General features: G+C 65.0%; 44 protein-coding genes and 1 tRNA gene (2 of these 45 running past the window's edge). 25 read left to right on the top strand and 20 right to left on the bottom strand.

Annotated elements, in window-relative coordinates:
• Together ACFQU1_RS06250 and ACFQU1_RS06255 are read right to left on the bottom strand one after the other, a co-directional pair.
• Window positions 1-142, bottom strand: partial view of a lytic transglycosylase domain-containing protein gene (locus ACFQU1_RS06250; RefSeq protein WP_378130411.1) — the 5' end (the start) only. It extends 566 nt beyond the left edge of the window; the window shows 142 of its 708 coding nt (coding positions 1-142); its start codon is at window positions 140-142; its stop codon lies beyond the left edge, outside the window.
• A 54-nt stretch (window positions 143-196) separates the two neighbouring features.
• The gene (locus tag ACFQU1_RS06255; RefSeq protein WP_378130413.1) at window positions 197-1,030 is read right to left on the bottom strand and encodes a lytic transglycosylase domain-containing protein; all 834 of its coding nucleotides are present in this window, start codon (window positions 1,028-1,030) and stop codon (window positions 197-199) included.
• Window positions 1,031-1,454: 424 nt separating this feature from the next.
• On the opposite strand from ACFQU1_RS06255, the gene ACFQU1_RS06260 reads away from it, so the two are divergent.
• The 4 genes from ACFQU1_RS06260 to ACFQU1_RS06275 all read left to right on the top strand — a co-directional run bounded on the left by ACFQU1_RS06260 (window position 1,455) and on the right by ACFQU1_RS06275 (window position 3,910).
• Complete coding sequence (locus ACFQU1_RS06260) at window positions 1,455-1,727, top strand: hypothetical protein (RefSeq protein WP_378130415.1); 273 nt, start codon at window positions 1,455-1,457, stop codon at window positions 1,725-1,727.
• A gap of 135 nt (window positions 1,728-1,862) precedes the next feature.
• The gene (locus tag ACFQU1_RS06265) at window positions 1,863-2,576 is read left to right on the top strand and encodes a TerB family tellurite resistance protein (protein WP_378130417.1); all 714 of its coding nucleotides are present in this window, start codon (window positions 1,863-1,865) and stop codon (window positions 2,574-2,576) included.
• An 11-nt stretch (window positions 2,577-2,587) separates the two neighbouring features.
• A complete protein-coding gene (locus ACFQU1_RS06270; protein WP_378130419.1) occupies window positions 2,588-3,382 on the top strand; it encodes an N-acetylmuramoyl-L-alanine amidase in 795 nt (264 codons plus the stop codon).
• A gap of 108 nt (window positions 3,383-3,490) precedes the next feature.
• Entirely contained in the window at window positions 3,491-3,910 is a 420-nt protein-coding gene (locus ACFQU1_RS06275; RefSeq protein WP_378130421.1) for a DUF2852 domain-containing protein, read from the top strand.
• Window positions 3,911-4,002: 92 nt separating this feature from the next.
• Here ACFQU1_RS06275 and ACFQU1_RS06280 read toward each other — a convergent pair whose 3' ends face one another.
• Together ACFQU1_RS06280 and ACFQU1_RS06285 are read right to left on the bottom strand one after the other, a co-directional pair.
• Complete coding sequence (locus ACFQU1_RS06280) at window positions 4,003-4,344, bottom strand: CsbD family protein (RefSeq protein ID WP_378130423.1); 342 nt, start codon at window positions 4,342-4,344, stop codon at window positions 4,003-4,005.
• Window positions 4,345-5,160: 816 nt separating this feature from the next.
• A complete protein-coding gene (locus ACFQU1_RS06285) occupies window positions 5,161-6,252 on the bottom strand; it encodes an SGNH/GDSL hydrolase family protein (protein WP_378130425.1) in 1,092 nt (363 codons plus the stop codon).
• Between ACFQU1_RS06285 and ACFQU1_RS06290 the strand changes: the two genes are divergently transcribed.
• The 7 genes from ACFQU1_RS06290 (at window position 6,251) to metH (ending at window position 16,009) form a co-directional block, all read left to right on the top strand.
• Window positions 6,251-6,598: an antibiotic biosynthesis monooxygenase family protein gene (locus tag ACFQU1_RS06290; RefSeq protein ID WP_378130427.1), complete on the top strand. Its 348-nt coding sequence runs from the start codon at window positions 6,251-6,253 to the stop codon at window positions 6,596-6,598. The two genes, ACFQU1_RS06285 and ACFQU1_RS06290, sit on opposite strands and share 2 nt — an antisense overlap.
• Window positions 6,599-6,763: 165 nt before the next feature.
• Entirely contained in the window at window positions 6,764-8,251 is a 1,488-nt protein-coding gene (locus ACFQU1_RS06295; RefSeq protein WP_378130429.1) for an AMP nucleosidase, read from the top strand.
• A 102-nt stretch (window positions 8,252-8,353) separates the two neighbouring features.
• Complete coding sequence (locus ACFQU1_RS06300; RefSeq protein ID WP_378130431.1) at window positions 8,354-9,058, top strand: B3/4 domain-containing protein; 705 nt, start codon at window positions 8,354-8,356, stop codon at window positions 9,056-9,058.
• Between the two features lie 138 nt (window positions 9,059-9,196).
• Window positions 9,197-10,057: a DMT family transporter gene (locus tag ACFQU1_RS06305; RefSeq protein WP_378130433.1), complete on the top strand. Its 861-nt coding sequence runs from the start codon at window positions 9,197-9,199 to the stop codon at window positions 10,055-10,057.
• Between the two features lie 65 nt (window positions 10,058-10,122).
• On the top strand, window positions 10,123-11,154 hold the full coding sequence (locus ACFQU1_RS06310; RefSeq protein WP_378130435.1) for an ArsR/SmtB family transcription factor: 1,032 nt from the start codon (window positions 10,123-10,125) through the stop codon (window positions 11,152-11,154).
• Window positions 11,154-12,074, top strand: a complete 921-nt coding sequence (gene metF, locus ACFQU1_RS06315; protein ID WP_378130438.1) for a methylenetetrahydrofolate reductase [NAD(P)H] — start codon at window positions 11,154-11,156, stop codon at window positions 12,072-12,074. Before ACFQU1_RS06310 ends, metF begins: the two co-directional genes overlap by 1 nt.
• A gap of 164 nt (window positions 12,075-12,238) precedes the next feature.
• Window positions 12,239-16,009, top strand: coding sequence for a methionine synthase (metH, locus tag ACFQU1_RS06320; RefSeq protein ID WP_378130440.1), 3,771 nt, complete (start codon window positions 12,239-12,241; stop codon window positions 16,007-16,009).
• 100 nt (window positions 16,010-16,109) lie between these two features.
• Here the strand turns inward: metH and ACFQU1_RS06325 are convergent, their stop codons facing one another.
• Genes ACFQU1_RS06325 through ACFQU1_RS06335 form a run of 3 tightly spaced genes read right to left on the bottom strand, consistent with a single transcriptional unit; the run spans window position 16,110 to window position 18,741 of the window.
• Window positions 16,110-16,733 (bottom strand): MOSC domain-containing protein, encoded by a 624-nt coding sequence (locus tag ACFQU1_RS06325; RefSeq protein ID WP_378130442.1) that lies wholly within the window; start codon window positions 16,731-16,733, stop codon window positions 16,110-16,112.
• 22 nt (window positions 16,734-16,755) lie between these two features.
• Window positions 16,756-17,529 (bottom strand): trans-aconitate 2-methyltransferase, encoded by a 774-nt coding sequence (gene tam / locus ACFQU1_RS06330; RefSeq protein WP_378130444.1) that lies wholly within the window; start codon window positions 17,527-17,529, stop codon window positions 16,756-16,758.
• 21 nt (window positions 17,530-17,550) lie between these two features.
• A complete protein-coding gene (locus tag ACFQU1_RS06335; RefSeq protein WP_378130446.1) occupies window positions 17,551-18,741 on the bottom strand; it encodes a lytic murein transglycosylase in 1,191 nt (396 codons plus the stop codon).
• Window positions 18,742-18,907: 166 nt separating this feature from the next.
• Here ACFQU1_RS06335 and ACFQU1_RS06340 point away from each other — a divergent pair, with 166 nt between their 5' ends.
• Window positions 18,908-19,366, top strand: coding sequence for a hypothetical protein (locus tag ACFQU1_RS06340; RefSeq protein WP_378130449.1), 459 nt, complete (start codon window positions 18,908-18,910; stop codon window positions 19,364-19,366).
• 142 nt (window positions 19,367-19,508) lie between these two features.
• Here ACFQU1_RS06340 and ettA read toward each other — a convergent pair whose 3' ends face one another.
• Entirely contained in the window at window positions 19,509-21,164 is a 1,656-nt protein-coding gene (gene ettA / locus ACFQU1_RS06345) for an energy-dependent translational throttle protein EttA (RefSeq protein WP_378130451.1), read from the bottom strand.
• A 207-nt stretch (window positions 21,165-21,371) separates the two neighbouring features.
• Between ettA and ACFQU1_RS06350 the strand changes: the two genes are divergently transcribed.
• The 5 genes from ACFQU1_RS06350 to ACFQU1_RS06370 all read left to right on the top strand — a co-directional run bounded on the left by ACFQU1_RS06350 (window position 21,372) and on the right by ACFQU1_RS06370 (window position 26,367).
• On the top strand, window positions 21,372-22,538 hold the full coding sequence (locus ACFQU1_RS06350) for a mechanosensitive ion channel family protein (RefSeq protein WP_378130453.1): 1,167 nt from the start codon (window positions 21,372-21,374) through the stop codon (window positions 22,536-22,538).
• A 166-nt stretch (window positions 22,539-22,704) separates the two neighbouring features.
• Window positions 22,705-24,147 carry an aldehyde dehydrogenase family protein gene (locus tag ACFQU1_RS06355; RefSeq protein ID WP_378130455.1) on the top strand — a complete coding sequence of 481 codons (1,443 nt, stop codon included), beginning with the start codon at window positions 22,705-22,707 and terminating at the stop codon, window positions 24,145-24,147.
• Between the two features lie 282 nt (window positions 24,148-24,429).
• The gene (locus ACFQU1_RS06360) at window positions 24,430-24,816 is read left to right on the top strand and encodes a hypothetical protein (protein WP_378130457.1); all 387 of its coding nucleotides are present in this window, start codon (window positions 24,430-24,432) and stop codon (window positions 24,814-24,816) included.
• A 24-nt stretch (window positions 24,817-24,840) separates the two neighbouring features.
• Window positions 24,841-25,323 carry a hypothetical protein gene (locus ACFQU1_RS06365; protein WP_378130459.1) on the top strand — a complete coding sequence of 161 codons (483 nt, stop codon included), beginning with the start codon at window positions 24,841-24,843 and terminating at the stop codon, window positions 25,321-25,323.
• A 435-nt stretch (window positions 25,324-25,758) separates the two neighbouring features.
• Window positions 25,759-26,367: a hypothetical protein gene (locus tag ACFQU1_RS06370; RefSeq protein WP_378130460.1), complete on the top strand. Its 609-nt coding sequence runs from the start codon at window positions 25,759-25,761 to the stop codon at window positions 26,365-26,367.
• 77 nt (window positions 26,368-26,444) lie between these two features.
• Here ACFQU1_RS06370 and ACFQU1_RS06375 read toward each other — a convergent pair whose 3' ends face one another.
• Window positions 26,445-27,260 (bottom strand): FadR/GntR family transcriptional regulator, encoded by an 816-nt coding sequence (locus tag ACFQU1_RS06375; RefSeq protein WP_378130461.1) that lies wholly within the window; start codon window positions 27,258-27,260, stop codon window positions 26,445-26,447.
• A 249-nt stretch (window positions 27,261-27,509) separates the two neighbouring features.
• Between ACFQU1_RS06375 and ACFQU1_RS06380 the strand changes: the two genes are divergently transcribed.
• Complete coding sequence (locus ACFQU1_RS06380; protein ID WP_378130464.1) at window positions 27,510-28,427, top strand: DMT family transporter; 918 nt, start codon at window positions 27,510-27,512, stop codon at window positions 28,425-28,427.
• A gap of 18 nt (window positions 28,428-28,445) precedes the next feature.
• On the opposite strand, the gene ACFQU1_RS06385 is transcribed toward ACFQU1_RS06380, so the two are convergent.
• From ACFQU1_RS06385 to ACFQU1_RS06395, 3 genes are all read right to left on the bottom strand, one after another.
• Complete coding sequence (locus ACFQU1_RS06385) at window positions 28,446-29,228, bottom strand: hydroxypyruvate isomerase family protein (protein WP_378130466.1); 783 nt, start codon at window positions 29,226-29,228, stop codon at window positions 28,446-28,448.
• 57 nt (window positions 29,229-29,285) lie between these two features.
• Window positions 29,286-30,269: a D-erythronate dehydrogenase gene (gene denD, locus ACFQU1_RS06390; protein ID WP_378130468.1), complete on the bottom strand. Its 984-nt coding sequence runs from the start codon at window positions 30,267-30,269 to the stop codon at window positions 29,286-29,288.
• Window positions 30,270-30,421: 152 nt separating this feature from the next.
• Complete coding sequence (locus tag ACFQU1_RS06395) at window positions 30,422-30,895, bottom strand: YaiI/YqxD family protein (RefSeq protein WP_378130471.1); 474 nt, start codon at window positions 30,893-30,895, stop codon at window positions 30,422-30,424.
• A 453-nt stretch (window positions 30,896-31,348) separates the two neighbouring features.
• On the opposite strand from ACFQU1_RS06395, the gene ACFQU1_RS06400 reads away from it, so the two are divergent.
• Window positions 31,349-31,657, top strand: a complete 309-nt coding sequence (locus tag ACFQU1_RS06400; RefSeq protein ID WP_378130473.1) for a hypothetical protein — start codon at window positions 31,349-31,351, stop codon at window positions 31,655-31,657.
• 165 nt (window positions 31,658-31,822) lie between these two features.
• Window positions 31,823-31,898, top strand: a tRNA-Ile gene (locus tag ACFQU1_RS06405).
• A 667-nt stretch (window positions 31,899-32,565) separates the two neighbouring features.
• On the opposite strand, the gene ACFQU1_RS06410 is transcribed toward ACFQU1_RS06405, so the two are convergent.
• Both ACFQU1_RS06410 and ACFQU1_RS06415 read right to left on the bottom strand, forming a co-directional pair.
• The gene (locus tag ACFQU1_RS06410) at window positions 32,566-33,231 is read right to left on the bottom strand and encodes a class I SAM-dependent methyltransferase (protein WP_378130475.1); all 666 of its coding nucleotides are present in this window, start codon (window positions 33,229-33,231) and stop codon (window positions 32,566-32,568) included.
• A gap of 43 nt (window positions 33,232-33,274) precedes the next feature.
• A complete protein-coding gene (locus ACFQU1_RS06415) occupies window positions 33,275-33,697 on the bottom strand; it encodes a hypothetical protein (RefSeq protein WP_378130477.1) in 423 nt (140 codons plus the stop codon).
• Window positions 33,698-33,867: 170 nt separating this feature from the next.
• Here ACFQU1_RS06415 and ACFQU1_RS06420 point away from each other — a divergent pair, with 170 nt between their 5' ends.
• The 3 genes from ACFQU1_RS06420 (at window position 33,868) to ACFQU1_RS06430 (ending at window position 35,898) form a co-directional block, all read left to right on the top strand.
• Window positions 33,868-34,992 carry a prohibitin family protein gene (locus tag ACFQU1_RS06420; protein ID WP_378130479.1) on the top strand — a complete coding sequence of 375 codons (1,125 nt, stop codon included), beginning with the start codon at window positions 33,868-33,870 and terminating at the stop codon, window positions 34,990-34,992.
• A gap of 112 nt (window positions 34,993-35,104) precedes the next feature.
• Entirely contained in the window at window positions 35,105-35,692 is a 588-nt protein-coding gene (locus tag ACFQU1_RS06425; protein WP_378130481.1) for a YcjF family protein, read from the top strand.
• Between the two features lie 2 nt (window positions 35,693-35,694).
• Window positions 35,695-35,898, top strand: a complete 204-nt coding sequence (locus ACFQU1_RS06430) for a hypothetical protein (protein ID WP_378130483.1) — start codon at window positions 35,695-35,697, stop codon at window positions 35,896-35,898.
• A gap of 184 nt (window positions 35,899-36,082) precedes the next feature.
• Here the strand turns inward: ACFQU1_RS06430 and ACFQU1_RS06435 are convergent, their stop codons facing one another.
• The 6 genes from ACFQU1_RS06435 to ACFQU1_RS06460 all read right to left on the bottom strand — a co-directional run bounded on the left by ACFQU1_RS06435 (window position 36,083) and on the right by ACFQU1_RS06460 (window position 56,443).
• Entirely contained in the window at window positions 36,083-37,711 is a 1,629-nt protein-coding gene (locus ACFQU1_RS06435; protein WP_378130485.1) for a cyclic peptide export ABC transporter, read from the bottom strand.
• The gene (locus ACFQU1_RS06440) at window positions 37,708-37,941 is read right to left on the bottom strand and encodes an MbtH family protein (protein ID WP_378130487.1); all 234 of its coding nucleotides are present in this window, start codon (window positions 37,939-37,941) and stop codon (window positions 37,708-37,710) included. Before ACFQU1_RS06440 ends, ACFQU1_RS06435 begins: the two co-directional genes overlap by 4 nt.
• A 42-nt stretch (window positions 37,942-37,983) precedes the next feature.
• The gene (locus ACFQU1_RS06445; protein ID WP_378130489.1) at window positions 37,984-39,519 is read right to left on the bottom strand and encodes a 4-hydroxyphenylacetate 3-hydroxylase N-terminal domain-containing protein; all 1,536 of its coding nucleotides are present in this window, start codon (window positions 39,517-39,519) and stop codon (window positions 37,984-37,986) included.
• A 7-nt stretch (window positions 39,520-39,526) separates the two neighbouring features.
• Window positions 39,527-53,080, bottom strand: coding sequence for an amino acid adenylation domain-containing protein (locus tag ACFQU1_RS06450; RefSeq protein ID WP_378130491.1), 13,554 nt, complete (start codon window positions 53,078-53,080; stop codon window positions 39,527-39,529).
• A gap of 243 nt (window positions 53,081-53,323) precedes the next feature.
• Window positions 53,324-54,667, bottom strand: coding sequence for an NtaA/DmoA family FMN-dependent monooxygenase (locus ACFQU1_RS06455; RefSeq protein WP_378130493.1), 1,344 nt, complete (start codon window positions 54,665-54,667; stop codon window positions 53,324-53,326).
• A gap of 192 nt (window positions 54,668-54,859) precedes the next feature.
• Window positions 54,860-56,443, bottom strand: coding sequence for a winged helix-turn-helix domain-containing tetratricopeptide repeat protein (locus ACFQU1_RS06460; RefSeq protein ID WP_378130495.1), 1,584 nt, complete (start codon window positions 56,441-56,443; stop codon window positions 54,860-54,862).
• A 213-nt stretch (window positions 56,444-56,656) separates the two neighbouring features.
• On the opposite strand from ACFQU1_RS06460, the gene ACFQU1_RS06465 reads away from it, so the two are divergent.
• Both ACFQU1_RS06465 and ACFQU1_RS06470 read left to right on the top strand, forming a co-directional pair.
• Window positions 56,657-57,412, top strand: coding sequence for an SDR family oxidoreductase (locus tag ACFQU1_RS06465; RefSeq protein ID WP_378130497.1), 756 nt, complete (start codon window positions 56,657-56,659; stop codon window positions 57,410-57,412).
• On the top strand, window positions 57,409-57,671 hold the 5' portion of the coding sequence (locus tag ACFQU1_RS06470; RefSeq protein ID WP_378130499.1) for a hypothetical protein. It continues 244 nt past the right edge of the window; only the first 263 of its 507 coding nucleotides appear in the window; it begins with the start codon at window positions 57,409-57,411; its stop codon lies off the right edge, out of view. The genes ACFQU1_RS06465 and ACFQU1_RS06470 overlap by 4 nt, the downstream gene beginning before the upstream one ends.

Genomic DNA, 57,671 nt, shown 5'->3' on the forward strand with positions numbered 1-57,671 from the left:
CCGCCATGGCATTCGTGGCAACGACACTCAGGCCGCAAAAGGTCACAAGCCCAATCAACTTGACGATTTTCAACAGTCTTACTCCCAACAATGCACAAAAGAACACCTGCCGCGCGGGATGCCCCTGCGGCTTGCCAGCCAAATGCGGCGGTGCGTGAAGTCTGTCTCCGGCTCTACCTTCGGCTATTGGCCAAGGTCAGCGGCGACTGACATGGGGTCTCACCTTGGCGCAATAGGCGCGTGCAGCGCCTGTCATGCTCGTGGCGCGGTGGCCGGCCTGGTACTTCAGGACCGTCCGGCAGGTGTCCCCACCCGCGAGGCGGTAAGCCTCCGCGAGATAGCGAATTCCGTAGCGCAGGTTGGTGTCGGCGTCGTAGAGACCCTCCACCGAACCGCGATAGCCCATGGCCCGCGCGGTCGAGGTGCTGATCTGCGTGAGCCCTACATTGGCGCCGTTGCGCGCCCGCGGATTGAAGCGGCTCTCGACCCTGACCACCGCCGCGGCGAGTTCGACCGGAATGCCGTTTGCGGCGGCATAGCTCGCAAGGAGCACTTGAATCCGGTCGCCCCCGGAACCTTTCCCCGTGCCAGCGCTTCTAGGCGGTGAGCTCGTGACGTCCCGCTGCTGCGCCTCAGTACCTGCACGCGTGGCCGCCTTGGGACCACGCTTCGTCAGTCCGGGCTCCGCGAGTGACGAGACGACGGGCGCTCGCAAGGCCGGCGACGAAAGGTCGAGCGGCGCATGCCGATGCGACGCCCGCGCGACCGGTTTCCGTCCCTTGCGGGCCGGTTTGGCGGTGGGCTTTACAGGCGGCAGCATCGCCTTGACGGCCGGCTCCGCGGCCCCGTTCGAGGCGACATGGGCCGGTATAGCGCCGCCGACCGGGGAGACGGGCGCCTTAGCCCCCTGTGTGGCTTCTTTGACGCGTGCGGAGGAAGCCTGAGCCGATGCGGCATCGATGCAGCTGAACGAAGCGGCCAGCGTCATCGCCAGCAGCGTCGTTCCCAGTCCGTATGATCCCGTCGTCATGCCCGCGTCACATCCATCCGCACGTCCTCTCCCGTTGAACCGCCACGGCCGGAATGCCCGCGACACTCGGGCACGATCAAACTCCCTCGCCGTCACCGTAGTTGATGACGTCGAAAGAACCGCACCGTTCATGAGGCGGTGAACTGACCCAAAAATGCGGCAATGTTCGGGCAGCGAATCAGGTCGTTACTGTCAAGCTTGCGCCAAATAAAAAAGCAACAACCGGCAGACCCATAATTTTACCCATTACATCACCGTACTACGTTTAAAAGTATTCATTGATAATCTCTGATCAGACGGGCGACCGCCTAATTTTCACCTTCGCAGTCGCAATATGCGCAGCGCAGCACTCAAAAATGGAACCGCCGAGCTTACCAAGCGTTATCGGCGCGTGCATATCGCGCGTATGAAAGGGAGCGACCTCATGAAAAAGATGCTGGCGATCGGTCTTGTCACTGTCGGGCTAGCCGGCGGTCTGACAGCCTGCAACACGCCTGGAGACCGGGCAGCGGGTGGCGCCCTCATCGGTGGCGCGACGGGCGCGGCCGTCGGCGGCCTCGCGTCGGGGACCGCAGGCGGGGCTCTCGCGGGCGGCGCCATCGGCGCGGCTGGCGGCGCCATCGTTGGCGCGGCCACGGCTCCGCAGAACTGCGAGACCTACTACTACCGCGGGCGCCGCTATCAGGATTGCTACTGATCGCCTCACTACCCTAGGAGGCTGCGGCTCTCTATGATGACAGGCGGCGGAGACTGATCCGTCGACCCGGGTGACCGCCGGCATGCCGGCGGTCATGCCTTGAGGGTCATGCCATGAGAGGGACCGCAGGACATCATGTGGGGAAAGCTGGGCGGCACCGGCTTAGGCCTTGCCATAGGCGGGCCGCTGGGTGCGCTCCTCGGCGCGCTTGCCGGACATTTTCTCGTCGACCGCGAGGGAGCGCCGTTCCGTCGCCCGCCGCGCGAGGTCATCTTCACCACCGGTCTCGTCGCACTGTCCGCCAAGATGGCCAGGGCCGACGGCGTTGTGACGCGCGACGAAGTCGCGGCTTTCCGCCGTATCGTCGAGGTGCCCGAGGACGGGCTCGCCGACATCATCCGCCTCTTCGATCTCGCCAAGGCGACGACCGCGGGCTACGAGGCTTATGCCCGCCAGCTCAGCGAACTCCTTGCGGACGAGCCGCAACTCCTCGAGGACGTGCTCGACGGCCTGTTCCTGATCGCCACCGCCGACGGTGCCGTGCATGACGGCGAGATCGCCTATCTCAAGTCGGTCGCCGAGATTTTCGGCCTGACGGGCAGCGATTATTCCCGCATCGAGGCACGCCACCTGCACCGCGACGACGACCCCTACGCTATCCTCGGCGCGACCCGCGACATGGACGGCGACGAGCTGAAGCACCGCTACCGCCAGCTGGCGCGCGAGTTCCACCCGGACCGCGAGATCGCCCGGGGCCTGCCGCCCGAGGCGATCAAGATCGCAACCGCCCGGTTGGCCGCCATCAATGCCGCCTGGGACATGATAGCCCGCGAGCGGGGGCTGGCATGACGGACCGAACGATGACCACCTCCCGGCCGCAGTTGCCCGCCCCCGACAGCAAGGTCGCGGCCAAGATCTTTCCCTCGCCCAACCATGGGGAGCGGCTCGCAAGGGACGGCGCGCCCCGCCGTCCCGATATGCTCGTGCTGCACTACACCGGAATGCCTGATGCCGGCCAGGCGCTGCAGTGGCTGTGCAATCCGGTGTCGCAGGTCTCGGCGCATTACTTCGTCTTCGAAGACGGCCATGTCCTGCAGCTCGTGCCGGAGGCGCGTCGCGCCTGGCACGCCGGGCAGTCCTCCTGGGACGGGGAGACGGACATCAATTCGGCGTCGATCGGCATCGAGATCGCCCATCCCGGCCACCCGAGCGGCATGCCGCCCTATGCCGAGCCACAGATCGACGCGGTGATCGCGCTGACCCGCGATATCGTCGCCCGCTGGGGCATTGCTCCGCAGCGGGTGGTGGCGCATTCCGATATCGCGCCCGAGCGCAAGTGCGACCCCGGCGAAACCTTCCCTTGGGAGCGGTTGCATGCGGCCGGCATCGGCCATTGGGTTCGGCCGGCTGCGGTAGGCGGCGGCCGCTTCCTAAGCCCGGGCGACCGCGGCCAGCCGGTGGAGGCGCTGCAGGCCATGTTCGCGCTCTACGGCTACGGCATCGCTGTCAGTGGGGTCTATGATGCGCTGACCGAAGCGGTCGTGCGTGCCTTTCAGCGGCATTTCCGGCCCGAGCGCGTGGACGGCATCGCCGATGCCTCGACACTGACGACCTTGCGCGATCTCATTGCATCGCGCCCTTCGTCGGTCGCGTGAGAGAAAGCCAGCTTGCAGGGCACCTGGCGCGGCCCCATCTGTTGCAAGGATGATCTGCAGACATGATCTTGCAGACGTGAGCCCTGCCCGGCAGTGAGGAGACCGCCCATGAATCCGAGCTATTCGCCGCGGTCCGCTTGGACCTGGCGGCCGGTTGAACTGGCCGCACTCGTTGTCGGCTTCATCGCCTGGTGGCCGCTTGGGCTTGCCGTGCTCGCCTGGAAGTTCTGGAATGACCGCTCGGCGCGGCCAAAGGATTTCGAGACGGCGCTGCGCGACGGCTTCATGCGTGTGCGCGAGACGGCCAGCGGGCTCTTCGCCGGCACGGCGCCGATCCCTGAGGATGACCTCGCACTCACCGGCAATGCTGCCTTCGACGCGCATGTCCGCGAGACGCTTGCGCGCATCGACGCCGACCGCCGGGCGCTGGTGGAAGAGATCCGCGCTTTCCGTGCCTTCCTGGCAGAGGAACAGGCCGGCCGCAACGAGATGTACGAGCGCTTCAAGGCGAAGAGCCGGCGCGACTAAGTCATCGCTGCTTGAAGCTCGAAGAACTTAGATCCTGATTGATCGCCTTCGAACGCCCGCGATGGCCTCGCGGGCGTCCGTCGTCATGAGCGTCAGTTGCGGCCGCGGAACAGCCAGCCGACGGCGAAACCGATGGCGGCCGCCGCCATCACGCTGTTCAGTGGGCGTTCTTCGATACGCCGTTCCATGGCGCGCATGCCGTCGTCATAATAGCTTGTGCCGGCCTCGCTGACCCGCTCGACGTAGTCTTGGCCGTGGCGCGCCACGTCCTTCACTGTATCCTTTGCCCGGCCATAGGCCCTTTGGGTGACCCCGGCCGCCTGATCATAGGCGCCTTCCGCCTGCAGTCCCTCGTCGCCCGTCAGATCGCCCGCGGCTTCCTTCACTTTTCCGCCGACCTGCGAAACCGTTCCCTTGACCCGATCGTTGTCCATGTGCCTCTCCTGGTGGTGAGCCTTGCATGGACAACGCGGAACACGTCACTTCGTTCGCAGCGATCAGTGGAAAGGCTTGGCTGAGGCTTTTGAGCATTGCTCGATGAAGCGGCAGCGGCCGGGTATTCACAAATTGCAGGCAGCCTGCTCATTTTGCTTGCTAACCCATGCCGTTTCGTGCGCAACTATAAGCCTGCGCCCAGGTCGCAGGAGGAAGCGCACGAGACCGCCCACGGTCTTCCGGAGGGCGGTCTTTCTTGTCGGGTTTCGACCTGCAGGCCATCAGAGGGACCGCTGGCGCCAGCCGGCGGGGTCGCTGCCCTTCTCAAGAAAAAAGGCCGCACAGTGATGTGCGGCCCAAGTCTAGGGAGGAAACGCCCAAGGAGGGCAGCGACATGGCATGGCCATATCGCAACGCAACATTACTTCGCGAACGCAAAAGAGGCAAGTGCATTTCCATGCACTAGGCGCATACCGCATCTTCCGCCAGCGAGCGATATTCAGACGTCGGACGACGACGGCGCGCCGCTTCGCTGAGCCTGAAAACCAATTGGTTCAAAATCTTATCTGCTGAAACGCTCTGGGCCCGCAGGCCCGGTGGCAAAAGCGCGCATGTAGGCTTCGCGATCATTCGCGTCCGGTGTGGCGCCAAAGTAACATGGGTCTGGCTGCTGGAGATGTTGCAAAGTGCGCGATGACGAAGGGCGGATCGCCTGGAGCAAATCCGACTAGGATGGAATCACTTGCTTCCATCCTAGTCGGTGATTTTGCTCGTCTATTTCTAAGCGGAGCAAGTCCGCAACAGACGGACTTGCTCTAGCGGCTCGCCGAAGCCGGTCGTAGTTGGCTCGAGGCCCCGGTGAGTGCGGCGACCGGCTTGGTGCTCTCGCGTGCCGCGCGCAGAATCTCCCGGCCGAGCAGCCCCGCCATGCAAGCGTGACCGCGATCGCTCATGTGGAAGCCGTCGCTCGCCAACATGGCATGGAGCACGGTGGCCGACTGGCGCCCCCAGGCCCTCATCAGCGCATAACGGGAGAAAACGCAGGTTTTCGTCTTCATGCCGATATCCGTGACGAGCTTCACGAAGCGCTCATAGCGTGCCGTGTCCTGAATTGATGGAAAGAACTGCTGGTCGAGCAAGATGAGATCGGCGCCCGCGGCTGCCGTCGCAGCGATGCCGCCCTCGACGAGCGCGCGAAAGCGATCTTCGCCGACCGCCGTCAGCGCATCATTGGTACCGACCTGCCAGATCACGAGATCGGGCTTGACCGTCAGCACCTCCTTCTGAAGCCGCGCCAGCGTCTGCACGGCCGTTTCGCCGCCGATGCCGGAGGCCTGCATGTCGATTTGGACGAGGGGCAGCTTCTCTTCGAGCCGCGCCTTGAGCTGCGCGGGATAAGCCGCCGCCGGCGAGGACGTGCCGACGCCGGCCGTCGTCGACGAGCCTATGGCGAGGATCGTCAGCCGGCCGCCGCTGGCAAAACGGGCTGCCGTGTGGCTGAGCTGGCCGTTGACGGCAAGCACCGGTTGCATAGTGAGGCATTCCCAACTGGCTGCCGCATTCGCGGCCGGCGCCGCAGGTGGTGTGATGCCCTGGGCGAAGGATGGAAGTGCCGTCGCGGAGACCAGGATGAAACTGGCCACGACCGCAATCGCCCCGCCGAGCCGGCGCTGGTGAGGGCTCGCGAGATCCGCAGGTGACAGTTCAGATTTGATCGCGTGGAAAGAGCGGGAAAGCACAAAACCCCTCGTTTCTTTTCCCGTAGCATAGGGGGCGATTTGCGGCGAGCGCAACCGTGGCAGCAGGATCTCGCGCCCCTCCTGGATCCGGGCGAGGCGCGCCCAAAATGCGTCCGAAACGCGCGACAGGATGGCAGCGCAGCCGTTCACGACGAAAGGTGCGATCATGAACGCCGAAATCAGGAGAGAGCCGACGATTGCGCGCATCTGGCGCGGTCGCGTCCGCCGCGAACGCGCCAACGAATACGAGGCCTATAATTATGACGTGGGCATTGTGCCGCTGATCGAAAAAGCCTTGGGCGTCCAGACATTCCGCGAAGACCGCGGCGACGAGACGGAATTCGTGACGATCTCCTATTGGGAAGATGTAGAGGCCATGGCCCGCTTCACGGGGGCCGATCCGACCCAGATTCATCACCTCGACCGCGACCCGGAATTCCTGATCGAATTGCCGAGCGCTGTTCAGATCCTGAAGATCCTCAAAACGCACGGCAATACCGGCTCGTCGGAATAGCCGCGCCAGTCCGAGCAACTGATGGCGAGCAGGCGATATCCGCCGTGCCGAATTCCCGGCCTATATCGGTAGGCAGGGCCATACCTTGCCATCGTCCAGGCGATGGTGTTTCGCTCCTTCGCGACAGGCCCGGCGCACGTGCCGCGGCGACGCCACCTTCGCGGCATGAAACAGGAGAAATCCGTGGCTGGTCAGCGCAACGGCTTCGTCGAGGTGAAGAATGCTGAGGAAGCGGTCGATCGCCTCGCAGCACTTCACACGCGTGCCGCCGATGGGCTGCGGGAGGCGCTCGACCGCTATCTCGACCGCAAGGAAGAGCCGACGGCCGCCGAACGCGTTCTGTTCCGCTACCCGGAAATCCGGGTGGCCTATGCACCGACCGGGCTGATGCCGATCACCGCGCGCGCCTATGCCAAGTTCCAGGCACCCGGCGTCTATGCGACCACGGTGACGCAACCCGGCTATTTCCGCCCCTATCTCATCGAGCAGCTCAGGCCGCTGATGGAGGAATTCGGCGCGAGCGTCACCGTCGGGCTCAGCGATCAGGCGATCCCCTACCCTTACGTGGTCACGCGTGGCGACGAGCTCGCCGGCACCGCGGTGACGGCAGCCGAGCTGGCGCGGTTTTTTCCGACGCCGCTTCTCGCCGTTGTTGGCGACGAGATTGCCGACAGCTTGTGGGAGGAGGACGCAACCGGCATGCGTCCGCTCGCCCTCTTCGATGCCGCACGCACGGATTTCTCACTGCGCCGGCTCGTGCATTACACTGGCACAGACTGGCGCCATATCCAGCCCTGGATCCTGCTCACGAACTACCACCGCTATGTCGACCAGTTCGTGCGGCTCGGCCTTGCCGAACTCGCCGCCGGACGGGCCGAGCGGCTCATCCTGCCGGGCAATGTCGTCATCGAGCGCGGACTGCCGGAGGACGAGGCGGTCGCACGCATCACCGGCGTCGCCTGGCATCGCTTCCAGATGCCCGGCTATCATCTCATCGATGCGGAGGGTCGGGGAACGACGCTCATCAATATCGGCGTCGGCCCTGCCAATGCGAAGAACATCACCGATCATCTGGCGGTCTTGCGTCCGCAATGCTGGCTGATGATCGGCCATTGCGGTGGCCTGAGACAATCTCAGACCATCGGCGACTATGTCCTCGCCCATGCCTATCTGCGCCAGGACGGCATTCTCGATCGCCTCCTGCCGACGGATATCCCGGTGCCGGCGCTGGCCGAGGTGCAGGTCGCGCTGCAGGAGGCGGCGGCCGAGGTCACCGGCGACCGCGGCGAAGCCCTGAAGCGCCGGCTGCGAACCGGCACCGTGCTCACCAACGGCGACCGCAATTGGGAGCTGCGGTGGAGCCAGGAGCGGCGGCGCATCAATCTGTCGCGCGCCATCGCGGTCGATATGGAAAGCGGCACCATCGCCGCCCAGGGCTACCGCCTCAGGGTGCCCTACGGCACGTTGCTTTGCGTATCGGACAAGCCGTTGCACGGGGAGATCAAGCTGCCCGGCGCCGCCAATGCCTTTTATGAGCGGGCGGTTGGCGAGCATCTGCGGATCGGGCTAAAGGCGCTCGATCTCCTGCGCGGACAACCGGACACGCTGCATTCGCGCAAGCTGCGCTCCTTCGACGAACCGCCCTTCCGGTGACACAAAGGTTAACGCTCCTGCAAGCCCCCATTGCTTCCCCAGCATGGCTGAAGCCCTCCGAAGCAGGCAATCTGTCGCCGCCTTCGAATGGGGACACCGAGCATGCAGCTGTCCATCGCGGAGATTGCGCCGCGCTTTCCCGACTTCCGGGTTGCGGTGATCGTTGCCGAGAACCTCACGATCACAGGCGCCCGCGCGCCATCGCTCGATACGCTGATTGCGGAACGGGAGAGCGCCTGCCGCGCCGCCTGGGCGGATCGCGAACTCGCCGAGATCCCCGGCATCGCCGTCTGGCGGAGCGCCTATAAGGGCTTCGGCATCAAACGCACGAGCTACCGTTCCTCTGTGGAGCGCCTCGTCAAGCGTGTGCTCGCCGGCGAGCGCCTGCCGGTCGTCAACACCTTTGTCGATCTCTACAATGCCGTCTCGCTCTCCCATGTGATGTGCTGCGGCGCCGACGATCTCGACAAGGTCGAGCCGCCGCTCGCCTTCCGCTATGCCCGCGATGCCGACAGCTTCCTCGACATGGGTGCCGCCGAAGGCACCGACCCGAACGACCCGCCGAAAGAGGGCGAGGTTGTCTATGCCGACATGCGCCATGTGCTCTGTCGGCGCTGGAACTGGCGCCAGGACGCGCGGACCGGCATCTCGCCGCGCACCACGCGCGCGGTCGTCACCATCCAGGCCAATGGTGTCGGCGACATCGAGGCGGCGGTCGCCGACTTCGTTGCCCTGGCCACCGCCCATTGCGGCGCGCGCTGCGAGATCGGCCGCGCCGACGCACTGCATCCGCAGCTGGAGGTCTGAGCCGGCGCCGATTGGATCGCGCCGCTTTCATCAAGTTCGCGAATGAGACGGTGCGCGAAGTAAGATGAGTAGGACGGGTCACGAGTCGCTAAGCTTCACTTGATGCGCCAGGTCCTCGTCCCCGCCCCTCAGCGCCGAGTGAGCCTCGGTCTTCTGCTCGGTTTCGTCGGCGTCGCCATTTTCGCCGGCAGCCTGCCGGCGACGCGGATGGCCGTTGCGGGCCTCGAGCCCGCCTTTGTCACGGCTGCGCGCCCGGCCCTCGCCGGTATCCTGGCGGGGCTGGTGCTGATCATGCTGCGCCGGCCGCTGCCGCCGAAGGCCATGCTCGGGCGTTTGGCCGTGATCGCCCTTTGCCTCGTGTTCGGCTTTCCCGGCCTCACCAATTTTGCCATGCGCCACGTCGGCGCCGCTCATGGCGGCGTCATCATCGGCGTGCTGCCGCTGGCGACTGCCGTCTGCGGGGCGCTTCTGCTGCATGAGCGCCCGCCACCAGCCTTCTGGCTGAGCGCCGTGGTCGGCGCGGGCCTCGTCACCGCCTTCGCGTTGCGCGGCGGCGGTGACGGCATCGGCCTCGGTGATGTCCTGATCTTCGCGGCCGTCGCCATTTGCGCGGTGGGCTATGCCGTGTCGGGCGATCTGTCGCGCCGCATGCCGGGCTGGGAGGTCGTGTCCTGGGCCCTCGTCCTCTCGTTGCCCGTCTCGCTGCCGCTGACTTGGGCTACATGGCCCGTCACGACGGCCGACGTACCCGCGGCCTCGTGGATCGGGCTCGCCTATATCACGCTGATGAGCCAATATATCGGCTTCTTCGCCTGGAACACGGGTCTTGCCCTCGGCGGCGTGGCGCTCGTGAGCCAGACACAGCTGCTGCAACCCTTTCTCACCCTGGCCATTGCCGCCGCCGTCACACACGAAGACATCGACCTCGCTACCTGGTGCTTCGCGGGCGCAGTCGTTGCCGTCGTTCTCGCCGGCCGGCGTGCGGCGCGGGGCCGCTGATTGAGGCGGCCTGCACGGGTGGCAATCGCTTGCGGTTATGCGAGACAGCATATATACATATCTTTATGTCTCGTGATGACACCACGGCCGCACCCCGGCCTTTCTCGCTCCCCGCCCTCCTCGCCGCGCTCAAAGCGGCGGGTGAGGAAACGCGCCTGCGCATTCTCGCGCTGTTGACGGAGGGCGAGCTCAATGTCTCCGACCTTACCGATATCCTCGGCCAGTCGCAGCCGCGCATCTCGCGCCATCTGAAGCTCCTGACGGAAGCCGGCCTCATCGAGCGCCATCGGGAAGGCGCCTGGGCCTTCTTCCGGCTGGCCGACCGCAATGCAACCGCCGCCGCCGTGCGCGACGTCCTGTCTGGGCTCGACCGAGAGGACGTGCAGCTCGCCGGCGACCGGGCGCGGCTCAAGGCCGCGCGGCAGGCCCGCGCCGAAGCGGCGCAAGCGCATTTCGCCCGGCTCGCGGCCAATTGGGATCGCATCCGCTCGCTGCATGTGCCGGAGGCCAAGGTCGAGGCGGCCATTCGCGAAGTGGTCGGAGCGCGGCCGGTGCAGGCCTTCCTCGATCTCGGCACCGGCACGGGCCGCATGCTGCAGCTTCTCGCGCCGGCCGCGACACGCGCCGTCGGCATCGACGCAAGCCATGCCATGCTCTCGGTGGCGCGCGCCAATCTGGAGGAGGCGGGCGTCAGCAACGTCCTGCTCAAGCAGGGCGACATCCACGCGCTGCCGGTCGAGCGCAATGCCTTTGATCTCGTGCTCGTGCATCAGGTGCTGCATTATCTCGACGACCCCGCCCGCGCCATCCAGGAGGCGGCATCGGTGCTCGCACCCGGCGGTCGTCTTCTCGTCGTCGACTTCGCCCCGCATAATCTCGAATTCCTGCGTGACGAGCATGCCCATCGCCGGCTCGGCTTCGCCCGCGACCAGCTCGGCGATTGGCTGGAGGAAGCCGGGCTCGACCTCGTCGAGCATCGGGACCTCAAGCCCCCGCAGGATCATCCGGAACAGCTCACCGTCTCGCTCTGGCTCGGACGCGACCGGCGCGTGATCACCGACATTCACCAGCGTTCACCCGAACGGGAGGTTGCCTGATGGCGCTCGCGTCTTTCCGCCCGAGCCGGCACGGCTCCCGGCCGCTGCACGTCTCTTTCGAATTCTTTCCGCCGAAGACGCCGGCGATGGAAGAGACGCTGTGGGCGTCGATCGAGCGCCTCGCGCCCTTGAAGCCGCATTTCGTTTCGGTGACCTATGGCGCGGGCGGCTCGACGCGCGAGCGCACGCATGCCACCGTCAAGCGCATCGTCGACGAGACGGCGCTGAAGCCCGCCGCCCATCTCACCTGCGTCTCGGCGACGTGCGAGGAGGTCGATGATGTCGCCCGCGCCTATTGGGATGCGGGCGTGCGCCACATCGTGGCGCTACGCGGCGATCCGGCAGACGGCATCGGCGCGAGCTACCGGCCGCATCCCGGCGGCTATGCCTCCTCCGTCGATCTCGTCACGGGCTTGAAGCGCATCGGTGATTTCGAGATCACCGTCTCCGCCTATCCGGAAAAGCACCCGGAGAGCCCCTCGGTCGACTCGGATATCGAGATGCTCAAGCGCAAGGTCGACGCCGGCGCCGACCGGGCGGTGACGCAGTTCTTCTTCGACAACGACGTTTATCTACGCTACGTCGATCGCGTGCGCGCCGCCGGCATCGATATCCCGATCGTGCCCGGCATCCTGCCCGTGCAGAATTTCAAGCAGGCGGCGAATTTCGCGGCCCGTGCCGGTGCGACGATCCCAAACTGGCTGGCGGCGCGTTTCGATGGCCTGGAGGAGGACCTGGAAACCCGCCGGCTGATCGCCGCGGCGGTCACGGCCGAGCAGGTCATCGATCTCGTCGACAGCGGCGTGACCGAGCTTCACTTCTACACCATGAATCGCGCCGACCTCGTCTATGCCATCTGCCATCTGTTGGGGCTGAAGGGCGAGACAGGCCTTCAAACCAAGGCCGTGGCGGCGGCTTGAGCCTCTGGCCATTCCGGGGTGGCCGAAGGCCGAGCCCGGAATCCAGAACCGAGCTGTTTTGATCGTGAAACCGATCGGCTTGAGCTCTACCAGTTGGCCGCATCGTTTCTGGATCCCGGACCCCGGCTACGCCGGTTCCGGGATGACACGGAGAATAAACGCGAATGTCCGAGTTCATCCCTGATCCCGTCGACGGCGATGAGATCCGTACCGCGCTCAAGCGCGCAGCGGCCGAGCGCATCCTCGTGCTCGACGGGGCCATGGGCACCGAGCTGCAGACGCACAAATTCACGGAAGAGGACTTCCGTGGCGAGCGCTTCCGCAATCACAACCGGGATCTGCGCGGCAACAACGACCTTCTGATCCTCACCCAGCCCGAGGCGGTGAAGCAGGTCCATCTCGACTATTTCCGCGCCGGCGCCGATATCGTCGAAACCAATACCTTCTCCGGCACGGCCATCGCCCAGGCCGATTATGCGCTCGAGTCGATCGTATTCGAGCTGAACCGCCAGGGCGCGCGGCTCGCCCGCGAGGCCGCCGCCATTGCCGCGAAGGAAGACGGCCGCCGCCGGTTCGTGGCCGGCGCCATCGGCCCGACCAACCGCACCCTGTCGCTGTCGCCGGACGTGAACAATCCCGGCTACCGTGCCGTCACCTTCGAAGAGGTGCGCGACGCCTATGCCGATCAGGTTCGCGGGCTCATCGCCGGCGGCGCCGAACTCATCCTGATCGAGACAATTTTCGACACGCTGAACGCCAAGGCGGCGGTGGTCGCCGCGCAGCAGGTCTTCGAGGAGACCGGCACCCGCCTGCCGATCATGATCTCCGGCACGATCACCGATCTCTCCGGCCGCACCCTCTCCGGCCAGACGGTGGAGGCCTTCTGGAACTCGCTCCGCCATGCCGACCCCGTCTCGATCGGCCTCAACTGCGCGCTCGGCGCCAGGGAGATGCGCGCCCATATCCGCGAGCTCTCGCAGATTGCCGATACGCTCGTCTGCGCCTATCCCAATGCCGGGCTGCCGAACGAATTCGGCCTTTATGACGAGAGCCCGGAGGCGATGGCCGAGCTCGTCGGCGAATTCGCCCAATCCGGCCTCGTCAATATCGTCGGCGGCTGCTGCGGCTCGACGCCCGCCCATATCAAGGCCGTCGCCGAGGCGGTGAAGGACAAGGCGCCGCGCGCCGTCGCCTCCCCGTCCCGGCTGATGCGCCTTGCGGGGCTCGAGCCCTTCACGCTCACGTCGGACATTCCCTTCGTGAATATCGGCGAGCGCACCAATGTCACGGGCTCGGCGCGTTTCCGCAAGCTGATCACCAACGGCGACTTTGCGGCTGCCCTCGACGTGGCACGCGACCAGGTGGCGAACGGCGCGCAGGTCATCGACATCAACATGGACGAGGGCCTGCTCGATTCCGAGAAGGCGATGGTCGAGTTCCTGAACCTGATCGCCGCCGAGCCCGATATCGCCCGCGTGCCGATCATGGTCGATTCCTCGAAATTCTCCGTGATCGAGGCCGGCCTCAAATGCATTCAGGGCAAGGCGATCGTCAATTCCATCTCGCTCAAGGAAGGCGAGGAAAAGTTTCTGGCTGAGGCCCGCACTGTGCGTGCCTATGGCGCCGCGGTCGTCGTCATGGCCTTCGACGAGACCGGCCAGGCCGACACCGAGGACCGCAAGGTCGAGATCTGCGCGCGCGCCTATAAGCTTCTGACGGAAGAGGTGGGTTTTCCGCCCGAGGACATCATCTTCGACCCGAATATCTTCGCCATCGCCACCGGCATCGAGGAGCACGACAACTACGGCGTCGACTTCATCAATGCGACGCGCCGCATCCGCGAGCGCCTGCCGCATGTCCATATCTCGGGCGGCGTCTCCAACCTCTCCTTCTCCTTCCGCGGCAACGAGCCTGTGCGTGAGGCCATGCACGCGGTGTTCCTCTTTCATGCCATCCAGGCCGGCATGGATATGGGCATCGTGAATGCCGGCCAGCTCGCCGTCTATGACGAGATCGACCCTGTGCTGCGCGAGGCTTGCGAGGACGTGGTCCTCAACCGCCACCGCGAGGGCGACACGACGACGGCGACTGAGCGGCTGCTGGCGCTCGCCGAGGATTACAAAGGCAAGGGAAAGGTCGCCAGGGAAACCGACTTGGCCTGGCGGACCTGGCCGGTGGAGAAGCGCCTGGAGCATGCGCTCGTCAACGGCATCACCGAATTCATCGAAGAGGATGTGGAGGAGGCCCGGCTCAAGGCCGCGCGGCCGCTGCATGTGATCGAAGGCCCGCTGATGGCCGGCATGAACGTCGTCGGCGATCTCTTCGGCGCGGGCAAGATGTTCCTCCCGCAGGTGGTGAAATCGGCCCGCGTCATGAAGCAGGCGGTGGCCTATCTCATGCCCTTCATGGAGCAGGAGAAGCTCGACAACGGCGGCAGCGGCGAGCGTGAGGCTGCCGGCAAGATCCTGATGGCGACGGTGAAGGGCGACGTCCACGATATCGGCAAGAACATCGTCGGCGTCGTGCTGGCCTGCAACAACTACGACGTCATCGATCTCGGCGTCATGGTGCCGGTCCAGAAGATCCTGGAAACGGCGCGCAAGGAGAAGGTCGACATCATCGGTCTCTCCGGCCTGATCACGCCCTCGCTCGACGAGATGTGCCATGTGGCCGGCGAGATGGAGCGCGAGGGCTTCGACATCCCGCTGCTGATCGGTGGCGCCACCACGAGCCGCGTGCATACGGCGGTGAAGATCCACCCGAACTACAGCCGCGGCCAGACCGTCTATGTGAATGATGCGAGCCGCGCCGTGGGCGTGGTTTCCTCGCTCCTCTCCCCCGAGACGCGGGAGAGCTATGTGGACACGATCCGCGCCGAATATGCCAAGGTCGCCAATGCCCATGCCCGCGCCGAGGCCGACAAGCAGCGGCTGCCGCTCGCCAAGGCACGCGCCAATGCCCTGAAGCTCGACTGGGCGGGTTACACGCCGCCGAAGCCGACCTTCCTCGGCACGCGCGTGTTCCGCACCTATGAGGTGGCGGAACTCGTGCCCTATATCGACTGGACGCCCTTCTTCCAGACCTGGGAGCTGAAGGGCCGCTTCCCGGCCATTCTCGAGGATGAGGCGCAAGGGCCGGCGGCGCGCCAGCTCTACGAGGATGCGCAAGCGATGCTCGCCCGCATCGTCGAGGAGCGCTGGTTCAATCCGAAAGCCGTCATCGGCTTCTGGCCGGCGAATGCCGTCGGCGACGACATCGCCCTCTATACCGGCGAGAGCCGGCAGGAGACCCTCGCCACCTTCTTCACGCTGCGCCAGCAACTGCTGCGCCGCGACGGCCGGCCCAACCTCGCCCTGTCGGATTTCGTCGCGCCGGCCGAGACGGGCAAGGCCGATTACGTCGGCGCCTTCGTCGTCACGGCGGGCATCGAGGAGGAGCGTATCGCCAAGCGCTTCGCCGAGAAGAACGACGATTATGCCTCGATTCTGGTGAAGGCGCTGGCCGACCGCATTGCCGAAGCCCTGGCCGAGCGCATGCATCAGCGCGTGCGCAAGGAATTCTGGGGCTACGCCCCGGATGAGGCGCTCGACAACGAGGCCTTGGTTCGCGAGGACTATGCCGGCATCCGCCCGGCGCCGGGCTATCCCGCCCAGCCCGATCACACGGAAAAGAAGACGCTCTTCGAGCTTCTACAGGCGACACCGCGCATTGGCGTCACGCTCACCGAGAGCTATGCCATGTGGCCGGGCTCATCGGTGTCCGGGCTCTATCTCTCGCACCCCGAGTCCTATTATTTCGGCGTTGCCAAGGTAGAGCGCGACCAGGCCGAGGACTATGCCTTGCGTAAGGGCATGGATATTGCTGAGATCGAGCGTTGGCTCGCGCCCATCCTCAACTACGACCCGGCAAACTACACGCGCGCCGCGGCGGAGTAACCGAACGCGGTGTTGCCGAGTTCAGCTTGAAAGAGTGCCAAGCCGGTAAAGCCGGCTTGGATGTCCCCTGTCATGCCCCACCGGGCGGTCATCCAAACGCCTAGCCGTCCACCCCGGCCGGCGGCGCGTAGGTCCAATGCTCGGGCACGCGCGCAACGACCTCTTCGCCCGGCCGGATGACACCGGGGCGCTCGATCCAACCTACGACGCCGCGCAAGCGCTTCGCGACCTTGACGAAGCCGTGCTCGATGTCCTCCCGCCCCGGATAATGAACTGCGATCGACTTGCCCGAGAAGCGGCAGGGGCCGTTCTGGCCCTCGATGGCGATGACGGCGCCGCCCGCGAACATGAGGCGCGTGCGCGGCGGCATCATCGAGAGCTGCGGCAGCCCGTCGATGACCATATTGCCGCCAATCCACTCCGCCTTGACCTCCGGAATGTCGAGCCCGCCGGCAATCGCGGCGAGTTCGTCGACGGCGAGCAGCGACACCTGCCGGTCGTTACGCATCTCTGTGCCGCGCGGATACCAGGGCTCGCGCCCGCCGGACCGGCGCGTCAGCCCGAAATGCCGATCGCCAGGAATGCCCTCGTAGGCCACCTCGAGGGCGTCGATCGGGCGCGTAACGAAGCCGTAGTCTCCCCCGCCCGCCTCCGCCTTGAGCGTGGCGGTGACGCGCCCGGTGAGGCGGCGGCCGGGCGTCGGCGGAACGGGAAAGAGATCCATGGCAGCATCCGTGAGGCGTGGGTCAGAGGGCCTGCACGACAATGAAGAGCCGCGGAAAGGCGAGCAACACCTTTCCGTCTGCGCGCGCCGGATAGGCCGCCGTGAGCCGCTCCTCGTAGATCGCCAGGAACTCGCGTCTCTCATCCGCGTCGAGGGGCGCGAGGAAGGGCCGGAGCCCGGTGCCCTTGACCCATTCGACGATGGCCTGCGGCCCACTCAACGCGTGCTGATAGACCGTGTGCCAGATGTCGACGCGACGGGCCAATGGCTTCAGAAGATCGTAATAGGCTCCGGGACTGCCGATGTGGACGCGCGAATCGGCCGCCGCAGCGAGCTTGTCGCGCCAGCGGCCTTGGCTCGCCACCTCCCGCATCAAGATATGCGAGGGTTCCTGCAGATTATCGGGCACCTGCACGGCCAAGGCGCCGCCCGGCGCAAGCAGCCGGACGAGGCGCGGGAACAGCCGCTCGTGATCGGGCACCCACTGCAGCACGGCATTGGCGAAGATCAGGTTAGGCGGGATCTGCGGTCGCCATTCGGCGACCTCGGCTGCAACGAATTTGAGGTCCGGCATGCGCTGGCGGGCCTCGGCCAGCATATCCTCGGAGTTGTCGACGCCGATGATCTCGGCTTCGGGGTAACGAATTGCGAGAAGTTCGGTCGAATTTCCCGGTCCGCAGCCGAGATCCACGGCATATTTGACGCCGCTGAGCGGCACCTGAACGAGCAGATCGCGCGCCGGACGCGTGCGCTCATCCTCGAATTTGAGATAGAGGTTCGCATTCCACTCCGTCATGTCCCCTATTCCCCCTTCTCCTCAGCGCGAAGCTGCCCTGAGGTCGCCGAGCACGCCCTCGGCCGGCCAGCAATCGACCGGAAGGCCGCGCGCCTGCTGATAGCGGCCGATCGCAAGCCGCGTCTGCATGCCAGCTTTGCCGTCGATTGTATCGCTGTAATAGCCCTTGTCGGCGAGCGCGCGCTGAATTGCGGCGATCGTCGCCGCCGACCCCTGCGCCCTTGCCCGCCAGGGCGTGACGAAGTCACCACGACCCGCGACCCGATCGCCGAGATGGCCGACGAAGAGCACGTACAGGTCCGAAAAATTATAGGCCTTCAAGGCATAATAGTTGCGCGTGATGAGGAAGGCCGGGCCATAGGGGCCGGCCGGCATGAAAAGCGATGCGGCAGCGGCCCGATCAGTGGCGCCGGGCGCCCTCGGCCCGAGCACGGTAAAGCTCCGCGCCAGCCAGGCCGCGACCGGCATGGCCTTACCGGGATCGGCTTCCGAGCATAGGGTGCCGGCTGGCGGGGCTACCTCGAAGGCCCAGGCGAGCCCAGGCGTCCAGCCTTCGCCGGCGAGATGGTTGGCAATGGAGGCGAAGACGTCCGCCTCGGACGACCAGATATTCACACGTCCATCGCGATCGAAGTCCACGCCATACTTATAATATTGCGACGGCAGCATCTGGCCGAGGCCAATGGCACCGGCCCAGGAACTGCGCAACTGCGCCCGTGGCACGCCGTCCTGCAGCATCTTCAAAGCGAGCAGGAACTCCTGGCGAAAGTCCTGCTTCCTGCGCCCGGCATAAGCCTGGGTGGCGAGCACGCGGACCGCGTCATAGGGGATCTTGGCCCGACCATAGCCGCTCTCGCGCCCATAGATGGCGAGCACGATCGCACCGGGCACGCCGTAGCGGTCCTCGACGGCCGTGAGCGTTGCCCGATGGCGGCTCGCGAGCTGCCGGCCCTGCGCCGCAAGCCCAGCCAGGGCCTTAGGCGCGAGATATTGGGCTGGCGTTAGGGTGAATTCCGCCTGGCCGGCATTCGACGGCCCCCGCCGGCCCGACAGATCGAGATTGGGCAAGGTGAGATCGGGCTCGAGATCGCGCGTGGCTGCGGCGAAGGTGGCAGCGCTGACGCCGAGTTGCTCCGCCTCGGGCTTCAAGGCAGCAATAAATCCGGAGAAATCCTCGGCAACTGCGGGGGTGACACCGGTTTCGACCGTCAATAGGAGTATGAGAACCCCTGCAAGCCTTAGCAATTCGAAATCCCAACGGGTTGCACAAGGGCCCGGCCGCGACGAGAGGTCTCTTGCGCGTCGAGGTCACTTGCGCGGAATGGATGAATCACGCCATGTCCATTGCGAACAATAGCAGGCTGAGAACCGAAGGAACATGTTCAAAACTATTCTGGCCGGCGCCATCGCGCTCGGCCTCGCCGCTTCGGCTGCAGCCGCTCAGGACAGTCCCGCTGCCTATTGCAGCCGCGAGGGCGATGACAATATGGCCCGTCCGCTGCCGGAGGTCATGGCGGCCAAGGCCAAGGGGATGTTCGGTCTGCCGGCCGACAAGGCCGTCGAACCGATTTGGCACTGCATGAACGGCAAGGTCATGGTCTGCATACCGGGCGGCGAGCGCTATTGCGGACGCGCCGACACCCAGACCATCGCCACGCCCGAGGCAGACGCCTTTTGTGCGAAGCATCCCGACAGCGAAGTCGTCCCGAGCTGGGCGACCGGACGCGACACGATCTTCAAATGGAGCTGCGACGGTCAGCACGCCAAGAACGAGGGCGCGGTGCGCAGTGTCGACCCACGCGGCTTCGTCAGGGAATACTGGAAGGTGATGGAGTAGACACCTTCGCTCAAGCCGCGGCTGCAGCCGCCCGACCGTCGCATCATAGCGAGCGCCAGGGCACGGACGGGACGACTTCGACCAGCAGCGTCGAACGTCGCCCGACGGACGTGACGCCGCGCTGCCGATCGATCTGAGAAACTTACCGCGCGAACTTCTTGTACTGGATGCGCTTCGGGATGGTCGAGTCGATGCCGAGGCGACGCTTCTTGTCCTCCTCGTAATCCTGGAAATTGCCCTCGAACCACTCGACGCGGCTGTCGCCCTCGAAGGAGAGGATGTGGGTGGCTATGCGGTCGAGGAACATACGATCATGGCTGATGATCACTGCGCAGCCGGCGTAATCCTCGAGCGCCTCTTCAAGCGCCCGCAGCGTGTCGACGTCGAGATCATTGGTCGGCTCGTCGAGCAGGAGGACATTGGCGCCCGACTTCAGCATCTTGGCGAGATGCACGCGGTTGCGCTCGCCGCCCGAGAGCTGGCCGACCTTCTTCTGCTGGTCGCCGCCCTTGAAGTTGAAGGTCGAGCAATAGGCGCGCGAGTTGATCTCCCGCTTGCCGAGATAAATCATCTCGTTGCCGCCGGAGATCTCCTCCCACACCGTCTTTTTGCCGTCGAGCGCATCGCGCGACTGGTCGACATAGCCGAGCTTGACCGACTCGCCGACGGTGATCGACCCGGAATCCGGCGTCTCCTGCCCGGTGATCATGCGGAAGAGCGTCGTCTTGCCCGCGCCATTCGGGCCGATCACGCCAACGATGCCGCCGGGCGGCAGCTTGAAGGTGAGATCGTCGATCAGCAAGCGGTCGCCGAAGCCCTTCGTCAGATGGTCGAAATCGACGACGTTGTTGCCTAGCCGCTCGGCGATCGGAATGATGATCTGCGCCGTCGAGGGCGCCTTGTCATTGGCCTTCTGGACGAGTTCGTCATAGCGCTGGATGCGCGCCTTGTTCTTGGCTTGGCGGGCGCGCGGGGAAGAGCCCATCCACTCCTGTTCGCGCTCGAGCGTGCGCTGGCGCGCCTCTTCCTCACGGCCTTCCTGCTTGAGGCGCTTCTGCTTCTGTTCCAGCCAGGACGAATAATTGCCCTCATAGGGAATGCCGCGGCCGCGATCGAGCTCGAGAATCCAGCCCGTGACATTGTCGAGGAAGTAGCGATCGTGGGTGACGATCAGGATGGCGCCGGCATAGCTCCTGAGATGTCCTTCGAGCCAGGCCACCGTCTCGGCGTCGAGATGGTTGGTCGGCTCGTCGAGGAGGAGCAGATCCGGCTCCCAGAGCAGGAGTTTGCAGAGCGCCACGCGGCGCTTCTCGCCGCCTGAAAGCGCCGCCACATCGGCGTCGTCCGGCGGGCAGCGCAACGCGTCCATCGCCTGGTCGATCTTGGAGTCGAGATCCCACAGGCCCTGCGCCTCGATCTCGTCCTGCAGGCGCGTCATCTCATCCGCGGTCTCGTCCGAATAATTCATGGCGAGATCGTTGTAGCGGGCGAGAATGGCCATCTTTTCAGCCACGCCCTCCATGACATTCTCGCGTACGCTCTTGGCGGCGTCGAGCTGCGGCTCCTGCGGCAGATAGCCGACCCGCACGCCGTCCGCTGCCCAGGCCTCGCCGGTGAACTCCTTGTCCATGCCGGCCATGATGCGCAGCAGCGTCGATTTGCCCGAGCCGTTGACACCGAGCACGCCGATCTTGGCGCCGGGGTAGAAGGACAGGTGCACATTGTCGAGCACCTTCTTGCCGGCCGGATAGGTCTTCGACAGGCCGCGCATGTGGTAGACGAACTGCTTAGCAGACATGAGTAATCGAGCTCCAACCCTCGCTCGGCGCGACGGATCTTTCTTTCGGGAATTCGCTTGTATCTAGACGCAGGCCGGCACCACGGCAAGGTCCGTGCAGCTGCGCGCCTGTCGTCGGGATTTGCGCCGGCGCGTTCCGGGCTGCTAGGCTCACCCCATCAGCCCATTGCAAGAACCGCACCGCTCCGCGAAAGGAGTTGCCTCGGCATGACGCTTGGCTCCACCTTGACATCGATCCGCTCGACCCTCTTCTGGGTGCCCGACTGGCTCTACGCCACACTCCTGCTTGCCTGCGCCGCGATCGTCGCGCTCCTTCTCTTTCGAATGCTGCTGCGCGCCCTGCGCCGCCTGATCGGGCCGAAACAGGCCTTCCTGCAGTCGTTGATCACGCGCACGCACGGTCCCATTCGCCTCGCCTTGGTGATCTTCGCGGTCGCAGCCGTTCTCCCGGCCGCGCCCTTGGCGTCGGGGGCGACCCGCACGATCGCACAACTTCTATTGGTCGCTTTCATCGTGCTGGTCGGCTGGAGCGCTCTGACGGCGATCGATCTCGCCGCGCAGTTTTATCTGCGCCGCTTCAAACTTGACTCCGAAGATAATCTGCTGGCGCGCAAGCACCTCACCCAGGTCAATATCCTCAAACGAAGCATCAACATCCTGGTCGTGCTGATCACCGCCGCCACCGCCCTGATGACATTCGAGGCGGTGCGGCAATATGGGGTGAGCCTCATCGCCTCGGCCGGGGCCGCCGGCATCGTTGTTGGCCTGGCCGCCCGCCCGGTGCTCGCCAATCTCATTGCCGGCATCCAGATTGCCATCACGCAGCCCATCCGCATCGATGATGCCGTGGTCGTCGAGAACGAGTGGGGCTGGATCGAGGAGATCGGCTCCACCTATGTGGTGATCAAGCTCTGGGATTGGCGACGGCTCGTGGTGCCGCTCTCCTATTTCATCGAGAAGCCCTTCCAGAATTGGACGCGCAGCTCGGCGCAGATCATCGGCACGGTCTTGCTCAATGTCGACTATACCGTCCCCGTCGAGCGGGTGCGCGCCAAGCTGGAGGACATCGTCAAGGCCTCGCCATTGTGGGACGGCGGCGTGATTAATCTGCAGGTGGTCGAAGCCGAGCGCGACACGATTCAGCTGCGCGCTCTTGTCAGCGCTCGCAACTCGCCCCGCGTGTGGGATCTGCGCTGTGAAGTACGCGAGAAGCTGATCGCGTTCCTGCAGACCGAATATCCGCATGCTCTGCCGCGGCTGCGGGCGGAAATTGTCGATTTCGACGCGGGGGCCGGGCGGCAAATCTCGCGGGAAGAGACTGAGATGCGGCGGGGGAGCCCACCTCGCCATGAAACCCAAGCCTCCACCGCATAACGCGGCAGCCGGTCCCATGAGGAGCGCTCAAGGAGAAAAACCAGCCGCTAGCGGCTGACCCGCCCTGGCGGTTATAAGCCCTGCACCCGACATGCTAAGTGTTGGGCCAGAGATCCCAATCGGGGCCGGCATAGCCGGCCGATCCATGGAAGCACCGAGGACGACGATGACCAGCCAATTCAAGAACTACATTGCCGGCGAATGGCGCGAAAGCAGCGAGGCGGCCGACAACGTCAACCCCTCGAACACCCGTGACATCATCGGCCAATACGCACGTGCCACCGCGGCGGATGCGGAGCGGGCGATCGAAGCGGCGCGCGCCGCATTCCCCGCCTGGTCGCGCACCAGCCCGCAGGTGCGCCACGACATCCTGAAGAAGGTCGGCGACGAGATCCTGGCGCGCAAGGAGGAACTCGGCCAGCTGCTGGCCCGCGAAGAAGGCAAGACGCTGCCGGAAGGCATCGGCGAGGCGGCGCGCGCCGGCCAGATCTTCCTGTTCTTCGCCGCCGAGACGGTGCGCATGGCCGGCGAGAAGCTGCCGTCTGTGAGGCCCGGCATCGACGTCGAGATCACGCGCGAGCCGGTCGGCGTCGTCGGCATCATCACGCCGTGGAACTTCCCCATCGCCATTCCGGCCTGGAAGATCGCGCCGGCGCTCGCCTATGGCAATACCGTCGTGTTCAAGCCGGCGGACCTCGTGCCCGGCTGCGCCCATGCGCTCTCGGAGATCATTGTCAGGGCCGGCATTCCCGAGGGCGTCTTCAACCTCGTGATGGGCCGCGGCTCGGTCGTTGGCGACGCCTTCGTACGCCACGCCCATGTCGATGCCATCACCTTCACCGGCTCGGTGCCCACGGGACGCAAGCTCGCCGCCACCTGCATCGAGAACATGAAGAAGTTCCAGCTCGAGATGGGCGGCAAGAACCCGCTCGTGGTGCTCGACGACGCCGACCTCGGCACGGCGGTCGAATGCGCCGTCAACGGCGCCTATTTCTCCACCGGCCAGCGCTGCACGGCCTCCTCGCGCCTCATCGTGACGGAGGGGATCCACGACAAATTCGTCGATGCGGTCACCGAGCGGCTGAAGAGCCTCGTCATCGACGACGCCGTGAAGCAGGGCACGCATATCGGCCCGGTCGTCGACCAGAGCCAGCTCGACCAGGACCTCTCCTATATCAAGATCGGCCAGGAGGAAGGCGCCAAGCTCGTCTATGGCGGCGAACTCCTCAACCGCGAGAACCCCGGCTTCTATCTCGCCCCCGCCCTCTTCACCGAAGTGAAGAACTCGATGCGGGTGGCGCGCGAGGAGATCTTCGGGCCTGTGGCCACGGTGACGCGCGCCAAGAGCTACGACGAGGCGCTCGAACTCGCCAATGATACGATGTTCGGGCTTGCCGCCGGCGTCTGCACGACAAGCCTGAAATATGCCACGCATTTCAAGCGTAACAGCGAAGCGGGCATGGTGATGGTCAATCTGCCGACGGCGGGCGTCGACTACCACGTGCCCTTCGGCGGCCGGAAGGGCTCGAGCTACGGCCCGCGCGAGCAGGGTTCCTATGCCAAGGAGTTCTACACGACCGTGAAGACGGCCTATACGCTGCCGGGCTGAGCCTGGCGCAATCAGCGCGAAATCGCCGGAAAAACACAAGGCCGCCGCTCACCACGGCGGCCTTTATCTTTGACGCTCACACCAACACCTTCGCTATATGCAGTCGGTATTGCCCGATTTGCATTGCATCTCACGTCTGCCGCCGTAAAGGTGCGCGCGTTCGGCCAGAGACGAAATGGCTTCACAGTCGCGCTCCTGCTGCACCGGGACCGAGGGGCGATGAGACCGCGGCGTTGCAGGCGATCTTCCTCCAACTCTCTTTATCATGAGAGGCTTTTATCGATGCGCAGAGTCAAAATTGAGGAATACAACGTTGTCGCTGGCGGGCTCGTTACTTCAGAAATCAAGCATTCGACGAAAAAGTATATGGGAAGAGCGACTTGGACCCTCACCAACTACGAGGAATCAGTAGACGGCGAATATGTAACCGGATCCAAACGGCTGGAGGGCACGAATGTGGTCTTTCGCCTGCATTACGATTGCCGGAATGAGCAATGCACGTGGCGGCTCTGGGGAAAGAATTCCGCGACCTTCGAAGCCTTCGTTCAAAGCGGCGAACAAGCGGCAAGCCTAGACGAAGCTGACGAGATTGAAGGAGCCAGGAAACTTGACGAGACGATAGAGCAACTGCGAAACGGCGCGGACTGGCACGTGCCGGACGTGGCATAACACATCGATCAGGCCAGCCCCAATATGTACGAGATCAGCACTAACGATTGCAGCCTTGTCGCCGGCGGACGCCAGTTCACCCAGATCACACATGGCATGACGAAATACGACATCGACGATGTGCTCTGGACTTCGACGACTTATGATGAAGAAATTCTTGGGGGCCCATTAACCTGGACAAAGAGGTTGGAAAGTGACCACGCTCGTTTCCGCCTCGAGTATAATTGCGACCAAACCATCTGCTCATGGACCCTTTCCGGGATGCATTTTCCGAGCGAAGACGAGTTTTCATATGAAGGTAAGGAAGCGAAAATTTTGCGCGACATCGGCACCTTCGAGGGAAACCGAAAATTTCAGGAGATCATCGATCATATTTGGGATGGCGCAACTTGGCACGTGCCCTCTCCGCCGTTGAACCGAAATTACTACTGCAACGGCGAGCTGGTCAGAATGCCGGCCTCGGGAATATCAGAAGGCTGGAACATCCGCGCCTATCCACCCTGCTGAGAGCAGATGTTTCGCCCGCCCAAGCGAGCAACTCGGGCAGCTGCCATCGCCGTCGCGCGGCAACATACTCATTGATCGGGTGGGTCGAATTTGATCTATGAATCCCATTGGGCTTTAGACGCGTTCAAACGTTCAATTTCCAAGATCTACGATACCTATAGGTTACAAGTGGTATTTTTGTTCTGACGTTTACTTACTTGTGGGCTGCGCGGGAGAGCAAACGTCGGAATAAGATCACTGGGTGCGCCACCAAGCAGTGCGCCGCATGCCACCACGCCGATCGACAGCAGCACCCCAGCAAACAGTCTCGACTTCCCACGCAGCTGATGGCATCCTGTAAGCAAGTATCAGTTTATGGATTATACGTCGAATACTTCAATTGTATGTCATGAGATCCATCTTCCGATGATCATTGTTTATGGATTAGGGGACTACGTGAGTGTCAATACCGCCTTCGGCCATGCCGCCGTAGCGCTCACGGGGCTTGGGCCGAAGTCGATCTACATCTCCTGGATTCGGAGGGGCAAATCGCCGGCCCTGCAGCGCTACAAGCGGGGCATTTTCGGTGACCCGGTCTATCGTGTGCGCATCCCCACCGACGAGGACAACCGGCCATTCCGTATCGGCGTCAGCGAGACCGCCGCCTATGAATGGTTCACCCGTGCGCTGGTGGATGAGGCGGCCGCGAAAGTAGCGATTGGCGCTTTCACGCCGAGCAGGGATTTCCCCCTCCCCTATGGCCCGGTCTACGACAACTACAGCTGCGTCGACATCGTCAAGCGGATCCTCACCGCAAGCGGGGCCTATCGCCTTCTGAAGATCCGCTCGCCGACTTTGACCGTCAAGGGCCTCTGCTGCGATGCGCTTGCCATTCGCAACGCCGCCCTCACCGTCAGCGGCAATTCCAACCAGGAGTGGTCTCCAGGCCAGCCCGCCGACTTCTTCGCGGACGACCCATACCGCGAGCGAAATCGCAATCCGTGGTTCGGCAACCTCTCCATCAACCGTCGGACGGCCGCGAGACTAGCCGCCATGGATTCGTGAGGCGCACACCGCGCGCCGCGCGCGCCTCCCTGGCGACACAGCGCTCGCCGTGATGGCGGGAGACGGGAAGACAGATGTCATTGGGGCGTGCCCGCTGCCACCTCGTCCGTAGCTTTGTCGCCGCCGTCGCCGCCATCCCGAGCTTCTTCCTCGAAACCCGTCGTGACGGCAGACATAGCGTCCCGCTCCGAGAGCACGAGGAGGCGCCGCATGGCATCTCGCGCCGCGCTGCCCTTGCGGGCAAGGATGGCCTCGGCAACCGCTGCGTGGAGCGGGACGAGGTGGTCGAGATTCCCCGCCCTGCGCGAGGCACGGAACGAGAGGGACAGGGATGCCTCGATCGCCGGCGCGAGCGCGGCTAGAAAGGGATTATGCGAGGCGACGAGAACGGCCCTGTGGAAGGCGAGATCGGCCTCGACCGAGGAGGAGGATTGCGCCTCCGCGGCGGCCATGGCGGCCATTGCCGCCGCGATTTCGGCATGGCTGTGTGCATCGCCGCGCTCGGCCGCGAGCCCGGCGGCCTCCGGCTCGATCATGCCCCGCAATTCGAAGAGCCCACGCACGAAGGCTGCGCTGAGCCCACCCTCGCTGTGCCAGCTGAGCACATCGGCATCGAGAAGGTTCCAGTCGACGAGCGCCCGCACCACCGTGCCGCGCCGCGGCGCCGAATGCACGAGCCCCTTGCCGGCGAGCAGCTTGATGGCTTCGCGTAGCGAAGAACGCGAGACCGTCAATTCGCGCGATAGCGCCTCTTCGGGAGGAAGCGCCCGGCCCGGCTGCCATTCGCCCCCGACGATGCGCCGCCCGATGGTCACGGCTGCTTCCGCATGGCGATAACGCGGCGCACGGCCGGAGTGAGAATTCGGCCGCTTCTGCACCCCTACCCCCTTCACGGACCTGTCTCCCCAACCGCGACACAGAGCATCGACCGAGAGCCCTGAGCGGCCGGCGGACTCCGCGATCATGTCCGGCCGACGGCGAACTAAACGTCCGACAAATCCCATCGCGCTGTCAACCGACTTACAGTGAAAGGTCACCGCGCCCAAGGGTTTCATCGGCCGTGAGGCGGCGTTTGGGTAAGGTCGGGTCTGCATAAAAAAGCGGCTGCAACTCTTCGGAGATGCCCTATATCTGCCCTCGTCATGAGCCCGTCAGATCCGCCTGTGTCGCCCACCGTCTCCGTCCCTGCCCGCAATGCTCCCCTCGTCGGCATTGGGCTGATGGTGCTCGGCATTTTTGCCTATTCGGTCAATGACGTGATGGGCAAATGGCTGGTATCGACCTATTCGGTGCCGCAAATTCTGCTGATCCGCAGCATCTTTGCCCTCGCGATCCTCGCGCCCTTCATCTGGCGGGAGGGACGGACGGCTTTCATGACAATGCCGCGTCCGGGACTGCAGCTGTTGCGCGGCGCCGCGGTCGTCTTCGAAGTCACCTGCTTCTACTGGTCGGTGGCCTATCTGCCGCTCGCCGACGTGATGACCTATTACCTTGCAGGCCCGATCTATGTGACGGCGCTCTCGCCCTTTCTGCTAGGAGAGCGGGTCGGCTGGCGACGCTGGACGGCGGTGATCGTCGGCTTCGTCGGCGTGCTCATCGCGCTCAGGCCCTCCGCCGGCACGCTCAGCCTGCCGGCGGTCGCCGCCTTCGCCGGCAGCCTCTCCTTTGCGCTTCTGATGATCATCACGCGCAAGCTGCGGGGTACCTCCGAGACGGTGCTCATCACCATGCAAGTTGTCGCGCCACTCATCTTCGGCCTGATCGTGGCGCCGCTCGGCTGGTTGCAGCCGTCGCGCCTCGATTTCGTTCTGCTCGGCCTGCTTGGGGTCGTGTCGATGTCGGCCGGCTTCTGCGTCAACCGCGCCTTGAAGCTTGCGCCGGCTTCGGTCGTCGTTCCCTACCAATATACGATGATCGTCTGGGCGGTCATCTTCGGCTATGTCTTCTTCGCCGATATCCCGCGACCGGAAACGCTGATCGGTGCAGCCATCATCGTCGCCGCCGGGCTCTTCATCTTCCTGCGCGAGCAAGCGGCTGCCCGGCAGAGGCCCGCCGAATGAGGCTCAGCTCGGCATCCCCTAAAGCGTGACGCCGAGCTTGGCCGTCCAGTCGAGGCCGGCGTCCGTATCTCCACGCGGCTTATATTCGCAACCGATCCAGCCTTCGTAGCCCAGCTGGTCGAGAGCGGCGAAGATCGCGGGAAAGTTGATTTCGCCCTCGTCCGGCTCAGCGCGGCTCGGCACAGCGGCGATCTGGACATGGCCGATGAGCGGCAGGTAGCGCTCCATCCGCCTGAGTACGTCGCCCTCGCTGACGCCGACGTGATAGACGTCGAACATGATCTTGACGTTCGAGGCCCCGACGCGCGCGATCATCTCGGCGCCGCGGGCGATGGTGGAATAGAAATAGCCCGGCTTGTCGCGCTGGTTGATCGGCTCGAGCAGGATCGTCAGGCCATGGCTCGCCGCCTTCTCCGCGGCAAACTGGAGATTGTCCGCAAAGACGCCCGTGGCCTCCGCCATCCGCTCCGGCGGCACGACGCCGGCCATGGCATGGATGGCGCTGGCGCCCGATGCCCGGCAATAGGCGATCGCCTGATCGACCGCCGCCTGGAAGGCCTCTTCCCGGCCGGGCACCGCGCCGAGCCCGAATTCGCTGCGCGCCGCATCCCCCGTCACCGTGTTGATGCCGAGCAGTGTGAGGCCGCGCGCGACGCAGGCCGCCTTCACTTCCTGCGCCGGCACATCATAGGGCCAGTGCAGCTCGATCGCCTTGAAACCCGCGCGGTGCGCAGCATCGATGCGGTGGAGAAGCGGACGGTCCGGCCAGAGAAAGCCGAGATTGGCAGCAAAGCGGGGCATGGCGGAGCTCCTCGATCACCACGTCTCAGGGAGAGGTCAATTCGATCCTATTGAGATTCAGAGCTGACCGCCGAGTTCGTCCTCGATATGCACGCGGATGATCTCGTCGAAGGAGCTCTCGGCCTTGAAGCCGAGTGCCGCCGCGCGGCGCGCATCGAAGGCCGTCGGCCAGCCTGCGACGATCTTCACGATGACCGGGTCGGGCTCGCGCCGGATGAGCTTCACCGCCTTCTCGCCGGCGACGCGCCTCAGCGCCTCGATCTGCTCGCCGACGGTGGCGGCGAGGCCCGGCATCGTGACACTGCGTCGCCAGCCGAGGGCGCCGAGATCCATGGTGGCCGCATGCACCAGGAAGCCGACCGCCGCGCGGGGGCTCGCATGCCAATGCCGAACGTCCTCCGACACCGGCAGCACCGCCTCCTGGCCGACGAGCGGCTCGCGGAGGATATTGGAGAAGAAGCCGGAGGCCGCCTTGTTGGGCTTGCCCGGCCGGATGCAGATAGTCGGCAGGCGGATGCCGATGCCGTCGAAGAAGCCGCGACGCGAATAGTCGGACAGCAGCAACTCGCCAATGGCCTTTTGCGTGCCGTAGCTCGTGAGCGGTGTCGTGAAGAACTCGTCCGGAATGACCTCCGGAAAGGGCGCGCCGAAGACGGCGATGGAGGAGGTGAAGACCACCCGCGGGAAATAGGCGCCGTTCTCGCTCGCCGCGCGGATCGCGTCGAACAGATACCGCGTCCCGTCGAGATTGATGCGATAGCCCTTGTCGAAATCGGCTTCCGCCTCGCCCGAGACGATGGCGGCGAGATGGAAGATCACATCCGGACGGGATGCGACGAGTGTGGCTGCGACCTCGGGCTCCGCGATGTCGACGGCGCGGCGCTCGAGCTCTCCGGAGAAGCCTTGCGGCGCCTCGGGCTCGATCACGTCGACCAGCGACAGGGCGGAGATGGCTTTACCGCCGAGATGGCCGTCGGCCACCAGGCGCGCAGTGAGCTTGCGACCAACCATGCCGGCGGCGCCGATAATAAGAATACGCATGGAAACGTGCCCGTCCTCGTTGTCTCGTCCCATCTCCCACGCGGTGGGCATTAATGCCCACCGCAGCATCTGTCATGAATGCGCGCGATGCGAGCCCGAGGCAAGCCCCAGGCGATGCACGGCGCGCCGGGCACGCTTGCCCGGAAGGCGGATCAGGCGCTGGCGGCCCGCTGCAGGCGCAGGAGCGCACGGTCGAGCGCGGCGAGAAATTCCGAACGGTCGCGCGCCGAAAAAGGCTTCGGTCCGCCGGTCACCGCACCGGCGGAGCGGAGATCGGCCATCAGATTGCGCGTGGCGAGCGCCATGCCGATCGAATCCTCCGTGAAAGCCCGCCCATTCGGTCCGAGAACCGTCGCACCCACCTTCACGCAGCGGCTGGCGAGCGGCACGTCGGCCGTGACGACCACCGTCGTCGGGCCGGCGCGTGCGGCGATCCAATCGTCGGCAGCGTCGGGCCCGGAGCCGACGATCACCCGCTCGATCCAGGGCTCGCGCGGCACGGCGATGCCGCTGTTGGCGACCACGAAAACCTTGGCCTGGCGACGCTGCGCGACCCGATAGGTCTCGTCCTTGACAGGACAGGCGTCGGCGTCGAGAAGGATGGAAATCGACAGCGGCAGGGTCATCCTGCAGTGGATAAGCCGCTGCCCGACGGGCCGCAAGACCGCCCAACGAGAAAGGCTGCCCTTGCGGACAGCCTTTCCATTGTCAGACCGCGGTCTGATCGAATGAGCAGTCGTCGCTTACGCGACGCACACTCCGACAGAGGTCAGAATCCAGCTCACCGAAACCTTTGACCGCTGGTGAAGACAATGAGACATGGATCACCTCCTTTCTAATGTTGCCGACATCGACAGTAGGCAGTGAGTCTCGGCTTTCGACAAGCCCTATTGTGCAGTGCATCGACAATCGACCAGATCAGGCTCGTTCGGCACGCGGGTGATGTGGCGTCCCTCGATCTGGAACCAGGCACTGCAGGGCTTATGGAGAGCCGGCGTGCGGCGTTTGCAATTTCCATTGAAGCCCGCCGCCTGATCCCTTATCGTCGAATAGCTTAGCTGACGTTTGAAAGAAGAACCGTGATACGAATCGCCGCTGCTGCTGGTTTGATGATCGTCCTGCTTGCCGGCTGCCAATCGCCGCAGCAGTCCATGGACGATGCCGAATTCACCTGCGAGGCGTCGGGCCTGCGCCCCGGCACCCGCGCCTTCGAGCGCTGCGCAAGCGTCAATTATTCCTATAACCGGCAGCGGTCGCAGGACACGGCCAATGCGGTGGCGATCGGCGCGGCAGCCGGCGCGATCGGCGGTGCGGTGGTCGGAGCGGCATCGACGCCGCGCTATTATTACCGGCCTTATCGGCGCTGCAACCGGTGGCGGTGCTGGTAGCCCCGGGCAGCACTCGACCGGCCGGCGATCGCCTTGACCGGCACCGGCAGCCATGGCACTCAGTCCGCTCGATCGAGGCATCACGCCTTTGCACGGCTCGTTTCTGCGCCGCTGCTCCGCGGCACATGAAAGCCGGATCGGCGAAGGCCTCGATTCTATCGGCCAGGGCCCGTAGCTCAATGGTTAGAGCCGGCCGCTCATAACGGTCTGGTTGCAGGTTCAAGTCCTGCCGGGCCCACCAATGTTTTCCCAGGTTTTGGGTGACCACCGGAGTCACCCCACCGATATCCCCACAGAAACTTTTCAACGCCGCGGCGCAGGCTGCTCTCAGGAGCGGACCACACGCCGCGCTCGGCGACCGAGCCACCCCGGCCGGCTGCATCATGGCGGCAACTGGGAAAGGGACGCGCCGTGGCGCAAAAAGGCCGGCCGTGCGGCAGGGGGTGGGGAGTGATGGGATGGGTCGCTAGAAACGAGAAGTACATGGCGTGCGCCGGTTCGACGTCTTCTGGCTGCGCGTCGCCCGCCATGACGATGAAGGCTTTCCTGGGAGCTTCATGGGGCGGTCAGCCCTGATGTATTCGACAGACTTTGATCTGCCGGCTGGGTGCGGCAGGAGACAACCGACGACGGTCGTGTTCACCCCCATTGCGACCGATGCTGCAGAAAAGCACGGCCAGCGCCGATTAGGAGGCGCACTCCAAGGACGAAGGAGAGGGCCGGCCCCCGACGATCGAAACGACTTTGCGGACACCTGTGGGAAGCACTGTCGACGCTCCGCGGGGCTTCGCTATGGAGCCGGCAGCGGTCGTCAAACCACGCCTACGGCATAGCCTCGGCATCAACCCGCTCAGCATCGTGCTGATGCGGTAGAGATCGGCAAGCGGGCGTTGAGCAATCGCCTGCCGTCACTGTTTTCGGAACACGCGCAGCTGATGCCCGTAGACGAGGCGCGGAATGTATTCCGTATGCTCCAGGTGGAGGCCTGACTGCGCCGCCCAGGCCTCGACCTCGCCCTGGCGCACCTGCCGGACGAGTTCGTGCGAGAAGACGAGGTCATCCAAGCTATGGGCGAAGCGCCGCCAAAGCGGGCGATCGGTCATATCCTTGTAGATGAAGACGCCGCCAGGCGCTGTCCTGCGTGCGGCTGCAGCGATCGCCTGCGCCCGGTCCGCCGGCGGAATGTGATGGAGCACGTCGACCATGGCCACGACGTCGAACGGACCTTCCGGTGCGCTGCCGACGTCCTTGATCGGGGCGAAGTCCAACCGGTCGGCCGCTCCGATACGCGCCGCGGCGGCTCGCGCCGCGGCGAGCGGGGCAGGCGACACATCGCAGCCGGTGCCATGACGCAACCGGCCGATCGCGGCGAGGACCGCCAGAAAGGTGCCGGTGCCACAGCCGAAATCGAGCACGGTGGCGCCTTGTGGAACGAAACTCACCAGCTTGTCGTAAGGGCACACGTAGGGGCGCGCTGCGATGAGCATGCGCAGGGGCCGCGGTGCATCGTCGTAGAGATCGAAGAAGAAGCCGCTCAAGGTCTTTGGCGTCAACGCATCGCTGGAGGAAGGCATGCGCACTCGTCGTCTCCCGAACAATGGTCTTGGAGGTGGAAAGCTAGATCAAAGTGATTGCCACGGCCGCCGCCAGAAAGGCCGCAAGTCCCGTGAAAAGAACAACATTGGTGTCCAACACGATCGACAGCGCGCCAATTTTCAAGCGCAGCGGCTCTTCCCCTTCCTCGTCGCGAAGCGCGCCGCCGAAGGCCGACTGGGCGAGCGTCGTCACGTAAAAAGCGCCGAGGATAATTCCTCCGATCACCGCCGCGAGATAGAAGCGCGCCAAGAGCATCGACCCCGGCCACCAGATCAAGGCCAAACCGAGCAGGACGCTGGCGGCGTTGGTGACGGCTTGCCAGACCACGTGGAATCGCGCATGCGGGCGCCAGCGTGGATTTCTCGCATGCGTCTCTCCAAGATCGGCTCGAAGCGTCAGGATGGCATATCCTGCGAGCGCGATGGTGAGCAACAGGCGTGCCATGATATGGGGTTCGCCGCTCGGTCCCAAACATCACCTCCCTCGACTTCATCGCCAGCTTATTCCCGCGCGAAGGACCTCTCCAACATATCGACGGGCCATTGCATTTATAGGCTTGCAGATCGCAATTCGGTGAAGAACAATGCCGGCGCAAGTGGAAAAGGATGTGAATTGTGACCGCCGTTGAACCGTCTGCGCCTGGTTATATTGCGCGCCGCAGGCGGGGTTTTCGCCTGACACGCACTGACAAAGCCATCGCCACAGTGCTGTTCATCGGCCTCGTTGCTCTACTTCTAACCCCGTTAACCTTTTTCGCCATACGGCCCGGTGAGGTCGGTGTTCTCTACCATCTGTTCGGCGGCGGTACCGAAACGACCTTCGTCTATAACGAAGGCATCGGGGTCAAATGGCCCTGGAACACGATTTACCGATATGAGGTACGCACCCAGGCCCGCGACGAGACGATCAACGGATTGGCCGCCGACGGGCTGAGCGTCGCCTTCGAGGTCACCGTCCTCTACCATCCCATTCCCAGCAAAGCCGGCCTGCTGCACAGGGAGGTCGGCCCGGATTATGCCGAGCGCCTGGTACGCCCTGTCACCACCGAAGCCGTGCGTGACGTTATAGGCAAAAACGGCCCGCATGATCTTTATCGCAGGGATGTGACGACCCTGGAACAACAGATCCTCAGCCAGCTCAAGATCGCACCCGTCGGCCTCATCGACTATGAGGGCGTCATCATCAGGCGAATTACTTTGCCGGAGAACCTGAACCAAGCGATCACCCGCAAGCTGACGGAGGAGCAGAACGCGCAGGCCTACGACTTCCTCATCGTTCAGGCGGAGAAGGAGGCGGCACGCAAGCGCGTGGAAGCGATCGGGATCCAGACCTTCTATTCGATCGTTGCCAATGCCTTGTCGCCCCAGTTGCTGACTTGGCGCGGCATCGAGGCCACCGTGCAGATCGCGCGCTCACCCAACAGCAAAGTCGTGATCGTCGGCGGCAGCAAGGATCAAATGCCGCTTATCCTTGGTAGCGACATCGGCAACCAGCCGGCCCTGCCCTCTCCCGCCCCGGTGAACCCCAACAGCAATCTCCTGCCCAATTTCGACGAACTTCCGCGCATGTTCCCCGACATCTCTTCACAGCCGGCACCTTCCACTGCCAGCCAGTCGACCGGCCGGTCGACCAGCGAGAGCGCATCCGAGGGGACCCGCAGCGGCATTCAACCCGATGCCGCCCTCGGCACCGGCGACTCGCGCAAGTCCCCCAGCTCATCCTCCGGAAACACACAATGAGGAAGCCAGCTGGAGAAAAGTGTTGTATGACTAGGATACCTATGGCGCGTTCGATGGGCGAGACATGCCGCTTGTCCGCCGGCATCCCTGAAAACTGCAATGGAGGCACCCCATGAGCACTGTCGAAAGCATCGTACCTGAGTCTACGGTAACGGAAAGCCAGAGCATTCATGGGGTGAGCGACGAGAATACTGCCTCGGCAGAGCGCATCATTCAGGATCACGTTCTACTCGCCGTCGCCTCCGGCCTGGTCCCCGGACCGGGCCTCGATCTGGTCGCCGCCTTCACCGTTCAGCTGACCATGTTGAAGCGGCTGGCGACGCTCTACGATGTCCCCTTCCGGCAAGACGCCGCGAAGAGCACGGTAACGGCCTTGTTCGGCACCTTGGGCGGGGCCGGCGCGGCTGCGATCGCCGGCGCAAGTTTCCTGAAATTCATCCCCGTCGTCGGTACGGCCGTGGGCATAGCCGGAACGAGTGTCGCCTTCGGTGCTTTCACCTATGCGATCGGCAAGGTTTTCCTGCGGCATTTCGAGTCGGGGGGCACTTTCATCGATCTCAATCCGCGGGCCTACCGCGAATACTTTCGAGAGATGAACGTTCGCGGCCGGACGGTTGCAGCCGAGAAGCAGGAAGAAGCGAAGACGGCCGGTAAAAGCCGTCCGCGGCGCACTGCAGCACCGGCCGCTGCGGAGGCTTGAGCATGCTGGTGATACCGGCCGCCATTTACGTGCTTCTCTGCCTTTTGGTAGCGCATCGCGGCCGGCGCACTCCGCTTGGTTATCTCGGTGCCTTCCTTCTCAGCCTGTTCATTACGCCAGTCATCGTTTTCGTCGGGCTAATCCTGCTGACGCCACCGCCGGATGAGGTGGAAATCATCCACCGTCCGCCGCTTGCTCCGCGCTAGCGCCCCAGGAAAGAAAGCGACCTATCGATCACGCCACCATGGATGACCTCGATCCTCGGTTGGCGTGATCGCCCGCACACGGCCGATCACGCGCGGGTGAACGCCTCGGGCGATAGCCATTCGCGATGGGGCCGGTAGCGGCGATCGTGAGCGCTGGTCATTTGAGGCAGGGCCTGAGGGTGCCTTATGCACCCCGTCCCACGCGGACGATTCGGCCTTCTTCCATCCAGACGATCTTATCGGCCACATGAAAATATCGGTCATCGTGAGTGATCGCAATGACGGTTCGCCCCTCCGCCTTCAGCTGGGGCAGCAAGGTCTCGTAGTAATATTTCCGGAAGTCCGGGTCTTGATCGGCCGCCCACTCGTCAAAGATGCAGATGGGCCGGTTTTCCAGGCGCGCGACGATCATGGCCAAGCGCTTGCGTTGGCCTGACGAGAGATCGGTCGTGCTGAAGCGGCCCCCCTCGAAGGAGACCTTATCCTCCAGCCGCATCTCCTTCAGAAGGCGCTGCAACTGGTCCGGATCGACCTCCTCGATCCCGTAGAGCCGATCGAATAGGTGAAAGTCCGAGAAGATCACGGTGAAGAGGCCGCGATAGGCCTCCACATTGGCGGCAGACACCGGCCGGCCATCCCAACGCAAGACACCGCCGTCCGGTTCGTAAAGTGCGGTCAGCAGCTTTATGAAGGTCGACTTTCCACTGCCGTTTCCACCCACGATAAAAACGGTCTCGCCAGCCGCGAGGTCGAAGTCGCAAGGCCCGATGGCAAACCCAGGCCCGCCCGCCGGATCGACATAGCTATAGGTCAATGCCCGGGCATTCAAACCTTCGGCGAGACGGGCTTCCCTCTGCGCGCCACTGTCCGGAAGAGCACCACGCGCCGTCGCCAGGTCCTGATCCAGCCGCTCGAGATTTTCAACCGCGACATTGGCTCGTGCCACCATGGGCAGGGTCCTGATGATACTGCCGATCGCCCCGCTGGAGAATACGATGACCAGCGTGATCTTGCCCGGTATCGACGTGTCGCTGAGATAATGCGGGATGGCGAAGACGATCGCGCCCATCAGTGCATAGAAGAATACGTCGCTCAGCGTCTGTCCGCGATTGAAGCCGCGGCCTGAGGCCACCTTCAGTTTCTCCACCGAGTGGGAACGCGGAACGATATGATTGACGAACAGATCCTCGCCACGGCCCGTGTTGAGCTTGACCTCGCGAAAGCCGGCGAGCAAATGGTCGAGGCTCACACGAAAAGCGCTCTCGCTCGCCGTGGCCTCCTTCCAGAGCTCTTCCGCATCGACGTAACTGCGGCGATAGAAGTAGGTGGCCGCGCCCAAGAATATGAGCGTCACCGCGAAGGCCAGAATGGACAGGTAGCCTATGTAGAGGGCAGAGGCGACCAGCTGCATGACGAAAAAGATGAGCGCAACCACCGCAGGGGCCGTCTCGTCGATCGTCTGCAAATCACGCCCGACGGCCTCGTTGATACGCGTCGAGCCAATTCGCTCGAAGGAGGTCAGATTGAGACCGCGCACCTGTTGCGCGATCGCGAGCCGCTTGCGGTCGAGGAAGCCCGACACCAACATGGTCATGGCGTTGAGCGCGCGGTTCATCGTGAACAAAACCGTCGCGCACCCCAGGGTAAAGAAGCCCAGCGCGACGATATGCAGATTTTGGGCGCTGTCGTTATTGGAAACGGTGGTCACGAGGGCGATGACCACTGCCATGACGATGCCCGGCAGAATCGAGATCAGCAGCAGCTTGAGGCGGTCGTCACCTGCTTCCGCGAACAGCAGTTTGATGAATTTCATGGGTTAGGCGCGTCGTCTGGTCTTGGGCCGCCGCTCTCGATGAGGCTCTTGGGGCGCATGTCCGTCCAGTGGGCCTCGACATAGTCGACGCAAGCCTTGCGGCTGTCCTCGCCGAAGACCACGCTCCATCCAGCCGGCATCGCAGCGAAGCTCGGCCATAACGAATGTTGCCCCTCCTCGTTCACGAGAACGAAGAAGCTGGCATTTTCATCGTCGAAGGGATTCGTCATGCGTTATGCCACCTCATGCCGACAAAGATATCGTGCAACGCCTCATCCTTGATCTCGAGACCAGGCGGGATTGACCCAGCCGGTTTCATCGTAATCGGCGAGGCAACGGTCAACCAGCTCGGTCATCTGTGCGAGGGATCCGTCCGCACGAGCCATCGTCTGAAGGCCGAGCTTGATCTCCTCGTGGTTGCCCGCGTAGTTGCGCTCATAGAGTTCGTGGCGCCCGGCGAACTCGCTGCCGACGGCATCCCACAAGAGCTTCATGATCTTGATTCTCTCCCTGTAGCCTATGCCATTGGAGCCGCGCACGAAGCGGGAGAGATGACGGTCGATCTCGGGATTGTCGAAATCGCGCGACGATGACGGCAAATAGATCAGCGCGGACGCAACGATTTTGTGGATGATTTCCTTGATGCGGCCGTAAGCATCAGGCGCGAGCGCCCGATAAGCGAGGCCAGCCTGCAGATTAGGCAACATCGTCCCCTCGACCCACGGGTCGGGATTCGTCGCCATAGCGTTGGACAGCGACCAGAACAGGTGGCGATAGGCGATGACCTCGCCGAGCATCACCTGGTTGCCGCGAAACTCGTCGCCGCTGGTGACATGCAGCGCCTTCGACAGAAGCCCCGCGAGAAAATCGAGCTTCACCGCAAAACGCGTGCAGCCGTGGAAGCTCGTCCCCTGGAGAAAGCCGGAGGACGTGGGAAAATCAGCGGGAACGCCTTTTTCGCCGTGCACCAGGACGTTTTCCCAGGGAACGAACACCTGGTCGAGAACGAGAATGGCATCATTCTCGTCGAACCGGGACGACAACGGAAAGTCATAGGGCGTTCCGCTCGCCTTTGCTTGCTGCTCATAGGAATTGCGGCAGAACAGCTTCACCCCCGGCGCGTCCATCGCCGTGAAGAACATGACAGAAAGGCTTCGGTCGCTGGCCGCAACCGCACCATGATGATTGATGAAGGTATAGTGGGTGAAGGCGGCCGACGTCGCCACCACCTTGGCTCCCGATACGTAAAGCCCCGCGTCGGTCTCCCGCTCCACATGGACATAGACGTCGCGCGCCTCACTCGCGGGCTTGGCCCGGTCGACAGGCGGATTGGCCAATGCGTGATTCATGAACAGCACGGCATCCTGCGTGCGGCGATACCATCGGCGTGCATTGTCAGCGAAGGCGCCGTAGTAGCCCGCATTGGCGCCCAGGGTATTCATGATGGACGCCTTGTAGTCCGGTGTACGCCCCATCCAGCCATAGGTCAGGCGTGACCACGCCGCGATCGCCTGTTGCTGCCGGCACAGATCATCTGCGCTGCGCGCAACCCGGAAATAGCGTTGGGTTGGTCCGCCCGCCTCCGTATCACTCGCGCAGGTCAGCAGCTCTCCTGCCTCCGGCGCATGCAGCGCGTCGTAGAGCCGCGCAATGGAGCGGAGGGAATTGCTGAAGGCTGGATGTTCCGCCAGATTGCGGACCTGCTCGCCATAAATATAGACTTCACGCCCATCGTGCAGGCTATTCATATATTCAGCACCCGTGAATGGGCGCCGGACGCCAGTGATATGATCTTCGGGTTTGCTCATCCTGCCCTCATCCACCGCGTCTGATCCGGCCGACATGCGTTGCCAGCAGCGGCCCGATGACGGCGAGACTGTCCTGCTTCGTCATGTCGTCGTGGTTGCAATCGATCGTGTATTCACGGAGACCGCCATCGACCGCCGCATTCCAGGCGCCTGCCGATGCGGGGACGTCACCCCGGGCCGCGCGAAAATAGATGAGTTCGCCCCGGTAGACAGAGGGCGAAAACTGCTGCGCCAACCTCAAATTATTGGCGCTGACCGCCAACATTCCTTCGAATGCGCGCGGCGGAAGCCGGCCGAGCGGATCATCTCTGCGCCGAAGAGAGGCGGCGATGTCCTGCCATTGCACCTCATCCGCGGACGGAACCGAGCCGTCGTAGCCGATCATGGTGAGGAACATGGCCAGGTGACGGTCACGGGAGGGTTCCAACTGGGGAGATCCAAAACCTTCGCCCTCTGTCGCAGGCAGATGGCTGTCGAGCAGCGCGAGGAGCGAAACTTCGGAGCCCTCTTCCTGCAGCATGGTGGCGATCGCAAAGGCAACCAATCCACCAAAGGACCATCCGAGAAGACGATAGGGGCCACGGGGCTGGACGCGCCGAATATGAGCCAGATAATCGCGCGCCATCTCCGCGACGGAACGCGGCATTGGCTCGTCGTGATCGAGATTGCGCGCCTGCAGCGCATAGATCGGAATGTTCGGCCCGAGGTGAGGAACCAGCCCGGTATAGCTCCAGCCGAGGCCATAACCGGGATGGATGCAAAACAGTGGCGGTTCGTCCCCGGAGGACTGCAAGGGGATGATGACGTCGAGCGGGCTCGCGCCGGGCCGGGCATCGAGCCTCTCGATGAGGCCGGCAACCGTGGGTCTCTCAAAAAGGTCGCGGATGGTAATTTCCGCGCCGAGCATGCTGTGGATCCGGCTGGTGAGACGCGCTGCCGTCAGGGAATGCCCCCCGAGCGCGAAGAAACTGTCGTCGATACCGACATTAGGAAGGCCGAGGACATCGGCGAAGAGACGGCAAAGCAGCGCCTCGCGGTCATTACGCGGCCCACGGCCGGTGGTGGTGGCAATGTCCGGTTCCGGCAGCGCCTTGCGGTCGAGCTTGCCGTTCGGGGTCAGCGGCAAGGCGGGAAGCGTCACGATCGCCTGCGGCACCATCGGCTCGGGCAGCTCGGCGGCAAGCTGTTCCTTCAGCGCGTCCGGATCGGCCGAGCCCACGACATAGGCCACGAGCCGCCGGTGCCCCGGCTGGTCCTCGCGAACCAGCGCCGCAGCGGCCATCACGTCCGGATGGCGGGCGAGCATCGCCTCGATCTCGCCGAGCTCGATACGGTGGCCGCGGATCTTCACCTGGTGGTCGCTGCGGCCTAGAAAATCGAGGCTGCCGTCCGGCCGAAAGCGGGCGCGATCGCCGGTGCGATACATGCGGGCCCCCGCCAGGCCGAAAGGGTCGGCGGGGAAGCGCGCGGCAGTCAGGCCGGGGCGGCCGCGATAGCCGCGGGCGAGGCCGTCGCCTGCGATATAGAGATCACCCGCCACCCCTGCGGGCACCGGCTGCAGGCCGCCGTCGAGTACATAGACCCGCGTATTCCAGATCGGCCGGCCGATCGGTGGCGCTGAGGCGGTGGCGCCGTCAACGCGGGCCGCGGTCGACCAGATGGTCGTCTCCGTCGGCCCATAGAGATTGACGAGGTTTCGGCCCGCTTCAAGCATCTGCACGGCAAGGTCGCCCGGCAACGCCTCTCCGCCCACGAGCATCCGCAGCCGCGGGAGGGCGGCGCCCGCATCGTTCAACAACGACCGCCACAGGGACGGTGTAGCCTGCATGATCGTGGCTTCGGTTTCGACGGCGGCGCGGGCCAGCGCTCTCGGCGTCTGGACCGTGTCGCGGCCGACGAGCACGACCGAGCCTCCCGCGCGCAGCGGCCCGAACAGCTCCAGGCCGGCGATATCGAATCCGAGCGTAGTGACAGCCAGCAGGCGGTCGCGTGGTGCGAAGCCGATCTCGTCCTGCATGGCGGCCAGGAAATTGTTCAGCGCGCCATGCGTCACGACGACGCCTTTTGGCGTCCCGGTGGAACCGGATGTGTAGATGACATAGGCGGAATGGCGCGGGTCGATCGGCGTGAGCGGCACGGCCGGATGCCGACGGCTGGAGCCCGCCACGGGCGGGTCGAAGCGCAGGAGGCTGCCTGCGCCGATCGCCGCCGCCGTCGCTTCGCTGGCGATCAGCGCTTTCGGCGCCGCATCCCGCAGCATGAAGGCCAGCCGCTCGCGCGGATAGTCCGGGTCGAGCGGCAGATAGGCCGCACCCGCCTTCATCACGCCGAGCACCGCCGCCACCATGGCCGCCGAGCGCGGCAGGGCGATCGCCACGATGTCCTCGGGCCCGATGCCGCGCGCGATCAGCCGATGCGCCAGCGCCTCGGCCCGGTCGTCGAGCGCCTGGTAGCTCAGGCGCTCGTCCCTGGCGATCACCGCCACCGCTTCCGGGCTCGCTGCGACCTGCGCCGCAAACAGCGCCGGAAAACACGCCCCGGGCACCTCATGCCGGGTCGCGTTCCAGTCGTCCAGGATCAGCCGGCGCTCCGCCGGGGCGAGGATATCGAGCGCTGCGACCGGCTGGCCGGCATCCGCCGCCATGCCCGCCAGAAGCCGCTCCAGGCGCCCCGACAAAGCCTCGGCCGTCGTCGCCGCGACCAGCTCCGGGCGATAGTCCAGCCGCAGTTCCAGCCGCTCGCCCGGCATGGCCATCAGGCTCACCGGATAATGGGTCGCGTCTTCAGCCGCAAAGCCCGCCACCCGAAGCCCCGGCGCCGGCGCATCGAGCCGGCCCCGGTCGAGCGGGTAGTTCTCGAACACCACCAGCGTGTCGAACAGGGCGCCCAGCCCGGCCTCCGCCTGGATCTCCGTCAGCCCGAGATGCTGATGCGGCAGAAGCCGCGCCTGCCCCGCCTGCAACCGCATCAGAAGCTCCGCCACCGGCTCGCCCGGCAGCAACTTGACCCGCAGCGGCACCGTATTGATCAGCAGGCCGACCATCGTCTCGACGCCGGCGATTTCCGCCGGACGGCCCGACACCGTCACCCCGAACACCACGTCGTCGCGCCCGCTCATGCGCCCGAGCAGCAGCGCCCAGGCCGCCTGCACGATCGTGTTGAGCGTCAGATCATGGCGCCGCGCCAGATCGCCCAGCGCGCCCGTCAACGCCGGCGACAAGGATAGCGACACATGCCGCTGCACGCGCCCGGGCGTAGCCGGCGTCTCGGGCAGCGCGTCCCGCACCCCCGCGCCGGACAGTTCGTCGAGGAGCCGCGTCGGCTCCTCGAGCCCGGCAAGCGCATCCCGCCAGGCGGCCCGCGCCGCCTCCCGGTCCTGCCGGCCGAGCCAGGCGAGATAGGCACGGTAGGGTGTCGCCGGCGCCAGGCTCTCGCCCCGGTAGAGCCGAAACAGCTCGTCCAGCACCACCGGCATCGACCAGCCGTCGAGCAGGATGTGGTGATTGGTGAGGATCAGCCGGTGGCGGTCGGCGCCGAGCCGCACCAGCGCGACCCGCATGAGCGGCGCCTCGTCCATGACGAAGCCGCGCGCCCGCTCCTCCGTCATGAACGCCGCGAGCCGGGCCTCGCGCTGCGCTTCCGGCGTCTGCCTGAGGTCGATCTCCGTCCAGGGCAGCGTCACCGCCGACGCGATCACCTGGACGGGACGCGTCAGCCCCCGGTGCCGGAACGCCGCCCGCAGATTGGCATGGCGGGCAAGCAGCGCCGCAAAAGCCTGCCGCAGGGCGGGGGCATCGAGCGGCCCCGCGAGATCGAGGGCCACCTCGACCCCATAGGCATCTGCATCTGCGTCATACAAGGCATGGAACAGAAGCCCCTCCTGCAACGGCGACAGAGGCAGAACCTCCTCCAGCCCCGCTACAGACGCCTCCAGTTCCTCCACCTCTGACCCGGTCAAGGAAACAAGGGGAAAATCCGAAGGCGTGTGCCCGCCCGCACGAGGATCCCGACTGAGAGCGGCCAAAGCCGTCAGGGCCCGGAACCACCGTCCGCCGAGATCGCAAACGGCCTCCTCCGTCAATATGCCCGTCGCAAAGGTCCAATGGGCAACGAGCCGTGGCCCCGTCTTCTCGTCCATCACCTGCGCGTCGAGGGTCAGGGCATGGGCGAGCGCCATCGCCGCGTCACCATCACCGCCGAGCCCGTCGGACTCTGGCGCCGGCAGCCAGGGTCCGGTCTCCGACGCAAAGCGCCCGAGGTAATTGAAGGCGATCTGCGGGCGGGGAGCATCGCGCAATGTGGCGGCTCCCGCCTCATCGAGATAGCGCAGAAGGCCGAAGCCAAGGCCGTTGTCCGGCACTTGCCGGATCTGCTCCTTCACGCGCTTCAACGACGCCTGGATCGAAGCATCCTGGCCGGGATCGAGGCGGACGGGATAGAGGCTGGTGAACCATCCGACCGTCCGTGACAGGTCGATATCGCCACTTTCCTCGCGACCATGCCCTTCGAGGTCGAGCAGCATCGACGAGCCGGCACCCCAGCCGTTGTCGCGCCGCCATTCCGTGAAGGCGACCGCGAAGGCGGTGAGCAGCACGTCGTTGACTCTGCCGTGAAAGAGGGCCGGCAGGCGTCCGAGTAGCGGCGCCGTGACATCGGCCGGTAGGGTCAGCGCGATGTGGCCAGCGGTGCCGTTCACGTCGCGACTTGGATCGAGGGGCCGCATTCCGATGAGCGGGTCCGGCTCTGCGAGCACCGACAGCCAATGCGCCAGCTCGGCCCGGCGCCCGTCCGTGCCCGCCTCGGCATGGAGATGCGCGGCCCAGCGCCGGAACGACGTGCCGACCGGCGCCAGATGCGGCACTTTCCCGGCGGCGCTCGCCTCCCACGCCTGCTGGAGATCTGGAACGAGGATACGCCACGACACGCCGTCCACCACCAGATGGTGAAGCACCAGGAGCAAGCGGCCCGGACTGTCGCCACCTGCATCGAACCAGACGGCTTGCACCATGACCCCATCACCGGGGACAAGGCGCGCGGCGGCCGCCGCGGTCTCCTCGGCCATGCGCATGGCCATCGCGTCGGTCGAGAGGCCGGTGATTACGACCCGCCGCAGGCAAGTCGCGGCATCGACGGCGCCGCGATCGGCGATCGTGAGCGCCCAATCGTCGCCCTTCACAGTCAATCTCAGCCGGAGAGCGTCGTGGTGGTCGAGGACGGCCTGGAGAGCCGCCTTCAGGTCCGCAGGATCGAGGCCGGCCGGCACCTCCAACAGCATCGTCTGGTTGAATCGGTCGATCGGACCACTTTGGGTCCCCAGCCAATGCATGATTGGGACGAGCGGCACGCGCCCCGTTCCGATATCGGCCACGCGGGGACCTGTGGCGAAGCTTGCGATCTCCGCAAGTCTCGCCACGGTCTTGTGCTCGAAAACGTCGCGGGGCGTGAAGATGAGGCCTGCCGAGGCAGCGCGGCTCACCAGTTGGATGGAGACGATGCTGTCGCCCCCGAGCGCGAAGAAGCTGTCGTCGATACCGACATCAGGGAGGCCGAGGACATCGGCGAAGAGGCGGCAAAGCAGCGCCTCGCGGTCGTTGCGCGGCCCGCGGCCGGTGGGCCCGGCAAGATCCGGTGCCGGCAGGGCCTTGCGATCGAGCTTGCCGTTCGGGGTCAGCGGCAAGACGGGAAGCGTCACGATCGCCTGCGGCACCATCGGCTCGGGCAGCTCGGCGGCAAGCTGTTCCTTCAGCGCGTCCGGATCGGCCGAGCCCACGACATAGGCGACGAGCCGCCGGTGCCCGGGCTGGTCCTCGCGAACCAGCGCCGCCGCGGCCGTCACGCCCGGATGGCGGGCGAGCATCACCTCGATCTCGCCGAGCTCGATGCGGTGACCGCGGATCTTCGCCTGCTGATCGCTGCGACCGAGAAAATCGAGGCTGCCGTCCGGTCGAAAGCGGGCGCGATCGCCGGTGTAATACATGCGGGCCCCCGCCAGGCCGAAAGGGTCGGCGAGGAAGCGCGCGGCAGTCAGGCCGGCGCGGCCGAGATAACCGCGGGCGAGCCCGTCGCCTGCGATATAGAGATCGCCCGCCACCCCTGTGGGCACCGGCTGCAGGCCGCCGTCGAGCACATAGACCCGCGTATTCCAGATCGGCCGGCCGATCGGCGGCGCTGAGGCGGCATCCGCCGCCGAGAGCGCATCGCTCATGGTGGCGCAGACGGTCGTCTCCGTCGGCCCATAGGCATTGATCATCGTCCGCCCGGGTGCCCAGGCTGCGACGACATCGGGCGGGCAAGCCTCTCCGGCCGTCACGATGGTGACATCCGGGGACAGCGTTCCGGGCTCAAGCGCGGCGAGGATCGCCGGAGGCAGCGTGACATGCGTCACCTGATGCCGCTCGATGATGGAGGCCAGCTCGGCGCCGGCCATCAAGCGCTCTTTCGGCAGTACCAGGGCCGCGCCGCTGAGGAGTGCCATGCAGAACTCGGAGAATGCCGCATCGAAGCTGAACGAGGCGAACTGGAGAACGCGCGAGCGCGCGCTCACCCCGAAGCGTTCGATCTGGGCACCGGCGAGCGCTGCAATGCCGCCATGCGTCACGACGACGCCTTTTGGCGTCCCGGTGGAACCGGATGTGTAGATGACATAGGCGGGATGGCGCGGATCGAGCGGCTGCCGCGGCACGGCCGGATGCCGGCGGCCCGAGCCGGCGGGCACTGCGGCCTCGGGCGGGTCGAAGCGCAGGAGGCTGCCTGCGCCGATCGCCGCCGCCGTCGCTTCGCTGGCGATCAGCGCCTTTGGGGCTGCATCCCGCAGCATGAAGGCCAGCCGCTCGCGCGGATAGTCCGGGTCGAGCGGCAGATAGGCCGCACCCGCCTTCATCACACCGAGCACCGCCGCCACCATGGCCGCCGCGCGCGGCAAGGCGATCGCCACGATGTCCTCGGGCCCGACGCCGCGCGCGACCAGCCGGTGCGCCAGCGCCTCGGCCCGGTCGTCGAGCGCCTGGTAGCTCAGGCGCTCGCCTTCGGCGATCACCGCCACCGCTTCCGGGCTCGCTGCGACCTGCGCCGCAAACAGCGCCGGCAGGCACGCCCCGGGCACCTCATGCCGGGTCGCGTTCCAGTCGTCCAGGATCAGCTGGCGCTCCGCCGGGGCGAGGATATCGAGCGCCGCAACCGGCTGGCCGGCATCCGCCGCCATGCCCGCCAGAAGCCGCTCCAGACGTACCGACAAAGCCTCGGCCATCGCCGCCGCGACCAGCTCCGGGCGATAGTCCAGCCGCAGCTCCAGCCGCTCGCCCGGCATGGCCATCAGGCTCACCGGATAATGGGTTGCGTCTTCAGCTGCAAAGCCCGCCACCCGCAGCCCCGGCGCCGGCGCATCGAGCCGGCCCCGGTCGAGCGGGTAGTTCTCGAACACCACCAGCGTGTCAAACAGGGCGCCCAGCCCGGCCTCCGCCTGGATCTCCGTCAGCCCGAGATGCTGATGCGGCAGAAGCCGCGCCTGCCCCGCCTGCAGCCGCACCAGAAGCTCCGCCACCGGCTCGCCCGGCCGCAACTTGACCCGCAGCGGCACCGTATTGATCAGCAGGCCGACCATCGTCTCGACGCCGGCGATCTCGGCCGGACGGCCCGACACCGTCACCCCGAACACGACGTCGTCGCGGCCGCTCATGCGCCCGAGCAGCAGCGCCCAGGCCGCCTGCACGATCGTGTTGAGGGTCAGATCATGGCGCCGCGCCAGGTCGCCCAGCGCTCCCGTCAGCGCCGGCGACAAGGATAGCGACACATGCCGCTGCACGCGCCCGGGCGCAGCCGCCGTCTCGGGCAGCGCTTCGCGCACCCCCGCGCCGGACAGTTCGTCGAGGAGCCGCGTCGGCTCTTCGAGCCCGGCAAGCGCCTCCCGCCAGGCGGCCCGCGCCGCCTCCCGGTCCTGCCGGCCGAGCCAGGCGAGATAGGCACGGTACGGTGTCGCCGGCGCCAGGCTCTCGCCGCGGTAGAGCCGAAACAGCTCGTCCAGCACCACCGGCATCGACCAGCCGTCGAGCAGGATGTGGTGATTGGTGAGGATCAGCCGGTGGCGATCGGCGCCGAGCCGCACCAGCGCGACCCGCATGAGCGGCGCCTCGTCCATGACGAAGCCGCGCGCCCGCTCCTCCGCCATGAACGCCGCGAGCCGGGCGTCGCACTGCGCTTCCGGCGTCTCCCCGAGGTCGATCTCCGTCCAGGGCAGCGTCACCGCCGACGCGATCACCTGGACGGGACGCGTGAGCCCCCGGTGCCGGAACGCCGCCCGCAGATTGGCATGGCGAGCAAGCAGCGCCGCAAAAGCCTGCCGCAGGGCGGGGGCATCGAGCGGTCCCGCGAGATCGAGGGCCACCTCGACCCCATAGGCATCTGCATCTGCGTCATACAAGGCATGGAACAGAAGCCCCTCCTGCAACGGCGACAGAGGCAGAACCTCCTCCAGCCCCGCTACAGACGCCTCCAGTTCCTCCACCTCCGACCCGGTCAAGGAAACGAGGGGAGCCATCGTGGGTTCGGCACCCGCCTCATGCGTGTCCACGGCACTTGCGGCGCGCGCCAAGGCCTCGACCGTCTTGAGACGGAAAACGTCCCGCGGACTGAAGGAAAGACCCGCCGCCCGGGCGCGACTGACCAGCTGGATCGACATGATGCTGTCGCCGCCGAGGGCGAAGAAACTGTCTGTGGGGCCGACCGCATCGAGATGCAGCACGTCCGCGAACAACCGGCAGAGCAGCTCCTCACGAGGATTGCGGGCGCCCGATCCGGCGGAGGGCTTGGGCAGCGCCGGGATCGGCAGCGCGCGGCGATCCAATTTGCCGTTCGGCGTGATCGGCAGGCGGTCGAAAACCACAAAGACGGCCGGCACCATGTAGTCCGGCAGGCGCGCGGAGAGATGGTCGCGCAAGGCCGCCACGTCCGGCGCGACGCCGTTGGCACCGACAACATAGGCGACCAGTGCTTTTTCGCCCGGCCGATCCTCCCGCAGGACCACGGCGCAGGGACCGACCGAAGCCTCGCTGCCGAGCGCCGCCTCGATTTCGGCGAGCTCTATGCGAAAGCCGCGGATCTTCACCTGATCGTCGGCGCGGCCGACGAATTCCAGCGCCCCGTCCGGCCGGTGCCGCACGAGATCGCCGGTGCGATACATGCGCGCGCCGGGGCCGGCATGGGGATCGGCGATGAAGCGCTCCGCCGTCAGGCCGGCACGCCCGATATAGCCACGACCCACACCATCGCCGCCGATGTAGAGTTCGCCGACGACGCCGACCGGCACCGGCGACAGCCACCGGTCCAGCACATAGGTCCGGGTGTTGTCCCGCGGCCTGCCGATGGCCACCGCCCGCTCGGACCATTCGTCCAGTCCTGGCCGATGGGAAGTAGCGAACATCGTCGTCTCGGTTGGACCGTAGGCGTTCACTACCGTGGTACCTGGACAATGCTCCATCACCCGCCGGAAGGCCGACAGCGAGGCGGCATCACCGCCCGTCCAGAGCGTCTTCAGGCCCGCGAAGCAATTGGGCATCTCCTCCGCGAAAAGATTGAAGAGGCTCGTGGTTATGAACAGCCCGGTCAGTCGCTCTTCTGCAATGAGCTCGCAGAGAGAGGACGGATCGAGAGGCCCCGGCGGGGCGACCACGACGGTACCGCCGGTCATCAGCGGCACCCAGATCTCATAGGTGGAGGCGTCGAAGGCGTAAGGCGAGTGCAGCAGAACCCGATCGTGATGGCCTCGATCCCAGCACCGGTCGAGGGCGAGCCCGAGCACGTTGCGATGGCTGATGCCAATTCCCTTCGGCAGGCCGGCCGAGCCCGACGTATACATCACATAGGCGAGCCAATCGGGATGCCCGGCAACCCCCGGATCGTGGTCACCCGCCGCTGCCAGGGCGGCCTCGGTATCGAGGACGAGGTGGGCTATTCCCGAGGGCGCCGCCTCCGCACTGGCCAGATCCATCACCAGAAGGGCCGCTTCGGTTTCTTCCAGGATCTGCCGTTTCCGCGCCTCCGGATGACTGTCGTGCAAGGGAACATAGACCCCGCCGGCCTTCAGGATGCCGAGGGTGGCGACGATGAGCGCGGCGGAACGCTCCATGAGCACGCCGACCCGCGTCTCAGGCCGGACGCCAAGATCAATCAGCCGGTTTGCTACGCGATTGGCGCGCCGGTCCAATTCCGCAAAAGTCAGGGTCGTGCCGGCGCTGCGCAGCGCGACCGCATCCGGCCGCCGGTTCACCTGTTCGGCAAATCTCTGCGGGATGGTGAGATCCACGGCCGCATGTGGATAGACAGTCTCGTTCCAGGTCTCCAGAACCTGCCGGCGCTCGTCGGGGGCGAGCAGATCGAGTGCGCCGATCGGGCTGTCGGGTGTCGCGAGTGCCCGTTCGAGCAGCAGCACGAAGCGCCGCGCCACGCCTTCCGCAGTCGACCGCTTGAAGAGCTCGGTGCTGTATTCGAGGGCGCCCTCGATCCCTACCGGCGCCCCGTCGGCGTCTTGCCGTTCGGTGAGGCTGAAGACGAGATCGAATTTCGCCGCATCGATCGTGACCGGCTCGGGGCGGGACTGCAGCTCAGGAAACCGCCAAGGCGCGTCCGGGGCATTCTGGACTTCGAGCGCCACTTGAAACAGCGGGTGGTGGCTGAGCGATCGCTCCGGATTGAGCATCTCGACGACCCGGTCGAACGGGACGTCCTGGTGGGCATAGGCGGACAGATCCGATTTGCGCACACGGTCGAGCAGCGCGCGAAAGCTGGGAGATCCGCTCGTATCTGTCCGCAGGACGAGCGTATTGACGAAGAACCCGATGAGATCGTCGAGCACTTCATCGGTCCGCCCCGCGATCGGACTGCCGATGGCGATGTTGTCTCCCGCGCCGAGCCGTGAGAGCAAGGCGGCGAGCGCAGCCTGCAGCACCATGAAGACGCTCGCCCGCTCATCTCGGCAGAGCGCGACGATGGCACGGTGCAGTGTCGCATCGAGTTGGAGCGGCACCGTGCCGCCCCGCTTCAGCAATATGGAAGGCCTGGTAAAATCCGTCGGCAGATCAAGCTGCTCAGGCAATCCGTCGAGCATCTCACGCCAATAGGCGAGTTGCCGCGACGAGGCGCTCGCCGGGTCCTCTTCGGAGCCGAGCATGGCGTTCTGCCAGAGAGCATAATCCGCATAGTGCAGCGGAAGCGGCGACCATGTCGGGGCCGTTCCGTGATGCCGTGCTGCATAGGCCGTCGTCAGGTCGCGTCCCAGAATGTTCAGGGAAGCGCCGTCCCCGGCGATATGGTGAAGGACGAGGAGCAATACATGCTCACGCGCGGCAAGCGTGAAGAGATGAGCGCGCAAGGGCAGATCGGTGGCGAGGTCGAAGGTCTCCGAGGCCGCCGCATTCAGAGCCACCGGCAGATCCGCTTCGGAGACTGCCCGTATCCTCATTTTCGGTCGCCCGCTCGCAGGCGGCAGCACCCTCTGATACGGCAGGCCGAGATCTTCGGGATAGATCGTGCGCAGGCTCTCGTGCCGGTCGGTGACATCGGCGAGCGCCGCTCCGAGCGCAGCGCGATCGAGCTTCCCGGATAGCCGCGTGGCGAGCGGGATGTTGTAGGCGGCACTCGGCCCGTCGAGACGGCTCACCACCCAGAGGCGCCGCTGCGCTGCAGACAGTGGGATCGTCTGCGGCCGCTGCATGCGCTGCGGAATCTCGCGTGCCATGCCAGCCCGCTCGAGCGCCACTGCGAGCGACGCGACCGTCGGCGCGTCGAACACCATCCGCATCGGGATTTCGATGCCGAGCCGGTTGCGAATGCGATTGGCGAGCCGCGTCGCCAGCAGCGAATGCCCACCGAGTGCAAAGAAGCTGTCGTTGATACCGACCCGCGGCAGGCCGAGAATCTCCGCGAACAGCTGGCACAGCGCCTCCTCACGGGCGGTCCGCGGTGCGTCTTCGCCGATCAGGGCAGCATAGTCCGGTGGCGGCAAGGCTTTGCGATCGAGCTTGCCGTTGGCGGTCAAAGGCAGAGCGTCGAGGACGACAAAGGCCTGCGGCACCATGAAGTCCGGCAGGAGTTGCGCAAGATGCCGGGAAAGCTCCGACACATCCGGCGCCACGTCGCCCGCGCCCACGACATAGGCAACCAGTTGCTTGTCGCCACGCGGAGCGTCCCAGCCGACGACCACGCAACGCGCCACAGAGGGGTGGCGATCGAGAATAGCCGCCACCTCGCCCGGCTCGACACGATTGCCGCGGATCTTCACCTGATGGTCAGCGCGTCCGACGAAGACCAGCGCGCCATCGCCCCGCAATATCGCCACGTCCCCGGTGCGATACATCCGCGAATTCGCACCGCCGAATGGATCGGCGACGAACCGTTCTGCCGTCAGTCCCGGACGCTTGAGATAGCCCCGCGCAAGGCCCATGCCGGCAACGTAAAGCTCTCCTGGGGACCCGACCGGAACGGGCTGCAAGGTGCCGTCGAGAATGTAGACACTGGTGTTCCAGATGGGTTGGCCGATCGGCGCGTCGCCATCCTTCTCGACCGCGGCAAAGAGGCTGTCGCCACTCGCCTCCGAGGCACCGTAAAAATTGAGCAGTCGCGCCGCCGGCAGGACCTCTCCGAACTCACGTGCCAACGCCTCCGGCAAGGCCTCGCCGCTGGTGATCCAGAGCGCGCAATCGCGCAGCGCGACGGGATCGCCATCTTCCAGCATCGCGGCGAGCAAGCTCGGCACGAGGGTGATGCGGGCGATGCCGTGACGGGCGATGGCGGCAGCCAGCTCTCCGGGATTCTTGGCAACCTCCGGCGCGACAAGGACGACCGTGCCGCCATAGAGCAAGGCACCCAACAGTTCCGTCGAGCCGTCGATGAAGCTGAGCGAGCTCTTGACCGCCGCCGGGCCTGCCGACTGCGCTGGACAGAGGCTTTCGAACCAGGCGAGCCGGTTCGCCATGCCGGCATGCAGCCCCACCACGCCCTTGGGAGCCCCCGTCGAACCGGACGTATAGACGACATAGGCCGGATGCTGCGGTCTAAGGGGCTGGCGGCGGTCATCGTCAGTCGGTGCGTGGGCCGGCTCCGCCTCGATACGCGCGCGGACCGCGTCGTCGTCCAGATCGAGCACGAACACCCCGGTCCGCGCAGGCAACAAGCCGGCCGGCATCGACGACCGAAGAATGAGACACGCCGGCTCGGCATCCTCCACCATATAGGCGAGCCGCTCGGCAGGATATTCCGGGTCGAGCGGCAGATAGGCGGCGCCGCTCTTCAGGACCGCGAGCAGCGCGACGACACTGTCGACGGAGCGCCGCAGGGCGATCCCCGCGATGCTCTCCGGGCCGAGACCCTTGGCGACGAGATGATGCGCCATATGATTGGCGGCACGATCGAGCTCGGCATAGGTTACCCGCGCGTCCTCCGAAACGACGGCGATCGCCTCGGGTGTTCGGGCGACTTGCGCCTCGAAGAGGTCCGCCAGATTCGTCTGCGCAAGACGATGGGGCTCACCGCTTACGATCGCCGCAGGAACCGCCTCACCATCGGCGACCAAGGAATGTTCGGAAGTTCTCGATTGCTCTGGAGAATGCCTGAACGCATGGCGTGAATGATTCAATGCATGCCCTCTTCGTCTCCCCCAGACAGACTCAGAGCCAGGCAACCTTCTGCTGGTTCCAGCTTCGGATATTTACCTCATTACCACGACCGCTCAATTCGAAGTAAGCGCGTTTTCGACACATTTTGACAGAATTATGGTTAATGGCAGAGCTGTTCGCTAGCCAGCTCAAGAATCCTATCAAGCATCAAGGCCGAGTTCGCTGCGAAAGCCCTCGTGCTTATACTGAGTTCTCATCAGGCCGCGGCGCTGCAATTCGGGTACGACGGCGCGCGTGAACTCTTCGAAGCTTCCCGGAAAATGCGTGGGTGTCACCACGAAGCCGTCGCAAGCTTCGGAGAGAAAGAGTTCCTCGAGCTCATCGGCCACATCGGATGCAGTTCCGATCAGCCGCGGAGTGGATGAACTCTGCGCGAGCTTGATCGCAATCTCGTCGACGGTCCAGGCATGGTCCGGCCGCTCCGCGATGATGCGCTGCAGCCACGGCCGCGCGGCCCCCGCGTCCACGGCGCTGCGGCCGTCGCTGGCGGCCAGCACGACTTCGATCGGCGTCGACGGAGCGTAATGCGAAAGGTCTATTCCGAGCATCGCCGCGAAGAAGGCCCGGGCCATTTCCGGATGGATGAGGCGATCGAGATAGGCGGCCCTGGCCTGCGCGATGTCCCTGGTTTCGCCGAGGATAGGCTGAACAGCCGCCAGCAGCTTGATCGGCGCTCCGGTTCTGCCCAGTTCGGCGGCACGCGCTCGCACGTTGTCGCGCAGTTCCCTCATGCCCTGCTGATCGCTCTGGATCGCGAAGATCACCTCGGCCCAGCGGGCGGCGAAATCTCGTCCGCGGGAAGAGACCCCAGCCATCATGAGGACAGGCCCGCCGCCGGGACCGCGCGGCAAGGACAAGGGGCCCCGTACGTTGAAGTAGGCCCCTGCGTGGTCGAGCCTGTGAATCTTCTCGGGATCGGCATAGATGCCGGTGGCCTGATCTCGCACCAGAGCATCCGGCTCCCAGGACCGCCACAGCTTGGTGCAGAGGTCCAGCACCTCGTCGGCCCGATCATAGAGCGCATCATGGTCGAGTTTCGGGTGATGGCCGAAGTTATAGGCGTTGCTCTCGCCCGCAGACGTCACGACATTCCACGCGATGCGACCTGCGCTGAAATGGTCGAGCGTCCCGAAGATGCGTGCGAGATGATACGGCTCCATGAAAGTGGTCGATAAGGTGATGGTGAAACCGAGATGCCGCGTGGCGGCCACCATGGGTGCGACGAGATGGGATGGGTCGTGGCGAATGGCGCCCACGGCGCCATACTTGACCAGCGTTTCGTGATCGCCATTGAGCCCAACAGGGACGGAAAGCGATTCGGGCACGAAGGCCAAATCGAAGCAGCCGCGTTCGAGGGTGCGCGCAACGTTTTCATACAGAGCGCGGTCGCAGAAATCCGTCTCGCTGTATGGATGCCGCCACATCCCGCCGAAATGACTTCCAGGCACCAGAATATATCCGGCGAGCATCATCTGGCGCCGCATGTCTGCTCCCATTTCACTGATGATTACAAAAGCCGTTCGCCGATGAGCCGCAGGTTCATACTGGCACACCACCGGTCGATCTGAAAAGAGTCGGGCCTTTGAAATTACCCCGGATTAAGATGCTCGAGACCCGAAACTCTTGTGGCACGCCCGTCGGCTCGCCGCCGCGGGCGACATTTGGGCGGCCGGCCCTCATTCCGGCAGACCTGCTTTTCGCAAGCCCTCCGCGAATACCGCGAAATCCTCCGATCGTTGGATCGGCAGCCAATTCTTGATATTAGCAATGCGCAGAGTGGGATCGAGCTCGCGCAGATGATTTATGGCGCGCTGAGCATGTGCGGAGCGGCCGGCGAGTGCGTGGCTCGCCGCGATGATGCAGCCCACCATCAGAAAGCTGGGCAGGTTCCGGAACGCCTGCTCCGCCCATGAGGATGCAGCATCGAACCGTCCCGCGAACAGATGCGCCACCGCGACTCCGGCTTGCATGCGATACATTTCAGGGTCCAGTGGGCTCAGGCGCATGGCACGTGTGAAATGGACGATCGCGGCGTCCGTTTCACCGTGCCAGACCCTAAGATAGCCACCCAGGAACCAGGCCGCCGCTAGATTCGGGTTGAGCATCACCGCCCGGTCGAGCAAGGCGATGCCGGTATCGAAATCATCGGTGAAATGGCTGAGCGCGTGCCCTCCTCTGGTCAGCGCAACCGCATCGTCTCTGCCGAGTTCGACGGCCCGTCTGGCCAATCGGACCCCTTCCTCGATCTCCTGCGCGCGGTCGGTCATCCAACCGTTGACCTTTCGCCAGAAATAGCACCATGCCGCCATTCCGTAAGCCGAGGCGAATTCGAGATCGAGCTCGATCGCCCGATAGAACAGCGGCAGGGCGGCACCGATCGCCTCCTTGCTGCCCCGCTGCAAGTCTGCGATTCCTCGGAGGTGGCAGTCATAGGCGCTGAGGCTCGTTGTCGGCGCTCGCTGGGCCCGCTCGATCTCCGCGCGCTCCAGCTGCGGCGCCATAGCCCCCACGACACTCGCTGCGACTTGGTCCTGCAGTTCGAAGACGTCGTCGAGCGTGCCCTCGAAGCGCTCTGCCCAGAGATGCGCACCGGTTGTCGCGTCGATGAGCTGCCCTGTAATGCGCACGCGGTTACCGGCCTTGCGCACGCTCCCTTCCAGCACATAGCGGACGCCGAGCTCGCGACCGACCTGTTTTACGTCCACCGCCTGGCCGCGGTAGGTGAAGCTCGAGTTGCGCGCGATGACGAACAGCCAGCGGATACGCGACAAGGCCGTGACGATGTCCTCGACCATGCCATCGGCAAAATATTCCTGCTCCGGGTCGCCGCTCATGTTCTGGAACGGCAGGACGGCAATCGACGGCTTGTCGGGGAGGGGCAGTGCCGGCGCCGATATCTCGCCGGATGTGACTGGTTGGGCTTCCGCGGAACGGGAGCCAGCCGATGGATGCATCTCCGTGACCTCGGCAACGAAGCGGAAGCCTTTTCGGGCGATCGTTTTGATCAGCCGCTGCTCCTTGCCGCTGTCGCCGATGGCTTTGCGCACCGCGTTGATATAGCTGGTAAGCGTCGATTCAGAGATGATTCGTCCGCTCCACACCGCATCCAGCAGGTCGTCCTTGCCGACGACACGCTCGTGGTTTCGCACCAAATGCGTGAGGAGGTCGAAGACCTTCGGCCCGATCGCTATGGCTTCGGAGCCCCGCGTCAGCTCGCGTTTGGCGGTGTCGAGCCCATAACCTTCGAACAGGAATTGCACGTGGACGCTCCACGAAGCCATCATTTGCGCGACAGCCGTTGATAGCACGCCGGGGCGTCCTGGACACCCGACCGCGACGGCCGCTTGGACGAATAATCAAGGGAAATTCAGGCTCGCCCCAAGACGCCCGCAAGGTCTTTTGGTCGGCTTGCAGGCATCCTCCCGTCATCGGATCGCGATTGGCGCGATCGTTTGTCGGCGGAGGATAAAGACATGAAGATCGTGGTCATCGGCGGCAGCGGCCTCATCGGAACGAATGTGGTGAACAGGCTCCGCGCATGGGGGCATGAGGTCATAGCGGCGTCGCCTGCCTCGGGTGTCAACACCATCACTCGCGAGGGGCTGGCCGAAGCGCTCTCCCGCGCTCACGTGGTCGTAGACGTGGCGAATTCGCCTTCCTTCGAGGACAAGGCCGTTCTGGAGTTCTTTGAGACGTCCGGCCGCAACCTGCTTGCCGCCGAAGCCGCCGCCGGCGTGGGGCATCACCTCGCGCTGTCCGTCGTCGGCACGGGGCGCAATCCCGACAGCGGCTATCTCCGTGCCAAGCTGGCCCAGGAGAACCTGATCAAGGCTTCCGGGATTTCCTACACGATCCTGCAGGCGACCCAGTTCTTCGAATTCGTCAACGCCATCGTCCAATCGGGAGCGGATGGCGATGTTTTCCGCCTGTCGCCGGCCCTCTTTCAGCCCATTGCCGCCGATGATGTCGCCGCCGTCTTGGCCGATCTGGCCGTCGGCGCGCCGCTGAACCGGACGGTCGAAGTGGCCGGGCCGGAGCCCATCCCGATGGATGCGATCGCTCGGCAGTACCTCGCCGCCAAGGGGGACAAGCGTCACGTCGTCGCCGACATCAGGGCCCGCTATTTCGGCGCCGAGCTGAACGACAAATCCCTGAGGCCCATCGGCCAGCCGCGGCTAGGGCAGACCCGCTTCGCGGATTGGCTCAGCGCGCCGCCGGCGCGCGCATGAGCACCGGACCTCAGCAGCACATCCCCGAACAGTCATTCACCCCAATCCGGGAGGGCGTGACCATGAACTTCGCCCAGGACAATCGGGCCGTCGCAGCGGCCGTCGTTACAATGGTGGCTTTCAACGGAGTATTTCTCTCGGTCAATGGGCTCTTCATGCTCATCAACCCATTGGTTTGGTATGAACTCATCCCGGGTGTGACCGATACCGGCTTCTTCAATCAGCACTTCATCCGTGACATCGGGATCATCCAGCTTTT

Origin of the sequence: Chelatococcus sp. GCM10030263, assembly GCF_042666455.1 — a bacterium.
GTDB lineage: Bacteria > Pseudomonadota > Alphaproteobacteria > Rhizobiales > Beijerinckiaceae > Chelatococcus.

What these genes read in the sequence shown, in the direction of transcription:
- ACFQU1_RS06280 (WP_378130423.1), bottom strand. Translation starts at nt 4,344, where the DNA reads ATGGACAACGATCGGGTCAAGGGAACGGTTTCGCAGGTCGGCGGAAAA.
- ACFQU1_RS06380 (WP_378130464.1), top strand. Translation starts at nt 27,510, where the DNA reads ATGAGCCCGTCAGATCCGCCTGTGTCGCCCACCGTCTCCGTCCCTGCC.
- ACFQU1_RS06425 (WP_378130481.1), top strand. Translation starts at nt 35,105, where the DNA reads ATGAGCACTGTCGAAAGCATCGTACCTGAGTCTACGGTAACGGAAAGC.
- ACFQU1_RS06355 (WP_378130455.1), top strand. Translation starts at nt 22,705, where the DNA reads ATGACCAGCCAATTCAAGAACTACATTGCCGGCGAATGGCGCGAAAGC.
- ACFQU1_RS06325 (WP_378130442.1), bottom strand. Translation starts at nt 16,733, where the DNA reads ATGGATCTCTTTCCCGTTCCGCCGACGCCCGGCCGCCGCCTCACCGGG.
- ACFQU1_RS06455 (WP_378130493.1), bottom strand. Translation starts at nt 54,667, where the DNA reads ATGCGGCGCCAGATGATGCTCGCCGGATATATTCTGGTGCCTGGAAGT.
- ACFQU1_RS06285 (WP_378130425.1), bottom strand. Translation starts at nt 6,252, where the DNA reads ATGATCGCACCTTTCGTCGTGAACGGCTGCGCTGCCATCCTGTCGCGC.
- ACFQU1_RS06275 (WP_378130421.1), top strand. Translation starts at nt 3,491, where the DNA reads ATGAATCCGAGCTATTCGCCGCGGTCCGCTTGGACCTGGCGGCCGGTT.
- ettA (WP_378130451.1), bottom strand. Translation starts at nt 21,164, where the DNA reads ATGTCTGCTAAGCAGTTCGTCTACCACATGCGCGGCCTGTCGAAGACC.
- ACFQU1_RS06465 (WP_378130497.1), top strand. Translation starts at nt 56,657, where the DNA reads ATGAAGATCGTGGTCATCGGCGGCAGCGGCCTCATCGGAACGAATGTG.
- ACFQU1_RS06260 (WP_378130415.1), top strand. Translation starts at nt 1,455, where the DNA reads ATGAAAAAGATGCTGGCGATCGGTCTTGTCACTGTCGGGCTAGCCGGC.
- ACFQU1_RS06265 (WP_378130417.1), top strand. Translation starts at nt 1,863, where the DNA reads ATGTGGGGAAAGCTGGGCGGCACCGGCTTAGGCCTTGCCATAGGCGGG.
- ACFQU1_RS06395 (WP_378130471.1), bottom strand. Translation starts at nt 30,895, where the DNA reads ATGACCCTGCCGCTGTCGATTTCCATCCTTCTCGACGCCGACGCCTGT.
- metH (WP_378130440.1), top strand. Translation starts at nt 12,239, where the DNA reads ATGTCCGAGTTCATCCCTGATCCCGTCGACGGCGATGAGATCCGTACC.
- ACFQU1_RS06255 (WP_378130413.1), bottom strand. Translation starts at nt 1,030, where the DNA reads ATGACGACGGGATCATACGGACTGGGAACGACGCTGCTGGCGATGACG.
- tam (WP_378130444.1), bottom strand. Translation starts at nt 17,529, where the DNA reads ATGACGGAGTGGAATGCGAACCTCTATCTCAAATTCGAGGATGAGCGC.
- ACFQU1_RS06350 (WP_378130453.1), top strand. Translation starts at nt 21,372, where the DNA reads ATGACGCTTGGCTCCACCTTGACATCGATCCGCTCGACCCTCTTCTGG.
- ACFQU1_RS06290 (WP_378130427.1), top strand. Translation starts at nt 6,251, where the DNA reads ATGAACGCCGAAATCAGGAGAGAGCCGACGATTGCGCGCATCTGGCGC.
- ACFQU1_RS06360 (WP_378130457.1), top strand. Translation starts at nt 24,430, where the DNA reads ATGCGCAGAGTCAAAATTGAGGAATACAACGTTGTCGCTGGCGGGCTC.
- ACFQU1_RS06310 (WP_378130435.1), top strand. Translation starts at nt 10,123, where the DNA reads ATGTCTCGTGATGACACCACGGCCGCACCCCGGCCTTTCTCGCTCCCC.
- ACFQU1_RS06440 (WP_378130487.1), bottom strand. Translation starts at nt 37,941, where the DNA reads ATGACGAATCCCTTCGACGATGAAAATGCCAGCTTCTTCGTTCTCGTG.
- ACFQU1_RS06340 (WP_378130449.1), top strand. Translation starts at nt 18,908, where the DNA reads ATGTTCAAAACTATTCTGGCCGGCGCCATCGCGCTCGGCCTCGCCGCT.
- ACFQU1_RS06295 (WP_378130429.1), top strand. Translation starts at nt 6,764, where the DNA reads ATGAAACAGGAGAAATCCGTGGCTGGTCAGCGCAACGGCTTCGTCGAG.
- ACFQU1_RS06365 (WP_378130459.1), top strand. Translation starts at nt 24,841, where the DNA reads ATGTACGAGATCAGCACTAACGATTGCAGCCTTGTCGCCGGCGGACGC.
- denD (WP_378130468.1), bottom strand. Translation starts at nt 30,269, where the DNA reads ATGCGTATTCTTATTATCGGCGCCGCCGGCATGGTTGGTCGCAAGCTC.
- ACFQU1_RS06445 (WP_378130489.1), bottom strand. Translation starts at nt 39,519, where the DNA reads ATGAGCAAACCCGAAGATCATATCACTGGCGTCCGGCGCCCATTCACG.
- ACFQU1_RS06410 (WP_378130475.1), bottom strand. Translation starts at nt 33,231, where the DNA reads ATGCCTTCCTCCAGCGATGCGTTGACGCCAAAGACCTTGAGCGGCTTC.
- metF (WP_378130438.1), top strand. Translation starts at nt 11,154, where the DNA reads ATGGCGCTCGCGTCTTTCCGCCCGAGCCGGCACGGCTCCCGGCCGCTG.
- ACFQU1_RS06270 (WP_378130419.1), top strand. Translation starts at nt 2,588, where the DNA reads ATGACCACCTCCCGGCCGCAGTTGCCCGCCCCCGACAGCAAGGTCGCG.
- ACFQU1_RS06430 (WP_378130483.1), top strand. Translation starts at nt 35,695, where the DNA reads ATGCTGGTGATACCGGCCGCCATTTACGTGCTTCTCTGCCTTTTGGTA.
- ACFQU1_RS06385 (WP_378130466.1), bottom strand. Translation starts at nt 29,228, where the DNA reads ATGCCCCGCTTTGCTGCCAATCTCGGCTTTCTCTGGCCGGACCGTCCG.
- ACFQU1_RS06415 (WP_378130477.1), bottom strand. Translation starts at nt 33,697, where the DNA reads ATGGCACGCCTGTTGCTCACCATCGCGCTCGCAGGATATGCCATCCTG.
- ACFQU1_RS06435 (WP_378130485.1), bottom strand. Translation starts at nt 37,711, where the DNA reads ATGAAATTCATCAAACTGCTGTTCGCGGAAGCAGGTGACGACCGCCTC.
- ACFQU1_RS06300 (WP_378130431.1), top strand. Translation starts at nt 8,354, where the DNA reads ATGCAGCTGTCCATCGCGGAGATTGCGCCGCGCTTTCCCGACTTCCGG.